Genomic DNA, 44899 nt, shown 5'->3' on the forward strand with positions numbered 1-44899 from the left:
CCCGCCAGGGCACCCGCCAGGGCACCCGCCAGGGCACCCGCCAGGGCACCCGCCAGGGCACCCGCCAGGGCACCCGCAAAGGGCACCCGCCAGGGCACCCGCAAGGGGTGCCCCTACACCGGATCCGCCCCCTGGCCTTGTAGGGGCACCCCTTGCGGGTGCCCCGTTGTATCCGATTTCGTATGATGCAATCGCCCTGAGGTAGACTATGGACATTCTTGACAAAATAGATCTTTTGTGCTAAAATAAAGAAACATCCCCCCCTCACATTGCCATCTTTAGCAAGCAGAGAGAGGAGCAAGGCTATGCCCCGTGTGGTTCATTTTGAGATCTGTGCCGATGATCCGGAACGTGCGAGCAAGTTTTATACGGATGTGTTTGGTTGGCAGATCAACAAATGGGACGGGCCCGTGGATTATTGGCTGACCGCGACTGGGTCGCGTGAGCAACCCGGCATTGATGGCGGCATCATGCGGCGCGAGTCGCCAACGATGCCTGGGGTGATCAACACCATTGATGTTGCGTCGGTTGATGCCATGGTGGAACAGATCGTAGCTCATGGCGGTAGCGTGGCGATGCCAAAGACATCCGTACCAGGGATGGGCTACATCGCGTATTGTCTTGACACCGAGGGCAATATGTTCAGCATAATGGAAGAAGATCTGTCTGCGGTGTAGATTTAATCTAAGACCTCACAGGTCTTCAAGACCTGTGAGGTCTTAGGCATGAGCATGTGACCCCTGCAAGCGCCGTGGTAAAATAAAGATAGACGGCAAGGTTTATATGCGCTGACGAGGAGCAACAGATGGCTGTTTTCGTGAAGGATGAACGTGGACAACCAGGGGTGACGACCACCGATGTTCCGCCACTCAACTCGGGCGACCGGCTCTCACAGGCAGCTTTCGAGCAGATCTATCGTGCCCACCCCGAACTCAAGAAGGCCGAGTTAGTTGAAGGAGTTGTCTACGTGGCTTCACCGGTGCATTTTAAACATCATGGACGTCCACACTATCTCTTCATCGCATGGCTGGGAGCATACGAATCCGCTACCCCCGGCGTCATTGGGGCCGACAATGCGACGGTGCGACTAGACTTCGAGAACGAAGTGCAGCCGGATGTCTTGCTGCGCCTACTCCCCGAGCGAGGTGGCCGCTCACGGGTGAGCCCGGATGACTACCTGGAAGGTGCGCCCGAGTTGATCATTGAGGTCGCCGCAAGCAGTGCGGCCTACGATCTGCACGACAAGCGGCGCGCCTATGCGCGCAACGGGGTCGCCGAATACCTGGTGCTCAGCGCCTACGAGCAAGAAGTCCATTGGTTTGCCCTGCGTGAGAGTGTCTACACGTCGGTAGCGCCCGATAGCGAGGGCCTGCTTCGCAGCGCTGTCTTTCCTGGGCTCTGGCTTGATCCGGCTGCGCTCTGGCGGGGCGACCTGGCCGCCATGCTCGCTGCCCTGCAGCGCGGCCTGGCGAGCCCCGAGCACGCCGCGTTTGTCGCACGCTTGCGTGACGGGGCGACGGAGTAAGGAGATCGCTCTGCGCTGATGAGATAGAGAGCGATGACCAGATCCTTGCGTTCACGCGATCCAGAGGAGATACAAGCCGACGCCAAGGATCACGCCCCCGCTCAGTTGCTCGATCCGGATGCTCCAGGAACCCAGGTCGCGAAGCTGGCGCAGTGCTCCAGCGAACGTTCCGGCGGCAACGACAGGCACGCCGCGCCCAAGGGCATAGATGAAGAGTAGCAAGGCACCATAGGTCAGTCCATCTGGACGAACCATGACCGTGGTCAGAATGGCTGCGAGCACCGGGGTGGCGCACTGCGAGGCGACGAGCCCGAAGGCCAGGCCTAGGGCGAGGGCACCGGGGAGGCCACGCCAGGTGATCCGGGAAGGCAAGGTGCCGAACCAGTTCGGCATAGGCAGGTTGATCACCCCGAGCAACTGCAAGCCGATCAAGAAACAGATCCCGGCGAGCAGGTAGTACCAGCCGCGCCAGCCGCCCATCAGCCCACCCACCAGCGCCGCAACCACGCCGAGAAGCATGAAGGTGACGGCCATGCCAACCGCGAAGCTCAACGCAAGGACAAAGGCGCGCCTGCGCGACACGGAGGCCCCACCACCCACGTATGCCATCACCAGCGGTATCGAAGCCAGGTTGCACGGCCCGATACTCGTGACAATGCCGCCCAGAAAGATCAGCACGTAAGTAAAAAGCGAACCATCAAGGGCTAGATGTTCCAGACTCATCTCAGTTTGCCGCCGCGAGGCTCGCCAGGCGTTGCTCAAGCACCTCCGGGCGCATCGTCCCGATTTCTACCTGTCGCTCACCGTGACGGTCAATGAAGACCATGGTCGGGATGACCCGAATACCCTGGGTGCGCAGCAGATCCTGGTTCTGCTGGTCGTAGACATTCACGCTGACCAGCGCGACCTGGGGTTGAAAGGCCGGCCAGACTTCGCCAATCGTTCGGGTCATTGTCACGCACGACTCGCAGCTATTCGAGTGGAAGAAGAGCAGCATTGGTTGCTCTTCCGCCTGTGCCTGGGCGAATTGCGCTTCTGCCGGGGCGACGGGGTCGGTGGCGACGACGCTAGCCGGTGGCTCCAGGCGCCCTTTGATTATGAAAAGCACTGCAACGACAAGGAAGAGGCCCACAAACCAGCGCATGCGCGTGCGATGGGGGGCGGTGGATGGCGATGAGTGTGGGGTACGAGGCATACTAGTTTCCTCTCTTGGGTATCGGTCTCGGTCAGGGCGAGGGGCTGCGCCGTACTTTCCGTGCGCTGCCCCTGCACGCCCTTGAACCCGTGTTTGCACTCAGATCACCAGGTTAAAGAGATAGCCGACCAGGATAATCCCGGTCGCCACGATCGCCACGAAGGTCGCGATCAGGCGTGGCTTGAGCACGCGCCGCAGGATGATCAGCTCGGGCAAGCTCAAGGCGACCACTGACATCATAAAGGCGAGCATGGTGCCCATCGCCGCCCCCTTGGCCATCAGCGCATCAACCACTGGGATGACCCCGGCCACGTTCGAATAGAGCGGCACGCCCAGGATGACCCCTGCGGGTACTGACCACCAGGCCTCTTTCCCCATGATCCCGGCCAAGGCATCTTCGGGCACGAACCCGTGAATACCTGCCCCTATCGCGATCCCAATCACGACATAGGGCCAGACCTTGCCGACAATCTCGCGCACTTGCTCCCAGGCTTCGTCGAAGCGACGTGTCCAAGTGTACTTCTCCTCGGCGACTGCCCCGTCACCGCCACGAATCTCCCAGACGAAATCCTCGACATGGCGCTCCATGTTCATCCGGCCGATGATAAGGCCGGCAATGATCGCGATTGTCATCCCAGCGACGAGGTAGAGCCCGGCAAGTTGCCAGCCAAAGAGACCAAGGAGGAGCGCTAGGGCGACGCCATCAACCATTGGTGCGGCGATCAGGAACGAAAAGGTAACGCCCAACGGCACGCCAGCTTTGACAAAGCCGATGAAGAGCGGCACCGCCGAACACGAACAGAACGGCGTCAGCACGCCAAGCCCGGCCCCAATTACGTTGCCGACGCCCTCACGCTTGCCGCCCAGGGTCTGGCGCACGCGCTCTGGGCTAAAGAAGGTGCGCAGGGTGCTGATCGCGAAGATCATACCGGTCAGCAGTAGCAGAATCTTCGGCACATCGTACAGGAAAAAAGCGACCGCATCGCCTAGCCGCGAGCCAGGCGCAAGCCCCAAGAGCGCGAAGGTCAGCCAGTCAGCCAGCGGCTTGACGCTGTTATAGGCGATCAGCCAGAGCACCGTGACGCCACTGACGATCAGCCAGGCGCGGGTGTCAGCGCTGCGCTGCGCTTTGGCGGGTGAAGGCAATGATTGAGCCATTGCGGATAACTCCTAATATGCGGATTTTTGAATATATTTGACACAAAACAGGGTTTTGACCAGAGTACCCCGGCGGGGATACGGGGGCATGGCCCCCGCAAATACTCGTCACTTTGCCAACCAACCGGCGATCTCGTCCTCATTAGGGATGCGGCCCGAGGCGACGAGCACGTCATTAACCACCAGGCCAGGGGTTTTCAGAATGTTCCAGCGCATCATCTCGCCGTAGTCGGTCACCTTCTCGACTTCACCTTCCAAACCATGGTCAGCGAGCACTTTTTGGACACGCTGCTCGAGCCGTTTGCAGTTGGCGCAGCCAGAGCCGAGCACTTTGACGTTCAACATGGGATCTCCTCTGTAGACAATAAGTGTAGTGGATAGGTGGGTCGCTCAAGCGCCGGGCTACAACGTGGGCAGGGGCAGTCAACGGCTAGGCTTGTTTCGGGTGCTTCGTCACCCCCAACGATGGCTCGTGCCGTGTCGAGCATGGTCAGCACCTCAGGCTGCGTGATGCGGTAGTAGCTATTCAAGCCGTCGCGCCGGTCACTGATCAGCCCCGCTTTGCGCAGCACGGCAAGTTGCTGCGAGACGTAGGCCTGTCGCTGGCCCAACTGGGTCTCGAGGTGACAGACACACTGTTCGTCGTTGCGTAGCAGATCGAGGATCTGCAGCCTGACGGGATGCATCAATGCTTTGAAGATGTGCGCGTGGCGCTCGGCGGTTGTGCTGTTCATATGGGTAGTATATGCCTTTTTTTGCATATACTCAGTATTGTTACCTTCACCTTTGGTCGTGGTGCGGCAACCGAATCGCTAACCCAGGAGCAAAGCCGTATTCGGCGTAGCCTTTGGCAACATACATTGGCGTCTCGATCCAGGTGAAGCCCAAGGCCGATCAAGGCACCATAGATCAGCCTGTCACGCATATTGTCAAACTAGTACGTCTTCCGATATTCCTGGGAGCGAAGGCGTCCCGCCCTCGAACGCACCCCAGATTTGCAAAACACGAGAAAACATTCGTTTATCAGCAGTGTGTCAGCTGTATTTTCTGGTGTTTTGTTGGTCGTGCGCATGGCCGCAAGGGTATGTTACCGATGCCTCACACTGGGTCACGTTGAGCGTGTCGATGCATCAGTGTAATCTTCTTGTATGCTTTTGGAAACATCACCGGTGTATAATGCTTACAAACGTGTCCTGGGATGGTGTTGAGTACGAAAAGTCTACCCTATGAACCTCGCATCCTTACGCATGCGCATTTTGCTGGCGACTTTCCTGCTGTTTGGGCTGTTGCTGGGTGCATTGCTGTGGCTGGTCGGTTCAATTATTGGACAGGGTTTTGCTGAAGTCGAAGAACGTACGGTCGCGATCCGCGTTGAGCAGGTTGTTAATGCACTTACGAACAATCTTGCTAATCTGACCCGTGTTACCCGTGACTATGCCGCCTGGGACGACTCGTTTGCGTTTGTTCGTGAACCTGATCAAGCTTTTATCGAAAATAATTTTGCAGATTCTACATTTCTAAATAACAATATCACATATGTTGCTTTTGTTAATATTGATGGTGAGATTGTTTATGAAAAAGTTTTTGATTTAGAGTTGGGCGAACAGGTTGAGCCACCTGCTGTGCTACGTCGGTTTGATGGCCGCAATGCACAGTTTTTGCAGCCTGACGAGCCTGCCGATGGGCTAGCTGGCCTACTCGTGCTTGAGGATCGTCTCTGGTTGCTCGCGGCTGAACCGATCCTCACCAGTCTCGGTGAGGGGCCGCCCGCTGGGACGTTGCTGATGGCGCGGGATCTCAATCGCCTTGAGCTTGCGCGCCTGGCTGAGTTGACGCGCCTGCCCTTTACGCTGACCCGCTTTGATGATCCTGCGATCCACCATGAGTTTGCCCCGTTAACGGCTGAACTTGCAGCCGGCGAGCCAATCGCGATCTATCCACGCGATGATCAAACAATTATTGGGGCCACCAAGCTTGATGATCTCTATGGTGGGTCTGGTGTGTTGCTGACGGTCGAGTTGCCGCGCGAAGTGTATCAACTTGGGCAGCAGACTTCGCGCCAGTATATGCTGACGTTGGTTGGGATCGGGTTGCTCTTTGGGTTGCTGATTTTTATCTCGCTCGAGCACACGGTCTTGCGGCGCCTGATTACGTTGCGGGATCAGGTGGGGGCGATTGAGTCCAATCAGCCCGAGGCGCGGGTTGCGGTGAAGGGACGTGATGAAATCGCCCAGCTTGCTACCTCTATCAATGCCATGCTTGAACGTTTGATGCAGGCCCAACAGCGCATCATCGAGAGTTCCCAGCGCTATCGCCAATTGACCGAGTTGTCGCCTGATGCTATTATTGTCCACGATGGTCAGACGGTGCGCTATGCCAATTCAGCCGCCAGTCAACTCTTGGGCCACCTTCCCCCCCAACCACTCGTTGGGCAGCCGGTTGATGCGACACTTGGCGCGCTTGTGCCTCAGCCTGATGGTACACCTGTTTTGCGTGATCGCATGCTGGTGCGCCCTGATGGTTCGGTGATCGAGACCGAGGTGGTCGTCTTGCCGTTTCGTGAAGGTGAGACGGTTGCGACCCAGGCGATTGTCCGCAATATTACTCAGCGTAAACAGATCGAAAAGGCTCTCCGCGAGGCCAAAGATGCCTCTGATGCCGCGAATCGCGCCAAGAGCCAGTTTCTCGCGACGATGAGCCACGAGTTGCGTACACCGCTCACTGCGATTATTGGCTATGCCGAACTCTTGACCCTCTCGCTTGAAGATGCGGCTACTGCAGAAGTGATGCGTGATCTGGGCCGGATTAAGAGTGCCGGCCAACAGTTGCTCGCTCTTATCAATGATGTGCTGGATCTCTCGAAGATCGAGGCGGGCCGGATGCACGTCGAGCTGAAACCGTTGAATCTGCCTGAAATGCTCGAGGGGATCCTTGCGATGCTACGCCCTCTTGCTGAACCGAACCAGAATGCTATCGGCATGGTGCTGCATCCACGGGCGGGTGTGATGATGACCGATGAAATGCGCCTGCGTCAGGTTTTGCTCAATCTCCTCAGCAATGCGTGCAAGTTTACCCATCAAGGCACGGTTACCCTTGAAGTTACGGTGTTGCCCGGTGACGCTGGCTCATCCTCTGAGCAGATCGCTTTCGCGGTGCACGATACCGGCATTGGCATGAGTCCCACTCAGATACCCATGCTTTTCAAAGATTTTATGCAAGCCGACGCGTCAACGACACGCAAATATGGTGGCACGGGGCTTGGTTTGGCGTTGAGTCAGCGCCTCGCGTATCTGCTTGGCGGCGAGATTACGGTGACGAGTCAGCCCGGTGTCGGCTCGACCTTTACCCTGATCTTGCCGCGGGTGCTTGCCCCCGAGGTGGCTGAAACGTTGCGAACACGCGTCTTGCCCGCAGTTCCGGCAGTGGCGCTCACTTCGTCGTTCCCTGACCCCGTGGCGGGCACCGAAACACAGATGCTGCTCTGCGTCAGCGAGGATGCAACGCTGGCCGAGCATATCCCACGCCTCCTTGCCCATGTGGGTCTTCACGTGGAAATGGCAGGCTCGTCGGCTGAGGGCGAAGAACTTGCTGCCGTTCTGTTGCCTGATCTCATCCTGCTTGATATGCGCCTCGCTATCTTTGAGCGGGCGGCGCTCCTTCACCACCTCCAACAGGATCCGTCCACCAGTTCTCTTCCAGTTGCGATGCTCTTTCCTGATTCGGCTCATGCCGATACCCAGTTTGATGCGCCTGCTCAGGTGCGCGAGGCACACGCACTAGCACAGGGCTCGGCTGAGCCGGGCGTGGTGCTTCCTTCCTTGGTGACCCGCGACACAACCGATCTTGTCAAGTTTTTGCGTCAGATCCTTGCCCCGACTGGTTGGATCGTTGAACTGCCTATGTTTGGTCAAGCTCAGACAGACGAGCCAGTCGAAACTCATGGAGTGTAGTGATGGCCTGCATCCTTCTTGTTGAAGATAATGAACTCATTCGCGAAATGGTTGTGCTTTATCTCACACGTTCAGGCTTTGAGCTCACCACGGCAGTAGATGGCATTGATGCATTGCGCATGGTGCAGCAGGTACAGCCTGATCTAATCCTCCTCGATATGGGCCTACCCAAATTGAATGGCTGGCAGACCATGCAGCGCCTGCGGCTTCGCTCCGAGACGGCCCACATTCCGGTGATCGCGCTGACAGCTTATTCGATGGCGGAAGATCGCCAGCGTGCGCTTGATGCGGGCTGTGCCGCCTTTATTCCCAAGCCGATTGAGTTTCCTCTGTTAGTGGAGACGATTCACGCTTTGCTTCAGCGGGCATAATTGGTTCGTATGCTTGGGCCAAGCCCCTCGGCGCGTGCGTAGAAGGCCAGTGCAGCTGGCTTTTTACCCACGCGCTAAGGGGATTTCACGCACCATCGCGACTTCGTCGCAGCGATCTTGCTTGAAGCAGGTGTTGCAGTCTTGCCAGATTTTGTGCGGTAGGCGTAACTTCGGCACTTCGCGAAAGCCAAGACGACTGAAAAAGCCCACTTGCAAGGTGAGTGCAAAGATCGTCGGGATGCCCAGTTCACGGGCTTCGTCAAAGAGTGGCTCGACCAGATAACGGCCTAGTCCGCGCCCTTGAAAGTCGGGATGCACGGTCAGGCTCACCACTTCTGCCAGGTCGGCCCAGGTAATATTGAGTGCCGCCGAGCCGACCACTTCGCCGTCGGCTTCGGCGACGTTGAAGGAACGTACCCGATTGTAGAGTTGATCGAGCGTTTTAGGTAACATATCGCCGCGCAAGGCGTAGTAGTTGATCATCTCGTATAACCGCGGTATATCACTAACCCGCGCGCGCCGAATGATGACGGCTGCGTCGGGGCTGACGTTCAGGCGAGGCAAGGTGACCGGTGGCTGATACAACGGACTGGTCATGGGTGGGCTTGCTCCTTACTCATCAAGCAGATCACGCCAGCGGGCACACTGTTCAAGGACGCGATCCGGTGCCGTGCCGCCCAGGCTATCTTTGCGCGCAACACTCTGGGCCATATCAAAGAGACTGTAGACGGTATGGTCAAGTTCCGGCTGAACCGCCTGATATTCAACCAGGGGCAATTCGCGCATCGGCAGGTGCAACTCAAGCGCCCGCCGTACCAGACGCCCTACTTTGCCGTGCGCCTCGCGGAAGGGCACACCGCGACGCACTAGGTCATCCGCTAGGTCAGTGGCGAGCATCGCATCATCGAGCGCTGCCCGCATCCGCTCGTGCCGGGCCTCCATCGTCGCTACGACCGCCGCCGCGACCTCAAGGCTCAGATCAAGTGTGTCCAGGCTGTCAAAGAAGGGCTCTTTGTCCTCTTGCATGTCTTTGTTGTAGGTCATCGGCAGCCCTTTGAGCACGGTGAGCAGGGTGACAAGATTGCCGACGAGCCGCCCGCTTTTGCCCCGTAGCAGTTCCATGCTATCCGGGTTCTTCTTTTGCGGCATCAGACTTGACCCGGTGCTGTAGGCGTCGGCCAGTTCGACAAAGCCGAACTCGGCGCTGCTGTAGAGCACCAGATCTTCGGCGAGACGGCTGAGGTGGACGCCGGTCAGCGCAAAGGTGAAGAGCAGTTCGGCTACGTAATCACGATCCGAGACCGCATCAAGCGAGTTGCCAGCCACTGCGTCAAACTCATCAAGCGCCTCGGTCAGCCGTTCGCGTTCAATGCCCAGGCTGTTCCCCGCCAGTGCGCCCGCACCGAGCGGGAGCGTGCGGGCGCGCGCTGTTGCTTCATGGACGCGCTGACGGTCGCGCTCGAACATCTCGACATACGCGAGGCACCAGTGCCCGAAGGTGATCGGTTGCGCCCGTTGCAGGTGCGTATAGCCCGGCATCAGCGTCGAGGCATGGGCTTCGGCCTGGGTCAGCAGGGCGAGTTGTAGCCCGAGCAGGCGCTGATCGATCTGCCGCCCTGCGCTGATCGCAAAGAGGCGCATATCGGTGGCTACCTGATCATTGCGCGAACGCCCAGTGTGCAGCTTGAGCGCGACAACACCCACCAGTTCGTGGAGCCGACGCTCGACGGCGGTGTGAATATCTTCGTCGCCTTCGATCGCTTCAAAGCTGCCATCGGCAAATTCACGGCGTACCAGTTCCAAGCCTTGACAAAGCGCTTCGTACTCTTCGCGATTGATCAGGCCTGCTTCGAGCAGCGCTCCAGCCCATGCGATGCTCCCGTCAATGTCGACCTCGGCCAGGCGGCGGTCAAAGCGAAACGAATCATTGAAGCGACGCATTGTCGCTGCCGTCGGTTCGGCAAAGCGCCCCCCCCAGAGTTTGTGTTCCATGCGTATGTCCTTAGATCTGCTCGATCTTCTGATATCTTTGAATGCTCATATTTTGTGCGACCAACAAGCGCCAGTAGGCGGCCATGAGTTCGCCTGCGCTGGGCACAAGCTCACTGAACTGCTGCGCCGTCAGCAGGGCCTTGACAAGGTGTGCGTAACCCTCGGGTCGCACCGGAAACGCCATGCTCTGTTCGAGGGCCGGGTACCCTTCGCCCGTTACCCAGCGTCGGTTGATTAGACAAAGTGCTTGACATAACTCCTCGGTCATGCACCTGGCTCCCAGCGTTGCATCGAGTTCATCGTTGCGTGCCGCCGCCGCGCGGAGTCGCCCATACGCTTGAAAGACCAGGGCGGGCAAATGTGTTGCGACGCCGATCAAAAAGGCTTCGTGGTCAAGACGCATCCCCAGGGTGCGCCATTGGGCCACAAGGTCGGCGTCGCCCACGAGTGGTTGCAGTTGATCGAGCCGCCCCATCATCGTCGCCCACTGCAAACCGGGGCCACCCAGTTCGGCTTCAAGGTGACGACGCTCGGTTACGAGCATCGCCACCGTCACCTCTTGAAAAAGCAGATGGCGTTCACGGAACACCAGGCTATTCTCAACCACAAACCAGAGTTTCAACCCTGACCAGGGATCGTCTTCGCCTGGGATCGCAAGGCTTCCACCGAGCACAATTTGATCACCGTAGGTTGTATGCATCCGGCGGAGTAGCTCGCGCGCCAGATCAAGGCGGGTCATGTACGATACTCGGCGTTAATGGCAACATATTCCGGACTGAAATCGCATGTCCAGACCGTTGCCTCACCCTCACCGAGGCCAAGGTCGGCCTCAATGCTCACTTCGGGCACATTGAGCAGGTCGCTGGCGGCTTTTTCGTCAAAGGGCAGCGGCAGGCCCCGTTCGAGCACCCGCATGCCACCAAAGTGCAACACAACGCGTTCGGGATCAAGGTGTGCCCCGCTATACCCCATCGCACAGAGTACCCGTCCCCAGTTGGGATCAGCCCCATAGAGCGCCGTTTTGACTAGTGGTGATTTGGCGATCGTCATCGCCGCGAGGCGTGCATCGGCGACACTGACTGCACCGCGGACGGTGATCGTCACAAAGCGAGTTGCGCCCTCGCCATCGCGTACCACGGCCTGCGCCAGGTACTGGCAGAGCGCCGTCAACGCGGCCACGAAACTCGCCCCATCGGAGCTTGCGAGGTCGGTAATTGGTGCATTGCCGACCGCGCCATTCGCGAGCACCAGCAGCGTATCGTTGGTACTCGTATCGCCATCAATGCTAATGCTATTGAAACTGACCTCGACCGCCTGGCGCAGCGCGGCATCAAGCGCCTCACGACTGATAGCGGCATCGGTTGTTACCACACTCAGCATGGTTGCCATATTCGGATGGATCATGCCGGCCCCCTTCGCCATCCCGCCCAGGGTAATTGTATACCCCGAAGGAAGCTCCACGCGTAGGGCGGCATGTTTCGGGCGCGTATCGGTCGTCATGATCGACCGTGCCGCCGCCGGCCCTTTGGCCGCATCAAGCTTCTGTGCAGCGGCTTGAATCCCGGTGACAACCTTGGCGATCGGCATTGGCACGCCGATGGTACCGGTTGACATCACAAACGCCGTATCAACCGGCAAACCCAGGGCTTCTTCGGTCGTACGCGCCATGGTCAATGTTGCTACCTCGCCCTCGCTGCCGGTGCAGGCATTGGCATTGCCCGCATTGACGACGAGCGCACGCAACCCAGTGGGGTTGCGCGTCATCAGTTCCATGTCATAGCGTACCGGGGCTGCCTTGACCAGATTGGTGGTAAAGACAGCGGCGGCTGTACATGCGCGTTCGCTCACCAGCAAGGCAAGATCATCACGGTTGCGATATTTGATGCCACAGTCGTGGGTTGCGGCCCGCCAGCCCAATGGCGACGTGGGGTGACCATCTTCGATCCATGTATCCATGACCGTCCGTTATTCCTCTACTCGGTTGGTACCGGTGATGCCGGATGCCCACCAGGTGCTTGCAAATCCGTATCTTCCCAGCGCACCGACTCGGTTGCGCCGATATCGTGCAGATGGGCAATATCATTATAGCTATTCAAGCGCCAGAGCAGCCGCCCCCGCCGATGAACCTGTTCCCAGTGGGTCAGGCTCGTATTGCGGGTGTGAAAATCGGTTGGTGGCAAGACATTCGAGGGCATCTGGAAGAAATGCATAAACGCCCCGTCAATCACGCCCCCATGACAGACAAGCACAATCGATTTGCCTGCGTGTTCACGGGTAATTCTGGTCAAGGCCTCGGCAACCCGTAGCATAAAGCCGCCCCAACTCTCGCCGCCGGGGGCAATTGGGCGCAGCGGATACTGCTCAAAGTCAGGCGGGCCAAAGATCGCCCACGCTTCCTGGTTGGTCATACCATCAACTTCGCCGAGGCGCAATTCCTGCACCTCATCATCCAGGATGATCGGCAACCCCAGTGCTGGCTGGATGATTTCGGCGGTCTGGCGTGCCCGTGGCAGCGTGCTGGCGATCAACACATCGGCCTTGAGTTCGCCGTGGGCCAGGCGATCACGCAGCCGCTCGGCCTGTTTGACCCCCCGTGGGGTCAATCCTTTGTCACCCTGCATTCCGGCCAGAATTGGTTGCACATTCGCCCACGCTTCGCCGTGGCGAATCAGATAGAGATTGGTCATACGCCACTTTCTTTTGCGTGTTGCGTGGTGACGGCGCAACCGCCACCACGCAACACCCAAACATCCACCCTATTTCATCAAGGCTTGCACCTTCATCGAGAGACCATAGAGCTTGATGAAGGCTTCGGCATCCTTCTGATTGTAGACCATATCAGGGCCGAAGGTCGCCAGGTCTTCGTTGTAGAGCGAGAAGGCTGAGCGCCGCCCGACGACGATCAGATTGCCCTTATAGAGCTTCATCCGCACGTCGCCCGTCATCGTGCGCTGCGTTGTCTGGACAAACGCATCGTATGCTTCACGCACCGGGGTAAACCAGCGGCCATTGTAGACCAGATCGGCATAGTCGAGCGCAATGCGATCCTTGGCGCGCAGCGTCTCTTTGTCGAGCACAATGCTCTCGAGTTCGCGATGGGCCGTATAGAGGATGGTACCACCGGGAGTCTCGTAGACGCCGTGGCTCTTCATGCCGACGAGCCGGTTTTCCACCAGATCAACCCGCCCGATCGCATGCTTGCCACCGACAACATTGAGGTAATCAACCAGTTCCACCAGGCCCATCTGGCAGCCATTGGCCGCGACGGGCACACCTTGCACAAAGCTGATCGTCAATTCTTCGGGCTCATCGGGGGCCGCCTGTGGGCTAACGCTCATCTGGAACATATCCTCTTCGGGCTCATTCCACGGATCTTCCAGCACGCCGCCTTCGTGGCTCAGGTGCCAGAGGTTGCGGTCGCGGCTGTAGATCTTCTCGGCGGTGGCGGTCACGGGGACATTATACTCAGCCGCGTAATCGAGTGCATCCTGGCGGCTGCGAATCGTCCATTCGCGCCAGGGGGCGATAATCTTCAAATGGGGATTCAGCGCAAAATAGGTCAACTCAAAGCGCACCTGGTCGTTGCCCTTGCCGGTGGCCCCGTGGGCGACGGCATCGGCTCCCTCAAGCGCGGCGACTTCGACCTGATGCTTGGCGATAATCGGGCGCGCAAACGACGTGCCGAGCAGGTACTTGCGCTCGTAGATGGCCCCAACCTGCATCGTCGGCAGAATATAGTCGCGGATAAACTCCTCACGCAAGTTGCGCACAATCAACTTGCTCGCCCCACTCGCGAGCGCCTTCTCCTCCAGGCCCTCTAGTTCATCGGCCTGGCCCAGGTCGGCGCAAAAGCAGATGACCTCACACCCATAATTCTCGCGGAGCCAGGGGACAATCACCGACGTATCGAGCCCGCCCGAATAGGCCAGAACCACCTTTTTGACTTCACCCTTTGTCATGGTACGCTCCATTTGTTGCTTCTGTCTCCAGGACATTAAAAGAGCCAGCCCTGCGCTCTAGCAAAGCTGGCCTGATCCCCAATGGTCAACAAGCACAATTAGCCAGGGCAGAAAGCCGACTGGAAGTTGGTACGACGGTCTCGACGCAGGCGCATACCGCTCACTGGTGAGCTGTGGATGCGCAGAAACTGGTGCGAGAAGATCGATGCCATGGTGTGCTTTTGCCTCGTAAACGATGTCGCCGTGCGCAGAGTATACCACACGCCCTGGGAGGCGTCAACGTAAGGCCGAAGCATCGCAGGGCTGATGCATCTTCCGTGTATGCACCCGCCAGGGCACCCGCAAGGGGTGCCCGTACACCGGACCCGGCCCCCGCCGGGTTGCGCCGGGGCCGCGCACACCACCACGACGGCCCGGCCGGCCTGTAGGGGCACCCCTTGCGGGTGCCCTGATAGGGCGTCTTGTTATATCCGGTTTCGTATGATGCAATCGCCCTGGAAGCACGCGCCAGTCCCGGCTGTGGTGGAGCTCAAGCGTGGGTGGCGTGTGCTTCGGCCCTAATGGTATAATACGGCGCTGTATTCGTGTACGTGGTGGGAGTCGTGTGTGCCGAAGGTTGTCTCAGCTCTAAAGCTCCATCTGCTTGTGCTGGGTTGTTATCTTGTTCTGAGCCTCTTTGTGCTCTGGCCGATGCCGTTACATGCGCTGACCCATGTCATTGCAACTGGTCCTGGTCAGGTGGATGCCTACCTGGGGATCTGGAATGTCTGGTGGACGGCGGAGGCGTTGACGACGGGGCAGAATCCGTATGTGACGCCGCTGCTCTTTCATCCCCAGGGCCTCGACATCTTTTGGCAGACGCTCAGTTTGCCCCAGGGTCTGCTGGCGTTGCCGGTGACGCTCACGGCTGGCCCGTTGCCGGCCTATAATCTGTTGATCCTGCTCAGTTTTGTGCTGGGGGGCTATTTTAGTTTTCTCTTGATCCGCACGGCGCTGCGCCTGATCTTTCCTGACCCTGCACACCTGCATCTGATTGCGTATGCGGCGCTCGTTGGAGGCGCGGTCTATACCTTTGCGCCGTTTCATATGCAAAAGGTGCTTGATGCGCAACTCGAGGTGGCTTCGATCCAGTGGGTGCCCCTCTGGGCGCTGGCGACGTTGAAGCTTTTGATCAGACCTACCTGGTTCTGGGCGCTGCTCAGTGGGTTGCTGTTGCTCTGGGTTGGCCTGGGTACCTGGTACTATGGCCTCTTTGCCCTGATTTCAGCCGGTGTCTTGGCTGGTCTCTGGGCGTTGCAACCGCGTGAGCCAGGGTCGCCTTCAACGGCTGAGCTGCGCTTGCCTATCAAGGGATGGTTCCTTGATCTGCGTCTGCTCGCCTGGGGTCTGGTGCCGATTCTGCTCTGGTTTCTGTTGATGACGCCCCGCTTGCTCCATTTGATCCGGGAGGGCGATGAGTTGCTCGGTGATACGCGCACCGAGCAACACGCGCTGGCCGATCTGATCTCGTTCTGGCTCGCTAATCCCAATCATCCGCTCTGGGGCGAGGCGGTGACGGTGTTTTACACCAGCCTCCATCCCGGCGAGATCCTCTGGAATGTCGCCTTCGGGTTGGTCGGGATAGCGCTGGCGTTGGTTGGGGTCGCAACGACCTGGCGGACGCAGTGGCGCTGGTTGGTGCTCGGGGTGCTGGCGTCGGCGATGGCGCTCGGCCCCGAGATCATGCTCTTTGGGTGGCATACGGGGATTCCTGGCCCCTATGCTTTGATCCACGATTTGCCGGGGGTGCGTTCGAGCCATCGCCCCAATCATTTTGTTGTGATCGCGATCTTGACGACGGCACTCTTTGCGGCTGCGGGTACTTATCACCTTTTGCGGCGTGCGCGTCGGCGTGGGGCACAGTGGCTCACGGCTGGTCTGTTGGTTGCCGTGCTGCTCATTGATGGCTGGGCAGGGTCGCTGCCGCTCTTTCAACGCCCGATGCCCCAGGCCTATCTGACGATGCCGCCGCCTGATGGCACGGGCGGGTTGCTGCCCATTCCGGTGCATCTCAATGTCTCGAATAGCGAACATCTCTGGTCTCAGACCGCGCATCGCTGGCCGATTGTGGGCGGCTTTATCGGGCGCGAGCCGCCCTATCCGCTTGGGCGTTATGCGCCTGGCGTGCGCGAACTGCGTTTTGGTCAGGTGTACCGTGACGATATCCTGACCCCAGGTTGGCCCGAACTGGCCCGTGAAACGCTTGCCGCCTATACAATCCATTCGGTCGTCTTTCACCACGCTTCGATGGGCACAACCCTGACCTTTATGCGTGACCTGGTTGACGAAATGGGGCTAGAGCCAGGTGTGCAGGATGCGGAAGTGACCTTCTATCCGGTGCCCGAGCCGCCGGTGAAACGTCCCCTGGCCTACCTGGGCAGCGGTTGGGGTGATCTGGAAGAAGACCGGGGAACCCGCTGGCGCTGGATGGAACCCACTGCGCAACTCTTTCTACTCAACCCCGAGGCGACCGCGCGCCCCGTACGGCTTTCGCTTGACCTCGAAGCCTTTGCCCAGGTGCGCCCGCTGACGCTCCAGGTGGGTGACGCTCCTCCGTTTACCATCGACGTCGCCCGTGAACGGAGCGTGCGGCACCTGCGGCTTATCCTGCCGCCTGGTGAGACTGTGGTATACTTAAACGCCCCGGCGGACAGTTCGCCTGACCAATCCGGGCGACAATTGAGCATTGCGGTGATGGGCATTGCGATTGAATGAGGAACGGATGGCTCAAGCGGTGAAAAAACCAGGACGTGCGGTGCGCTTGCCTGCGTGGCGAACAGTTGCCTACGAGATTGCCCTGAACGGCTGGCGCATTCTGCGTGAGACCGTCAATGATTTTAGCCTCTGGCGCTTGATCGAGTATCCGTGGGCCACCCGGGCCCTCGAAGTGCAGCCTGGTGATCTTGTGCTTGACCTTGGCTCGGGCACGTCGTCGTATCCCCACATGCTCGCGAAAGAGGGCGTTGATGTGATCGTGCTCGAACTTGATGCCGATCGGGTGCGTTGGCAACTGGCCAAGCGACGCGCCACGGCACGTCGAGGCGATGGGCGCTTCTTTCCTCTTGTGGCGAGTGCGACGGCGATGCCGATCCGCGACGAAAGTGTCCAGCGCATTGCGGCGGTCTCGTCGCTCGAGCATATTCCCGATGATGAGGCCGTTGGCCGTGAACTGGCGCGCGTGCTCGCCCCTGGTGGCCTGGCGGCGCTGACCTTGCCCTATACCAGCAAGGGTCGCACCGATTTCTTCAAGGGGATCAGGAAATTTCTTCCCGCTGGCCCGAATGCATTTGTGCAGGAGGGGAAAGCCGGCTCGTTTTTTCGCTTTTATACCGAGGCCGATCTGCATCGGGTCTATGTTGCGCCTGGCGCACTGAAGATCAGTCCGCTCGAGGGTTTCGGGCGCTCGATCCTCAATGGCCGCTATCACGAGACGCGCCTGACGCGCTATTGGCGGCGTTTTGTGCTCAAAGATCTGTTGCTGGCCTTGATTGTGCATCCCCTCGAAGAACGCTTTGATCGCAGCGATCCGCTCTATGTGATGTTTACATTACGTAAGTAATCACGGGGCTATCTTCGCCCATGCCTTCTGATCAGCTTTCGATTGTTACACAAGCCACGCAGCGCGACATAACCTCGGGTTTGTCTCGCCTTGGCCGTAGCTTGCCACTTGTACTGGTACTGCTCGCGGCACTTGCGGTCTTGTTGCTCGGGTTGCGTCCGCCGACCTTTGCGCCGGTTGCCAGCGGCCACCTTGACCTCGGGCCGACGTTTCTTGATGGCGTCTATGGCCCAGAAGTACACCCGGATGGCTACACGTATCGTTGGACGACCGGGGCACCGCTGTTGCAGATGCGGGGCGCTTTTTATGCCGCCCCGGCCTACATGGCCGCGATCCGCCTGCGTGCCGAGCATCCCGAAGCACCGCAGCCCTTTACCATGCTCGTCGGTGGTCGTCCGGTCGCCGAGGCCACCCCCGAGGTCCAGTTTCGCACGTATCGGATGTTGCTCGGGCCGGGTAGCGGCGAGGGGGCCGAACTCTGGTTAGCCTTGCAGACGCCGACGTTTGTGGCGTCTGGTGAAAATCCGCGTCCGCTCGGGGTTGTGCTCACCGATCTGCGCCTGGTGCCAGTGGCCCAGCTTGATCTGCGTGGAGCGAGCGCGACCGCCCTGGGCCTGCTGCTGCTCTGGGGGGCGTTGCGGCTCGCGGGGGTACCAGCGCCAACGACGCTGGCGCTGATCACGCTGGCCGCCAGCGCCAGCGTCGCCCTCGTCGCCTTGCCCCGACCGCCGGTGGTGCCATTGCTTGGCCTCGGCACCATTGGCTTGATCAGTGTTTTCGTTGCAGCGGTGCTTGCACAGTCCTCCACGCTTGCAGCGAGAGAGTTTTTGTCGGATCGTGCCCTGATGCCTGTTTCCCCTCACCCCCCTGCCCCCCTCGTCCACACGTTGCTCCTGAGCTTCTTCACGCTCATCGTCGTCTTGAGCGGGCGCATCTGGCCGCCGTGGCTCTCGGATGATGCCTTCATCTCGTTTCGTTATGCGCAGAATCTCGTGCAGGGGCATGGCCTGGTCTATAACCCTGGCGAACGGGTCGAAGGGTACACCAATTTTCTCTGGACAATGCTGGCAGCGCTTGGCTTGCGCCTCGGCGGGGATCTGGTGATCTGGAGCCACCTGGCTGGCGTGGTGCTTGGTGTGGTGCTGGTGCTGCTGACCTTTGCGCTGGCAAGCCGCTTGATCGGGGCGCCGTGGGGCCTCGTTGCCGCACTGATCGTCGCTACCAGCCAGAGCGTTCTGCTCTACACGGGACGCGGCTCGGGGTTAGAGACGGGCTTCTTTGCCGTACTGATGCTTGCCGTCGCATGCGCCTATCTCTGGCCGGAACAGGTGACCTTGCGCACCGCCATAGTGACGGGCTTGATCGCTGGCCTGGCGGCTCTGACACGCCCCGAAGGCGCGATGGTCTTTGCGTTGACGGCAGCGCATCTGTTTGTCAAGGCGATCATAGATAGTCGGTTTGGTCTCTCTTCTTCGCGGCGACAGCGAGAGGAACCGGGGCAGGCGAGCGAAGGGGGACAACGCATCACCTATGTAGCGACAACCGTGCTGCCGCTGGTCGGCGCGTTTGCCCTGCTCTTTGGGCCCTATCTGCTCTGGCGTTTCAGCTACTATGGCGATCTGCTGCCGAACACCTTCTATGCCAAAACCGGCGGTGGGCGCGAACAGATCTGGCGTGGCCTGGCGTATGTCGGGGCGTTCACGCTCACGCTGGGCGGCCCGTTGTTGTTGATCATCCTGGTGCCGTGGGTGACAGGGTTGCGGCACGCGCTGCAATCGTGGCGCAGTTATATGCTACTGGTGGTCGTCATCTACACCATCTATATCATCATAGTGGGCGGTGATCACTTCCGCGGCGAGCGCTTTTTTGTCCCGCTGGTGCCATGGTTTGCGATCCTGCTTGCCGATGGCCTTGCCCAGATCATGCGCCTACAGCCGGTGGGACGTGCTCACCCTTCGCCTGGGAACGAGGGCGTCCCGCCCTCGAACGCACCCCGAGGGCGGGACGCCCTCGCGCCCAGCGTGCTGACGCCCTCGAACGCACCCCGAGCGCGGGACGCCCTCGCGCCCAGGATGGTATCCAGCGTCCTGATCATCAGCCTACTGATCGCGGGGAGCCTGGCCGTCACGCGGACGATGCGGAGTGACACCGACATCATTATGCAAGGGCTTGACGAAAGCGTCTGGATCTGGCGCGAACTCGGGTGGTGGCTCGCAGATCAAGACGATCCAACGGCAACGATGGCGGCAGCAGGGGCCGGAGCGGTCGCCTTTTACAGCGAGCGTACCATCATTGACATGCACGGATTGACGGATCTTCATATCGGGCGCCTGGCGATCGAAGGCATGGGGAGTGGGGTCGCGGGCCACGAAAAACGCGACCCAGACTACCTGCTCAACGTGCGGCGCGTCACCTACATCCCCGCCCTCTGGGACTACTATTTCCAACCCGACTTTGATTTGAACGAGCAGTACGAATTGCATGGCATCACAACGCGGGCGGGACGAGCCATGGGGATGTGGGTGCGGCGGTAGGGACGAGGCAGCGCAAAGAAGGTTGCCCGCTCGGGTTGACGCAAAGGCGCAAACGCGCAAAGGTGTGTGTGGAGGTGGGTCAACCCTTCGCGCCTTCGCGCCTTTGCGTCAAAAAAACCATCCTACCCTTGCTCCGCCACGTCGGGCGCAGGATGCGCGGAGGGCGTGGTTGCCATCAGACGTTCTAACTCGGCTTTCAACTCGGCAAAGGTTGTCGGGGTCAGCCCCGTGGCCTGCGTGATCACCTGCCACGCCGTGCCTGCCGCAAGCAACTGCTCGATTAACTCAACCTTGCCCTTGAGTTCGCCTCTGATCTCACCTTTGATCTCACCTTTTTGCAAGCCTTCTTCAATGAGTTCTTCGGCATAGGTCATAAGCTCACCTCCTAACTGCGTATGTTGCTGCACCACCGTCTCCAGCAGTTCCATGACGACCGCACGTTCCTGGGTCGCAAACAGATAGAGAAAAAAGGTCTGGTGCGTCTCGCCGCGCCCCGAGGCGAGCAACTCGGCCAGTAACGGCATCGCCGCCGCCAGCACCGCTTGCGCCTGCGCCCGCATCGCTGCCATCAGCAACAGTTGCGTGATCTGCCCCTTGAGCCCGCCCTTCACCGCGCTCGGCGGCATGCCCGACTGGTCAATCAGATAGTGGCGCACGTGCGGCGTCAACGTTGCGTCCCACCCTGGCACCTCTGGAAAGAGATCGGCCAGGTTGGTTGAATAGCTCCAGGCTCGCCGTCCCTGATAGAAGACCATCGGGATGATGGGCCGCAACTGCGTTTGCTGTGGCGCGGCTTTGAACGACTCGTCCCAGATCCGACACATATAGTTCAACAAGCGCAGGCGCATCCAAGGATCCGGCGTCGATTGATGCTCAAACAAAAGATAGAGGTGTCGTGATGATGCTGGATAATCCGATGCATGGTGGCTCCTCGCTGCGGGTTGATAAGAGGAGTATAGCATGGTTGTGCGGTAGAAGGTAAGAGCTATGCTATAGGGTGATTGCATCATACGAAAGCGGATACAACGGGGCACCCGCAAGGGGTGCCCGTACACCGGATTCGGCCCCTGGCCCTGTAGGGGCACCCCTGGCGGGTGCCCTGGTGGGGTGCATACACGGAAGATGCAATCGCCCTGGTGGAGATGCAGGGCGATTGCGTCTTCGGTTGGTGCGAGCCGCAACGGCGGGCACTGCGTTTTTAACTACGTACGAGGCCTATACCAGAAGCATCAGATCCCCAACCGTACTACAGTTGCAATTCGGTACTATAGCCATATAGGACTTTTGTCTTAGTTCAAAAAGTCGTATGGCAATTATTTGCATTTGATGTTAATCTAGACAAGGACTAAGGTTGTATTTTTGCTTGCACTTTACATAATTTTAATATGTCCATTTTTTTGAATCTTAAGATGGCTAAGATTTAATCTATGAAGAGTTTCAAATATTGTATGAATAGTTATGCGAAGAATCACCGCCCACATATCGAGAACCCCCTATGAGATCCAATGTCGGAAACTTCGACACATGTAGGTTTAGTATCATTGATGACCTTTGCCAGCAGATCGCCTTGTTGTATGGGCTGATATACCCTGAAGGTTGCAAATGAGCTATGCCATGCCACGTGATGTAAAGCCTCTAACCGATCAAGAGTGCAAAGTGATCAAACTTATTGCTCAGGGCAAGACAAACCGCGAGATTGCGTATGACATGGGCTTGGCTTCTTCGACCGTAAAGCACTATGTGCGCAGCATATGTCAGAAGTTGCGGGTTCCCAACCGTACAGCTGCCGCGATTCGGTATTACAGAGACCTGGATGCATAATCACAGGATGGAACTGTGAAAAGCCCGCCGAAATCCAGGACACTTCTTGGTATGCAGATACCCGACATCAACCTGGATGCCCTTCCCGATCTGGCAACGCGTCAGATCGTGGTGCAGTTGTTTAACCTGATTGAGGCACTCGCGGCGGAAAACGCGGCCGTGCGACGCGAGAATCAGCAACTGTGTGATGGGAATGCACGGCTCAAAGGTGGGTCGCGAAAATCCGACATTAAGCCGCCGGTGGGTGCCCGCCGGCGGGTGCGCAAACGTGATGTGAGCTTTGGCCCGCAGTCGCAGACAGGTGCGTATGCCTGGGATACCTTCCAAACCCTGGCGGCCACCGCCGCCAAACTCGGCCTCGGGTTCTTGCCGTATCTCCGCGACCGGTTGGTCAGTCCTGCCACCACACCCTTATGGCGAAGCGGATTGCCGCGCGGGTTGGCCTTGCCGCCCAGCCAGTGGGTTGATCCAGCGGTTTTGGAGAGGATGCCACATATCTACAAATTATCACATGATGCTCACTGGACAACCCACATCGTATTGCCACCTATGACAGTGAGCCGCTATTCCGCTACTGAAGAGTAAGAAAGGAGTGCTTTCTCAGCGCAGATCGTTGTACAGCGTAGCCCGCTCGTCGTTGCCCATGTGACCGAATTGTATATGGACAGCTTTGTGTTAAGGAGAGAATACTCATATGATGAGTCTGCATAAGCGCACGTTCACAATTATCACGATGATGCTCCTCGTCATCTTGACGAGTCTCAACATCCCGTCAGTTATGGCTCAAAATAAGGGGCCAGGCAACATCGCTCCTGCTCAGGCATCTACGCGCACCATCAATGGGGCACCTCTGAGCGTGAGTGTCCTGAATGATTTAGCGATGTCAGTGGATTTTGATGGCCGAGAGCAATTCTTCGAAGAGACGGCTGGCGGTACCTTTGTCGTGGTTGATGGCGTGGTGTATGGTAGCACGCCACCAGCAGGTGGAAATTTTACTCCACGTTCCTTTACTCCAGTATCCAATAGTCCGGTCTCTGGCAGCGGTACAACTGCCGATCCTTTCACGATCACGACAGTGGTCAGTGCTGGCTCCACCGGGGTGCAAATTACCCAGGTTACCACATACGTGAATGGGACACCGCTCTATCAGGTCGATGTGACAGCTCGTAATACGTCCACTGTTCAGCGGAACGTGCGCATTTTTCATGCTGCCGATCTCTTTCTCAACTTCCCTGGTAACCGACTTGATTACGGTTTTGGCTTTTTTGATCCAGCAACTGGAGCGATTGGGGCGCTTTCGCAAAATAGTCTCAATGTTCAAGTCTTCATCCCTATTACAGCACCGTCGGCGTTTCAAGAAGCCCGTTTCGCTACTATATGGGCCCAAATCGGTGGCCCGAACGGGGCCGCTGGGCCGGGTTTCAATAATACGTTTGATCCCACCTTCCACGATGTGGGTGCCGGGTTACAGTTCGATCGAACGCTTGCTGCTGGTACCAGTGCAACTGTGAGCCTGTTGGGCGGATTTGGTCTTGCTTCAGACGTCGGAGTTTCAGTTCCTTCTGCTGATACATCAATCCCTGCGAATGTCTGGGTCGTCAATCGTTCTACCCCCAATCATGGTGCGCCAGTTGGATCGATCATTACGTCGCAGATCGTCACCAAAAATATTGGCGATGGGCGAGCCAGGGATGTGCGCATCACTGTACCTTTTGATCCTGGCAAGGTGCGCTTGCTTGATGCGAATTTTAGTTCTAATTCGGCCTGGGTTTCGAGTGTGGTGACAAATTCGTTGACCATCAATACCGGGCCAGTCGGTGCCCGCGGTGGGGTGATTACCAGTACGTTGCGCTTCCAGGTACTTGAGACACTCCATAGCGGAGTGGCATTGGGTGAACGCCTGTCCTTTACCTGGTTTGACGATGCGCGTGGCGGCAGTGGCAGTGGTAATTTGCCTATTCTTGCCACGGCTAGCAGCGTAGACAATCGGCCTACCTATATCCTGAATGTCAGTCCGGCGAATACCGGAACCGCAGGGACACGCTTCACTTTTGCCAGCAACATTTTTGCGGCGAATGAACCCGTTGGAGTCTGGTATAACCTGCCTGATGGCACTTCGACGCGGGAAGTTGGTACCTTCCGGGCTAATGCTGACGGAAGCATGAGTGTTACTTTCAATTCGCCTGGTAATCTAGAACCAGGTGCATACTCGATGGTCTTCTATGGCCTTTGGACGGAGTTCTCGGCGGTTGCGCCGTTCACGATTACGCGCTAACTCCCGTCGGTACATTTACCGCAACGCACATGCCCCTAAATCGGAAGATCTGGGGGCATGTGCATGGTGATTCGCTGTGATTTTTCGACTTTGTCCAACTTGTCGATCAAAGCGGTTTACTGCCAAAACCTATCAACCCTTATTCTAATAGCTCAACGTTGTTCTGTAATTTGCAAGGCTGTAAAGCATTTCTTATTTTTTGCATGTCCTATTTCGCACCCGAAGTTCAAAAAGATGGCTGCTCTTTTCGTCTATGTGGTTATGCTCCAGGCGGGCGGGACTCCCGCGCTCCCAGGGCGCACCCATCCACCCTTTTCAGACAACCTCTGATGAGCGCACCTACGCTAACAACGTTGCGCCTTCGCGCCTTTGCGCCTTTGCGTCAAAAAAACCACCTTATTAGCCCTCGCCCGCCGCTAACAGGTAGCTATCAGGTTCCTGGGTGGAACTTTTTACGCACACGAGCGTTATATTATGGTAGCATCGTACTATCATCCTGCCTTCTGCGTCAGGTCGCTATGCTGCGCCACTGGGACATCATGCGAGTTTTGTATTGTATCCCGCGCTATGAGAGCGCTGCGATGGGTAATCGCATTCATACTGAAATCATCGCCGAGTGGCGACGCTTCGGGGTTGAGACCGAGGTTGTTGCGCTGGCGGCGGGCCTTGCGCGACGGACAACGACCGTCGAAGAGGGTATTACCGTACACCGCTTGCCCGTCAGTGCTGGCCTTCCGCTGAAACTGGCGAACCGTCTGGTTGCCGGTCTTCTCCCTTACCCGTATCTGGCTGGCGCAGGGTGGCACTATCGTCAGTTACTGGCCGAGCGCCACTACCATCTTGTGCATATCGAGACCGCCTTTCCCCTTGGCCTGGTTGCCGCGCTTGTGCCTCCCCGTCAGTCTCCACCATTAGCAGTTACCTTGCCCGGGGCCGATATTATGGCCGAGCCTGAGTTCGATTACGGGTACGGGCGTTTTCGGGCTGTTCGTGCTGCGCTGCCCTGGATCTTCGAGCGCGCTGCTGTCATCAGGGCTGATTCGCCGCAACTCAAAAAGCTCGCGATCAAGCTCGGGGCCAACCCCGCAAAGGTGACGTCGATTCCGTATAACATCACTGCCGACAGCTTTCCGCCGACTGATGATCTCGTCGGTTTGCGTAAGCAGAGTCGGGCGATGGTCGTCGAACGCCATCACCTCGATCCTGACCGGCCCATTATTGTCAGCATGAACCGGTTGCATCCCTTCAAGGGCATTGCGTACCTGGTTGATGCCATGCCGCTCGTGCAACGTCAGGGTCTTCGTCCCCAGTTGCTTATCGTGGGACCAAACCGTACGACCCCCCGGTTTGGTGATTATGGGGCCTATTTGCGTCAACGTGCGCTTGCGCATGGTGTAACCAGTGATGTCCATCTGGTTGGTGGTGTGCCGCACCACGAAGCAATGAGTTACATGGCGGCGGCTGAGCTAACTGTGGTACCATCAGTTGCTGAGTCATTTAGCCGGGTGGTTGTCGAAGCGGCGGCAGTTGGGACGCCGGCGGTGGTCACCCGTACAACTGGGGTCAGTGACTATGTGGCCGCGTATGGGACTGGGCGCGTCGTTGAGCCGCGTTCGGGTGCGGCGATTGCCGAGGCCATCACGGCCTTGCTGCAGGATGCTGCGGCCTGGCAGACGTGCAGTCGTCATGCTGTTGTGCTGGCAACGGCCTTTCGTTCATCCGAGATTGCCACCGATCTGCTTGCGCTCTATCGTCGGGCGATCTTCCGTTGAACGAGCGGCGTGCTTTGCCTGCCTCGATTGGGTACGTTTTTTCATTAAGGAGTGTCTATTTATGAAGCAATACCGAATGCCAACCATCATCACGGCGATCGTCGCCGTTCTGGTGGCAAGTGCTCTGGCGGTCGCGCTCTGGCAGGTGCCTCAGGGCATCGCGCAAGAGCAGCAACCCCTGTTGACCTATCCTCCCCAGGAGCCAACGCCGACCGTCGGGCCGAATCCGACCACAGTCCCGGCGCTGGCAAGTGTCACCTTGACCGAAGCGACCTTTGATACCCCCGAGGCGCTCGATGCCTGGGAGGTGGTTGATCTCGAATTTGTGCTTGCGGATAACCGGGCCAACTGGCAGGTCAGCGAGGGCCGGTTGATGCAGAATCGGGCCGGGCCTGCTTTCAGCCCGTCGATCCATCACACGGCAGCGTTGATCGGTGATGAGACGTGGCGCGACTATACCGTTCAGGTCAGTTTCTATGACCAACTCAATGGCACAGCAGGGTTGATTGCCCGTTATCAGGGCGATGATCCGCTGACGGCAACCTACTATCGCTATCGTATCATCAAGAACAGTTTCCGCGATACCCCCCGGCAGGTGCTTGAGCGGGTTGAGCGAGGCGTGGCCGTTCCCCTGGCTGAAGTCACCGATATCGGTTTTGATGAGCGCATGTGGCATGTTTTGAGCATGCAGGTCGATGGCAATACGATCCAGATCCGTATGAATGATGAAGTCATGCTCGAAGCAGTTGATGCCAACCCCTTGCCTGCTGGCAAAGCCGGGATCGCTACCCGCGCTGTGGGCACGATCCTGTTTGATGACTTCACGGTTGTGACCCCCTGATGCAGAGCGTACTGGCTGACGTTGTTCAAGCCTGGAGGATAAGCTTAATGTTGCGTAAAACAATCATAACTGTGGCGAGTATGGCGCTGATGGCGGCGATCGTGGCCGTCACCGCCTTCCCCTCGATGCTTCAAGCGCAGACGCCCCCACCGTTGCGGGTGCTCAGCGAAGGCATCGTTCCCGGATCGGGTCAGGTCAAATACCCTGATGTTGCGGCTGGCAATGGTCTGGTGCATATGAGTGGCAATGCCGACCGTCGTTTCGCGTATGCCTGGACAAAACCGGCCAACGTGGGCAATTTTGGTCCGCGCGATGAACTGGGCTTCGCGACCGACAACCCCGACTATTCGAGTACCTCGATTGCGACGGCACCTGATGGATCCGTCTATGTGGCCTGGATCAATCAGCCCGAGCGAGTGATCTATGCCCGCCGCCGCAGCCCCGAAGGGGTCTGGGGGCCAATCAGTGTGGTGACCCGCGGCGAGCCTTTTGCGGTACGGCCAACAACTGGCGTTACGGGCAATGGTCAGGTCTTTGTGGCCTGGCGTAACCCCGATCAGCCAATTAGCTACAGTACGTCGCTCAACGGTGGTGCAAGTTGGAGTAGCCCGCTCTATGTTTCAACCCTACCAGCGTTTGGTTCGGGAGCCCAGCTTGCGGGCGGGCCTGGTGACAACATGGCGGTCACGTTTACGGCCGGGGATGGTGGCAGGTTGCACATCTTTGTAGGCCTGTGGAATGGGACATCGTTTGTTGTTGAACGGGTCACCCAGCCGAACAATGATGGATGGGCTGACTCTTCGGTGGCCTTTGCCCCCAATGGCAAAGTGTATGTTGCCTGGCGTGGCATTGCGACTGGTGGGGGCGAGGCAGGGTACTTTTTTGCTGAACGCAAAGCTGCTGGAGACTGGCCCCGTTCGCGCCTCGCTGGTGGCGCAGTCGTTGGCCGTGCGGCGATTGCGAGTGACGAGCAGAGCAATATTCACCATAACTGGATCCTGGAGTCAGGTTCTCGTTCATTGTATTATGCCTTTTTGCCGGTGGGGCAGCCCCCCATTGGCCCGATCCAGTCAGGTTCCAACGGCGCTTTCTTTAATGCGACCAATGCCGCTAGCATTGCCAATTCGGCCTTTAGCCATATGGTGCTCGAAGACTTTGGTGGGGGTGGGCTCTCATCACGCTATGCCCTCTTTGAAGCGGCAGTGAATATCTTTGGTGGCACACCCGTCCTTGAAGATGGTGAGCCATTGATCGGGCGTACGCTTGATCGGGCCGTGAAGTTGACCTTCACCAATGTGCAGGGTCAGCCAACCCACTTCCGCTATGCCTGGAATCGTGTGCCGACCGAGGCTGATCCGCTGATTCCGTATGAAACGACCGTGCGTATCCCGATTCCTGCCGACATCCTCGATAGCACCAGGTGTGAGCCGGTGACGCTCTATACCCAATTGTTCGACACGGTGAATGGTCTCGTGCAAGAACAAGTACGCAGTGATACGATCCAGATTGATGGTCTGGTGGGTGTCGAGGTCAATTCGTTCAGCGTCTTCTCTGTTGAGGCCCAAGCCGCCCTGGCGAATGAGCCGGAACTGGCCGGGGTGAGCGGGTCGCCCATTACCGACCCCAACTATACCCGTTTGCCATTGGTCTATCTGCAGGTGACACCGCAGAATGACTGTTCGGGATTGACCAGTTTTGTCGTGGCGAGTTCGGCGGAAGCCAATGGCGTCGAGTACCAACTGGCACCAGAGGGCTTTGAGGGGATTGTGATGTTGCCGGATGTGCTCAATCTGCGCCCCGGGCCGGTGCCCTTCAATGTGCGGGTGAAGGATGGCGCAGGGAACCTGCGGGGCTTCGATTTCTCGATCATCTTTGATGAGACCCGCCCTCGCATCAATTTGCCCCGGCTCAACAGTGATCCCGAGCGTTACGTGATCACTTCGACCTTTGCGATCACCTCGCCAATGCTTCAGAACGTCGCGTTGTCCAACATTGATGAGTTGGTGACCGATGATGTCTATCGTGCCCCTGGTGAGCCAACCCGTCAGTTTTGGGCCCTCTGGATGGCGAATTCACGCACACGGGTCAATGATCCGCTGAGCACGGCGTTGCCGTGGGTCTTTGTGCCGGCACCGGCAAGCCGACCGGATGGGAGCCTGACGAATCGGGTGACTGAGGTGAGCAACTGGAGTCTGGCGAGTGGGCTGACGAGTGCGCAGTTGCAACGAGGCCAGTACTACATCTACATCCGTTTCGTTGATGCTGCTGGCAATATCTCGGATGACGTGCTGGAAATCCCTGTGTTTATTGAAGGGACAGGGGCGTTGCCCAGACTCATGAACTATATCCCGCTTGCGAGTCGGTAAGCGAGCTAGCGCTTTCCACAGGATCTGCAAGACTGGAGGGTTGGGGCACAGGCCCCAACCCTCCAGTCTTGCAGATCCTGTTTCTACCTGTTACCAGAAATGGTACAATCGGGGCAAGACGCGAGAAACATTGAACAAGAGGAAGCTCCCATGGGTCATGTGCTCGCATTGGCGATGCAAAAGGGTGGGGTTGGCAAGACGACGACGACCTTGAGCCTCGGCTTTGTGCTGGCTGAACGTGGACGACGGGTGTTGCTGATTGATCTTGACCCTCAGGCAAACCTGACGCAGGGGCTTGGGGTTGATCCGTCAGCCCTGGAGTATGGTGTCTATGAGGTCTTGCTGAACCCTGAGCGGGGTACAGCGTTCGCAACCGTCACGACATCGTCTGGGTTGGATCTGATCCCTTCGTCACTCGATCTGGCCGGGGCCGAGCTTGAATTGGCCGGTAAGGTCGGCCGTGAGTTGTTGCTGCGCAAGGCGCTGCGGGAAACCCGGACGCAGTATGATTATATTCTGCTTGATCCACCGCCAAGTCTGGGCCTCTTTTCCCTCAATGCGCTGGCTGCCGCTGATGCGGTGCTGGTGCCAATGCAGATGCATGCCTATGCGCTCAAGGCGATGCCGCAGTTGGAACAGACGATTGAACTGGTGCGCGAGATTCAGCCGTCGCTTGTGATTGGTGGCATTGTCTGCACGCTGGCTGATCGCCGGACGAATTTGAGTCTTCAGATTGAACAGCAGGTGCGTGAACAGTATGGTGATCTGGTCTTTACGACGGTGATCCCGATCAATGTGAAGCTTGCCGAAGCACCAACGGTTGGTATGCCCATTGGCAGTTATGCCCCCCACAGTGCTGGGGCACTTGCGTATGCCGCCCTGGCAGATGAGTTGGAGGCTCGCTATGGCTGATGATCCGCCCATTATTCGGCGTGGTAAGGGTCTGCGCCTTTCAACTGAGTCCCCTGAAGCTGCCTCTGACGCTGCTCGCCCTGAGGATGCGCCAGCGGTTCAACCTGTGGAAGAAGCGCCTGCGACCGAAGCTGCGCCACAGATTCGCCGCGGAACCGGGTTTCGTCTCTCGACCCAGGCTTCGCCGGAAGAGCAAGCTGCGCTGGAGCCAGAAGAGGTTGATGAGGTCATGCGTGAACGTGATGCGCTGGCTCGTTCTGGGGCGGTGCGTTGGCGGATTCAAACGTCGCGGGGGCCGTTGAGTTATCTGCATGCCGGCAGTGGGCCCCCTTTGTTACTTATCCACGGGTGGGGGGCCTCGGCGCGTCTCTGGGCCGGCACGCTCGCTGATCTTGGTCAGCAGCGGAGTGGCTATGCCCTGGATCTGCCAGGCTTCGGACAATCGCCCGCCCGCCCGGCTCCGCCGACGCTCAAGACGCTGGCCGAGGATGTGATCGCCTTTGCGGATACGGTCGGGCTCACGACGTTTGAGTTGGCCGGCCATTCGCTTGGCGCGGCGGTGGCGGCCTGTGTCGCCGGTAGATACCCGGAACGGGTCAGTCGTCTTGCGCTGGTGGCGCTTGGGGTACGCACGTTTGCCCCCGAGTTGACGACGCTCGATTGGTCACGTCCGCCGGTTGATCTCTCGCTTGGCCTGGCCCGGCCTTTCTTTGAATGGTGGGCGCCGGTGAATCGGCTGTTGATGCAGAGCCCACCCCTGGCGCTGACGCTCAGTGCGTTGTTGTTGCATCATGAACCGGCTGATCCCGAGCTATGGCGAGAGTATCTGGCCGATCATGCGGCGGTTGATGCACGGGCGTATGTGACGGCACTGACGGCGGTGGCCGCCCCGCAGGTGCGTGAGGCGTTGCAGCATATCATCGTGCCGACGCTCTTTGTGGCGGGGCGTGAAGATCGGGTGGTGAGCCTGTCCGAAGTGATGTCGGCGCACCAACTGATTGCGCATAGCAGCCTGACCGTGCTGGATCAGTGTGGTCACCTACCGATGATCGAACGCCCCGAGCAACTTGCCCTGGTGCTGCGTGGGTTTTTTCGGTGAGGTAGGGCTGCTTTTTATCCGCAGATGACGCAGATTTGGTTTTTTGGTTGCTGCGAAGCGGCGGACATCCTCGGCTTCGAGTTTGAAATGGGCTTGTTCCCCAACGTGCTTGACGAAGCGCGGGGCAAGGGCATCGATATCGCTTATGCCGAATCCGAATTGGGCAAAAAAAGCGGTGTGGGCAGCAAGATCGTGGTCGAGAAGGGCTACATCGTCAAACTGAGCAAGGACAAGAAGGGCATCATCCAGCGTGAACAGCTTACCCGACACTGGACTGATTGGATTGACTACTGGAGTGTGGATTTCGACTTTGAGAACAAGCGGGAGATCATTCGGGTGAAAGACCTAGAGAGCGGCGAGATCCGCGAGGAGTGGACCGGAGATTTTATTTTTGAAAACGAGTGGCAGGAGAGTGGTGCAGAATAGGGGCTGCCATCTGCCGAGCACGGGCCACATGCGGTCAACAACGGGGGGTGGGCGCGCTCGTTCGGGCAGGATCCGGGGCCAGGGGCCCGCAGGTGCCCAGAATTTGGCCTTCCATGCCCGTGCCAGACCGCATATGTGCCCATCGATGACGTGTGCTGGGCAGGCGCTCACGCCGCACGTGGGGCGTGAGCCGTGGTGCGGGGTGTGAGGACGACGCAGGGGCCGCGTGGGCTCGCTCAGGCGGCGGCCCTCCGCGCGTGCCGGTGGAGCCAACTGAGCAGGTTGCGAACCGCGCAGGCTTGGGACAGCTCAAACTGCGCCGCAGCTAACCCGATGCAGCGCGCCCGGCGACAGCCCTGGTAGCGCGTGAGCCAGGCGATGGTCGGTTCGACGCGCCAGCGGTCGTGCAGCAAGGCTTTGCCTTCGTCACTCTGGTTGACGCGCTGCGCCTCGCGCATGTGATGGTGATAGTCCGAGATGAAGACGGTGCGATGGCTCGTTGGTTTGGCCTTGGGGTCGCGACACTGCGCGTACTCGTCACAGCCCGCGCAGTCGGGTGCCCGAAACCGGAAGGTGATGCCGTCGGCGCTGCCCGAGGGATACACCGTCGTGCTGACGATGCCCCCGGGACAGGTGCAGGTCATGCGGGCGAAATCGACCTGAAAGTCGGCGACGCTGAAGCGAGCGGGGTCGCTGCCGCCGCTCTGCGGAATGGGCGCGACGAGGCTCGTCTGGCCGTCGCTGCGGGTGTGCACCTCGGCGCGGGTCTTGCCCCAGCCGGCGGCGCCATCCATCACGATGATGTCCGGCAGCGGTGCCCCGGCCTCCTGCTGCTGCTGCAGCACGGCGGCCGGGGCGACACTATCGGGCGTGCAGCCGGTCACGATCACGCAGGCGCGGATGCGGGTGCGGGTGGTGCTGATGATCGCATTGCTGCCGAGCACGGCGGGACTCCCTTCGTGTTTGCGGAAGGTGGCTTCGCGGTCGACGGCGCTGGCAATCCGGCGCGACCCCCGTTCCTTGGCGGGGCGTTCGGTCACGACGCCGGCGTCATCGGTGGTCAATTCATCCGCCTGCACCTTGGCGAGATCGGCGAGGAAGGCCAGCACGAGCGGGGACACCACCGGGTCGAGCGCGTCCAGGTGCGCCGTCACCGTGGTGACCACGCGGGCGACCAGGGCCACGGTGGTCTGGAGGCGGGCGTGACGAGCGGCGGCACTGCGGGCGGGTTTGGGCTGCGTGAAGGGCGTCAGGTCGAGCGCGTCGAGCGCGGCGATGAGGCTGGCCGGGCCGCGTTGCCGCAGCAGCCAGACGAGGCGGAGGGTCAGGTCGCGGAGCAAGACGGCGGCACTGACACTGGGCGCGACCGGACTCTGCATGGCAAAGGTATCGACGATCTGGGGCGTGGTGGCGGCATCTTCCGGGTCAACGTGGTCGAGAAAAGCGAGCACATCGCGGAAGAGCGCGTCGGGCACGTGCTGGCGCATCCAGCCGTGAAAGCGGGCGAGCGTGGTATGGTCGGGGAGCTGCGGGGCAAACAGGGAGAGCCCGACAAACCAGCGCACGACGAGATTGCTGGCGAGATGCCAGGCGAGCTCGCGGTCAGAACAGCCCCCCGCCCAGGCGCGGACGATCTCGGCGCGGACCAACTGCTCCAGCGTGAAGGTCGGCGGCGCCCCAGGCGTGCCCTCGGGATGACGATAGGCGGCACAGGCCGCGACCACGGCCGCGGGATCATAGGCCAGGCCCATGCGCACCAGGGGATGGTCGCGCACCGTCGTCGTGAAAATCCGACGGAGGATGGTCGTCTCGGCCCAGACCAGGATCGGGCCAAGGAACATGATGATCCAGCCCTGGAGCCAGCGCGGCACGGCGGGCAGATCGGGCGTGCCAGACCGGAGGATTGGTGGTAGAATAGGAAGCATAACCGTCTTTTTTGTGTGCTTGATGCGGTTTTCACTACAGTCATCATGCCACAAAAAAGCGGTTTTTCAAGCACTCACCGTGACGATCCTTCGCACCCCGAATAGTTGCCGGTATTCTGCACCAGTCTCTGGCAGAGCTTTCACACCAGGAAAGACCGCTCGCTGGAGCTGAAAAGTGTGGCGCACGAGGTCACAACCGGCAGACGCAAGATTGCGGTCAAGGTGGTGGACATCTTTGGCAACGATACCATGACGATTGTGGAGGTGACGGTATGAGTGCGATTCTGCAACGTGATGAAGTGCTGGCGAAGTTGGGGGCCTTCCTCCGCGAGCGTGGTGAAGCCTACGGACTAGAGGCGATCGGATGTTTCGGTTCGGTGGCGCGGTCGGAGGCGACTACCGATAGCGATGTGGATGTGGTTTTCCGAGCTCATCCCGCCGCAAAACTGACCCTGTTTGACCTTGCTCTTCTGCGAGAGGAACTGGTGGTGCTGCTGGGACGGCCCGTGGATGTGATCGAGTTGCGCAATGGAATGTCGGCACGCTTGAAAGAACGCGTTGAGAAAGAGGCGGCTTATGCTTGACAACCACTTGCTGCAGGAGCGCTTGGAGGCCATACTCGAAGCGCTTGAGCGCGTGCCGCGGCGGTTCGCCAAGGTGCGGAAGCCCAGAAGATTTCATTGCCACTGAGGAGGGGCGGGAGCATCTGGACTCGATCAGCATGGTTCTGCTGTCTGTTGGAGAAGCCTTCCGGCAAATCAACGAGAAGACGCAGGGTGAGTTTCTGAAACAATATCCTGAGATTCCGTGGCGAGCCGTCATTGGAATGCGCAATATCCTTGCGCACGACTATTTCGATGTGAATGAGAAAGTGATCTTCAATACCTGCGAGGCGCACATCATGCCCTTGATGGATACGGTGAGGCGGATGTTGGCCGATCTCGAGACGGATTCCTGACTATGGCACTACACCCTGAGTTTCCCGATTCCCCGCATGCAATCCTCGACCCAGAATCGCGCCCAACATCATCGTGCTGGACAGGATCTATCACGACTTCCAGGGCGTACGGATTTTCTTTGAGGATCCGGTGCTGCCAGACAACGGCTATGATGGGCGCACTGGTGCAACGACGGCGAGGCGCATCATATCCACGATGCGAAGCTAGCGTGGTTCAAGTCGATTGAGGACATTCACAACCGGCTGTTGCAAAAGGGCGGTAGTCTGAGCCTGCAAGTAGATGTCACGGCGACGCCCAAGCACAACAACGGCGCGCTCTACGGCAAGGTGAAAGGTTTCGTTCAGGACGCCCTGTTCGGCAAGACGGTGGAACTGGAATCTGCCAATACCTTGCGCAACCTCTCAGAACTGGCCGCCACTAAAACCGTGATCGAGAGCTTCAAGCAGGCGATCAACGCGCTGACGGTTTGTGATAAGGGTGACGTCGAAATCCGGGACACCATCAAGTTGCGCAAGACCCGACCGTTTGTAGTGAAAGATCAGGGCTACATGATTTCCAAGAAATCGGTGTTCAATCGGGTGATTGGTGACAGCCGATTTGAGTTGGAGTTCGCTGCATTCCTCGAACAATCTCCAGACGTGATCGCCTACGCCAAAAACTACCTCGCAGTGCATTTCAAGTTGGATTACATCAATGCTGTAGACGAGATCGCCGGTTTGCTGGCGAAGGGTCATCTGTTGCGTTCTCTCCGCTTCTAACCATGCGCCCAACAACCGCCAGAATTCCTTTCGGGGGGCGATTAGCCCCCCGAAAGGAATTCTGGCTCCCAAAATGTTCGCAAGTCCCGAAGTTGGTTCTGGTTAAGTCCCCGGCGGCTCATGCGGAGCGTTGGGCGGCCTCAACCCTAAAAGCCCATGCCGAGCAGCAGAACCGAGCGCTGGGCGGCGTAACCGACAATCATGCGCATATTTTCGAGGCTTGAATTCATAGAACAAGTGCTCCATTTGCAGAGTGCTCTGATTCTGCTGAGCTAACAATGGGTGTTGGCGACCCGCGCCAGCAATTGTTCGCTCAGCGTGATTTCATCGCCAATCTGCAATTGGCGGAAGGTTGCCAGGGATTGTTCGATGTGGGGCCGCGCTGTGCTGAGGTCGCCATGTTCGAGCAAGGCTTCGCCGAGTGAGCGTTGTGCATAGGCGACCATGTAGGGGTCATCGTTACGTTCGGCGCGTTGCATCGACGCACTGAAGCGTGCGACGGCTTCGGCGGTCTCGCCTTTGCTCAGGGCTACTTCGCCCAGCGTAAAGAGGGCATAGGGTTCGGCAAAACGATCGCCGAGCGTGAGCACCGCTTCGGCGTAGGTGGTTGCACTGGCGAGGTCGCCGAGCCCATACGACGCCTCGGCGAGATTAGCGGCGGTCACGGCGGCATAATAGGGATCGTGAACCGACATGAAAAACTCGTAGGCAGGAACGCCGATGGTGATGGCGGCCTGAAATTCGCGGGTCTGCACATAGATGGCGGCGAGATTCGCGCACATCTTTTCCCGGCTGACGCGGTCACCAATGCGTTCAAAGAGCTCAATCGCCCGCATCCCGTGCGCTACAGCAGCTTCAAGCTTGGCGCGGCGCCCGTGAACGGCGGCGATTTGGCGGGCGACCTGGGCGAGCAGGGTCTCATCGCTTACGAGTTCGGCCAGATCCTGGGCGCGAAGATAGGCGGCCAGCGCCTCTTCGTAGCCCCCGGTCTCCTCAGAGACGAGCCCGCGCAAGATTTCGAGTTCAAACTCGGCCCGATGGATCTCTTGCCAGCAGGCGTTGAGATCGCGGCGGCGGTGCATCACAATGCCACGGCGGTGATGCAACAGCACCTGTTGCCCGACGAGGCGGGTGATCACCGTCAACCCTTCGCCATAACTCTCGATCGCCTGATCGGGATAGCCGAGGGCGAGTTGGAGCTCGCCGCGCAAGCGCCAGAGCCGCGCCCCGCTCTCGCTCTCTTCGGCCCAGTCACTTGCCTCAAGCTCTTGCAGGCCTTCGGTATGCTGCCCAGCCAGTTGGCGCAACTCGGCCCTGATGATCAGCAGCGCCTTGCGTTCGAGTTTGCCGAGGCGTTGCTGGTTGATCCCATAGAAGATCGGACGGGCAAGATCGGCTTCGCCGCGTCCAAGGGCAAGTTGGCGCTGTGGGAACCAGACCTGGACAGCCCGATTATCGTCGCCACTCTGCGCGAAATGGTACGCTGCAGCGGTGTACCCGCCGCGCTCAAGGCGTACTTGCGCCGCCTCGGCGTGCAATCTAGCCCTGAGTTCGGGCGAGAGTTCGTCGCGAATCAGTGGCGCGAGGGCCGGCATCAACATCACGCCGCCCTCATCGTCAGTGGTGATCAGATGGAGGCGTTCGAGATGTTCGAGCACCGTCGCTTGAAAGACATCGGCAGGGGCGGGATAGGGGTAGACCGCCAACTGTTGCAAAACACGGCGCTCATCAGCCGTCAGACGTCGCCAGAGGCGTTGCAATGCGGGCAGGATCGAACGGGCAGAAGAAGCAGGGGCCGCGATCAGGGCTTCCTGGTCGCCATCGTTGTGCAAGGTCAGCATCAACTTGAGCAACTGCGGATTGCCTCGGGTATAGCTATGCAGTTGTTCAGCCTCACCTGTTGCCAGCGTATAACCAGCGGCGTGGCACAGGTCGCCGACATCTTCCACCGTAAGCCCATCGATTTCGAGGTGCAGATCGCCGGGAATGAAGGGGCGCTGGCTGATCAAGACCAGGGTTGCACTGGTGCGCAAGCCTTCCATCAGATCGATCAGTTGCGTATAGGCTGGTGGCATCAGTGCGAGATTTGTCACCGCCAGATGTTCCAGGTCATCGAAGCAGAGGAGCGGCGCCTGCGCGTCGAGATGGGCCAGATCCTCGCGCAGCAGCCCAGCGGCCAGATCGAGATCACCTGGTTCGCCGCCCACGCTTGCCAGATAGTGCCACAAACCTGAAGACCCCTGTTCGTGCAAAAAAGAACCCAGGGCAAACAGGAGACTGCGTACACCGTCATTGAAAGCCGGGCGCAGGGTATACCAGAAGATCGGACGTTGGGCCAGTTGCTCACAGGCCCGCGCCACGAGACTCGTCTTGCCCACACCACCCGGCCCGCTCAACACAATCGTTTGCCGGACTTGCATAGCCTTTTGCAGGGTAGCGAGCTTTTGGTCGTAGCCATAGAGCGTCTCGGGTGAACGGGGGCGTTCGCGGCGGAGGGATGGTTGCAACGTGTCAAGCAGCAACGTCGCCAGTTGTTTGACGGCAGCATCGAACTCACGATAGTGCTGCGACTTGGAACCGAGCAACAGATCGGGATCTTCCCAGATATCCGACATCCGGTTGGGCTTGATGAAATCGTGGAAACAGCGCAACTCGAGCACCACATAGGCATAGCGTGGATCGGTAGGCTCGCGCCGCACCTCGGCGATCGCGGCCAGCATCGCGTCACGGGTTGTGGGCAGCGGTGCCTGCCAGAGGCGCCGGATGGCCGTGGTGCGAATGACGGTACGCAGGGCTTCGCCGTACGAGCGTAGCGTTGCTGGTTCCGGCAGATCGCGGATCGCACGACTGAGCACATAGGCGCTTGCCAGAGGAGACTCCTGGCTGAGGCGTTGTGGATCGTTCAAATGCCGCAAGGCATATTTGACGTGGCGTTCAAAGGGGGTCAGGGTCGAACTCTCGATCGGCGCAACATCAACCATACGTTTCTGCTCCATCACCTCCAGGATCGGCACCTACAACCTGGGACATACTTTGCCATTTCTGGGAACCTGGTTGCAAGAGGTTTCGCTATAGTAAACACATTCTAACCCGAAAGATTGCACGATTGAGGAGCAAAATGATGAGCATCTTTAAATATTCGGTACACAAGCGTGATCAGTTCTTGGCCGACAGCCTGACGAAGCCAGCGCAGCCAGCGCCGAGTGCCAACGAGCGGATCAGTTCCCTGCCCTTGCGCCGCTGGATGAACACGTTGAAGATGCGCAGCACGCAGCAGATGGTGATCCGTCAGGCAACCCCTGCTGATCAGTTCCAGATCGCGGCCTTTTTGGGTACGCTGTCGGCCCAGACGTGCCGGTTGCGTTACCTGACCCCGACGACGTTTGACCATGCGAGTGCGCTGAACGAAGCGCGGCGGATGTTTGAGCGAGCCGAGCGTGGATTTGTCTTGCTGGCCTGCGATCCTGATGATGACGCTGCGGTGGTTGGACTCGTGGAGGTGGCCCGCGATTGCCACGCGGTTGAGGTGGCCGAGCTTGCGCTGGTGATCCGCGATGATCGGCAGGGCCAGGGCCTTGGCTCGAAACTTGTGCAACGCGCCAAAGCACATGTGCGGCAGATGTGTCTCGGCACCCTGCGCGCACATATGCTGGCTGAAAATATTGCGATGCGCCGCCTCTTCGAGCAGTTTGGCCGCAGCGAACTGGTGGCTTATGACGATGGCGTACTTGAGTTGGCGATTGAGTTGCCCCCAACCTTTGCCCAGTTGCAGCCGGCGGCGTAGCGTAGTTTGGGTTGGGTCGCTACGGGGCTACCTTGCGCACCTGAGTTGGGATCGTCGGGTTGCCAAAGGCATAGACAGTGCCAAGCTGCTCGCCTTCGTAGAGGCGCACCAGTAGACCGCGTGCCATGATCTGATACTCGGCCTTGCGCATCTGTGGCTCGGGTTCAATGGCCCAGCCAAGTGCTTGTGCCACCTCGGGATGTTCACTCCAGACCTTGGCAAAACCGCGCACTGGCGCATAGAACCCTGGTGGCGGCGTGGTCGCTGGCCGCTCTGGGTCGCGTCCGGCTTCCCAGTAGTCAAAGAAGGGACCTAGAAAGCGCGGGTGCGGTTCTCCATCGAGATAGACCATGATCGTACGGGGCAAGACCCCGCCGGGGATAACGATGGAAGGCGGCTGGAACCAGATCATCTCGCCGCGCTCGAAGTGCTGGATCGATCCCGGCATGCCTGAGGGCGCATAGAGTTGGGGGCAGCCGAGCACTTCTGGGGCGGGTAAGCGTTGATGCGCGAGCCGCATTGCGGCGCTCATGTTCTCGAGACACTGCGGGTAGGCCCACGGGCTGGATGGGATCAACTCTTTGAGCACCGCATTGCCGAGTAGCCCCAGCAGCACACTGGAGGCGCCGGGGGGTAGATCGGGATGCAGCTCCATGCGGCGGCGCTCAAAATATTGAACCTGATAGACGCGGCCTTCGATCTGCTCTTCGAATACCGGCGTGAGCGGATAGCCAAAGCGCTCGAGGCCACCGTTACGCTCCCAGTAGCGCAAAAAAGCATCACAGGCATGGTAGCCAGTTTCGGCAAAAAAGCGACAGGTGCCGGTACGTGGCGGCTCGTTGCCCATCTGCCAGGGCCGCCACTGCAGTTCGAGCACACGGGCCCCGAGGCGTCCGGCGGTGAGGGTTCCATCGGCCTGGATTTCGAGGCGGTCGCGCTCGAACCACTGTACGGTAATCGTGCGATCCTCGACCCGCTCGACCCGCTGTTCGGTGATAGGAAAGCCAAAGACTGCCAGGCCACCGTTGCGTTCCCAATAGGCCCGAATTGGCCCACTGATACAAAAACCCGTCTCGGCAAAACAGCGCTGCTCGGTCTGCGCCGAGGCAGGTGTGGCGAGGCTGGTGAGGGTAAGGGTAACGAGCATAAGCGTTGCCAGGAGGAAGCGTTGCATATGAAGGTTTCCTTTCTATAGGCTTGAGGCGTGGGTGAACAACGCAGCAAAGCTGCGTTGTTCACCCCACGCCTCAAGCCGAAGCGCCTCCATACTGGCGCAAGCCAATGCGCCAGACGAGGCGTGATAACCCAAGCAGACCGATGGCGAGCAGGGCGGCAAGGCCTAGGGTCGCCCCGGATAGCCGCCCAGTCAAGGCCTCGGCGGGGACGGTAACAGCGAAGGCGATGGGCACCAGGAACGTGAGTAGACCGCGCAGCCAGCCGGGATAAATGCCGACGGGCCAGCGTCCGGCGGCATAGATGCCTTCAAAGAGATTGAGCATCTCATCAACCCGAACGACCCAGAAGGCGACGCTGGTGAGCATGATCCAGAAACTGTAGATCATCAGGGCACCAAAGATGGTTGCGACGACAAAGCCCGCTGCTTGCAGTGGGCCAATGGCGTCACCGAGCAAGACAAGCGCCGTGCCCAGGAGGATCGCGCCAAGGATCACATCAACGAGGCGCCAGAGGCGGATCTCACGCACACTCACCATAATCTGCGCATCTTCGGGTTTGGTCAGCGCAAAATCGAGCGTGCCTTCACGGATGTCTTCCATGAGGCGCAGCATATTGGGCTGAATGACGGCACCGATCAAACCGCCCATCATAATATGGACGCCCATCACAACGAGCAACTCGGTTTGTGACCAGCCGGCGAGATCGGTGGTATGGCTAAAGACGAGGGCGAGGCTAATGAGGCCAACGGCGAGCGCGACGCCGGATTGCAAAAGCTGGATCCAGAAATTGACCCGATACTGCAGTTCATTCATCGCCCCAATGCGAAAGAAGTGGTACATCAACCGAAACATGCCCATCGCGTTACCCTCCCACTGCGCCATAGCGGCGTACCCCGGCGCGCCAGACCAGCTGCACCAGCCCAAGGCCAATGAGGATCCAGAGCACCTGGATCGCCAGGCCGGTCAGAAGTTCGGTGGTGCTGAGCGTCCCGACGAGCGCCTCGATGGGAAAGCCAAACGTCCATTGGAACGGCATGAACAGCGCGAGATCGCGGGCCCAGGGAGGCAAAAGACTCATCGGCACGAGGCGCCCCGAGAGCAGCAGTTCAACGGCGAAATAGAGCTCATAGAGCGCACTGACGCGAGTTGTCCAGAATGTGATCATGCCGAGCAGCCAGAGAAACATTGACCGAATGAGATAGGCCCCCCAGATGGCGATCGCGAAGACGCCTATCTCGAGCGGGGTCGGATTGAGTGTGGGTTGAAAGATAAGGGCCAGGATCGCCGCAATGGGCAACCAGAGCACAATCACCACCAGCTTCCAGCCGCCAAAATAGGCGAGATCCTGATGGAGCGGATGGATCGGGCGGAGTAATGCTGCGGACAGTTCACCGCGCTTGATACGCCACTCCCAGCCATAGGGTGTGAAAACGATATTCATATTGCGCACTAATGTCCACACGATATAGTAGGCCGCAAAGGCTCCTGGTGTAAAACCGCCCACCTCGCCGCCCTGGGCTGTCGCGATGGTACTCCAGACCACCAGATAGATCACCGGCTCGGCGATCATCCCAATCATATAAAAATAGTTGGCGGTGCGGTATTGAAATTGCGTGATAATTGCCGTACGCGCCATCGTCCAGTAATAATCGAGCATCGGGTTCCTTTTCTGATGATTCGACGCAAAGGCGCAAAGACGCAAAGGGTTTTGAGCGACCTCACAGGTCTTCAAGACCTTGTGTGAGAGGCCGCCCTGCCCCGCTGGGCAGGCGCGCCGGAACGAAAGATCTGTGAGGTCTGAAAGGTGCTGACTAATTACCCTGACATGGCAGGCTGATCTGCCTCGGTGGCAAAGACTTGGGCGATCACGTCGTCAATGGGCGGTTCTTCAATCGTAAGGTCGGTCAATGCATAATTGGCGAGCAGGCGAGCGGTGATACGGCTCGCCTCGGCTCTGGGGACCCGTAGCACGACTTTGCTCCCCTCGGCACTGACGACCTCGCCATACTCGCCGAGATCGGCTGGTTCGGCCAGGGTAATACCAAGCTGTCGATAGGCGGCAAAACGGTCAACGAGTCCACTCAACGCCCCATCGTAGAGCACCTTGCCGTGGTGGATGACAATTACCCGTCGGCAGAGCGCCTCGACATCAGCCATATAGTGGCTTGTTAACATAACTGTTGCGCCGTGGCGTCGATTATAGTCAGCGACAAAGCTACGGATACGGCGTTGCATCGTAACATCGAGGCCGAGCGTTGGTTCATCGAGAAAGAGTACCTGGGGCCGATGGAGCAACGCCCCGATGATCTCCATCTTCATACGTTCCCCGAGCGAGAGATTGCGCACCGGCTTGCGCACGAGGTCACCGACCTCCATCATCTCGATGAACTCATCGCGGGTTGTCTGGAACTGATCTGTCGGGATGCGATAGATGGCGCGTTGCAACTCAAACGAATCGAGGGCTGGCAGATCCCACTGAAGCTGATTGCGGTTGCCCATGACGAGCGTGATCTGCTTGAGATAAGCTGCCTCGCGGCGCGAGGGCACATGGCCGAGCACGCTCACCTCGCCGCCACTAGGAAAGAGCAAACCCGAAAGCATCTTGAGGGTGGTTGTTTTGCCGGCCCCATTCGGCCCAAGAAAGCCAACAATCTCGCCGGGTGCAAGGCTGAAACTGACATTTTCGACCGCGTGTACCTCGCGCACCTTGCGCTGGACAAGGCTGCGCATGGCAGCGAGCAAGCCTGCTTGACGTTCGGGGACGTGGTACACTTTAGTGAGACCATTGACATGAATGGCAGATGTGTGCATACGGTGCCTTACTGCTACAGATAGCAAAGGTGGATGCTCATGCGTGCGAGTTTCTTGCGGGAAGAAGCGCATCCTCATTGAATGCGAAGAGAAGGATTTAGGAGCTAGAAAACAGGAAACAGGCCGAGCACATCAGGACGCGATACGCGCCTCTGAACGGTAAAGCAGCCTGAAATCCTTGCCTTATGGTAGCATCATTTGGGGGGTGTGCCATAGGGCTGAAGACTGATTCTGGATGGGGGCTATGCCCCATACGCATGAACGTTAGGGCTGGTGCCCTAGACCCAATACTGTTCAAATAAGGACGAGAAGAGACCTTGTTCATACGAGAGACGTACTATCTGTGAGGTCTGGTCGAGCGGATTAACTTTTTAAATACCATAAGCGCTCGGCTTTGGGATGCGAAGCCAGCCTGCGCGGGTTCGAGCCAAAGACGCGCAACTGGCGTTGAAGTATGGCGCATGGTCACCCTGGATGATCACATGACCCGCGAGCAACAGGGTGAGCGCCCGTCAGACGTCACAGGTCTTCAAAACCTGTGACGTCTCAGGCGGGTTTTGTTGTTCAGGAGCGCAGCGTAGGGTCGCAAGCGTCGCGACGGACGAGATGCTGAGCGCAGCGAAGCATGTCCATGCAGCACCTTCAAGCATCATTGGTAGTACCCAGCGAAAGAAGATTCTTGGGGGGTGCAGGCTCCCAAACCCTGCCAACAGAGATAGAAAGGAGAGGTGTATGGCACGAGCGGGTCTTGTATATGTCGGCACAACGAATGGCCTGGTAATCTACAGTGATCCGGGTGGCACGGGGCGGTGGCGGCGCGTGGCGCATGTGCTCGACGGGCAGGCTATTGATGCCATGCTGGCGGTCGATGCGCTGGTCGTGATGGTGGTAACGCACGATGGCAAAGCCTTGCGTACGCTGGATGGAGGGGAACACTGGGCTGAGGCACCGGCTGACGATGCCGAGACTTTGCTGGCGCTGGTACATTCGGATGAAACGGTGGTGGCGACGGCTCAGGGGCCGGCGCGCTGGCGTGATGCCCGTTTCGTGGCGACTGATACTCGTGCCCTTGCGCTGCTTTCAGGCAAGCAAGAGGTGTTGCTAGCGGCAACTGCGGGTGGAACCAGGCTCGTACGCAGCGAGGATGGTGGGGCCTCGTGGGAGTCGGCTGAAGTTGCGTGCCCGCTTGCGGGCGGGGTATGTACGATTGCGCCAGCGAGTTATCACATGGATGTAGCGTGGGCTGGCACTGACGGTGGTCAATTGCTCTGCTCGGATGATCGGGGGCGTCATTGGCACGAGGTGACGCAAGAGGATGCCGGGGTGTTGAGCCTTGCGGTGGTGCGTTTGATCTGAGGTGCGACGGCGCTTCGGCCTTACGCGACGCGGGGCAGGTGCCGCCATCGTGCGTGGAGGCATCTCCCATGGCTGCTGCGCCCATCGGCCCAGCGGGTGCGATGCCCGCCCCCGCGAACGGGCGGATCCCGGGTAGCGACAGATCGATCCATGCTAGGGCGATTGCATCTTCTGTGTATGCACCCCGCCAAGGCACCCGCAAGGGCACCCGCAAGGGCACCCGCAAGGGCACCCGCAAGGGCACCCGCAAGGGCACCCGCAAGGGCACCCGCAAGGGCACCCGCAAGGGCACCCGCAAGGGCACCCGCAAGGGCACCCGCAAGGGCACCCGCAAGGG

At 59.0% G+C, this 44899-nt stretch carries 39 protein-coding genes; 21 read left to right on the forward strand and 18 right to left on the reverse strand.

Translation table 11 applies throughout. The features are described from left to right. Window positions 1–305: 305 nt before the first annotated feature. A complete protein-coding gene (locus A9Q02_RS13570; RefSeq protein WP_097653628.1) occupies window positions 306–677 on the forward strand; it encodes a VOC family protein in 372 nt (123 codons plus the stop codon). A gap of 128 nt (window positions 678–805) precedes the next feature. Further along, a complete protein-coding gene (locus tag A9Q02_RS13575; RefSeq protein WP_097653629.1) occupies window positions 806–1525 on the forward strand; it encodes a Uma2 family endonuclease in 720 nt (239 codons plus the stop codon). A 51-nt stretch (window positions 1526–1576) separates the two neighbouring features. Here the strand turns inward: A9Q02_RS13575 and A9Q02_RS13580 are convergent, their stop codons facing one another. The 5 genes from A9Q02_RS13580 to A9Q02_RS13600 all read right to left on the reverse strand — a co-directional run bounded on the left by A9Q02_RS13580 (window position 1577) and on the right by A9Q02_RS13600 (window position 4612). Beyond that, a complete protein-coding gene (locus A9Q02_RS13580) occupies window positions 1577–2248 on the reverse strand; it encodes a cytochrome c biogenesis CcdA family protein (protein ID WP_097653630.1) in 672 nt (223 codons plus the stop codon). Window position 2249: 1 nt separating this feature from the next. After that, window positions 2250–2720 carry a thioredoxin family protein gene (locus A9Q02_RS13585; RefSeq protein ID WP_097653631.1) on the reverse strand — a complete coding sequence of 157 codons (471 nt, stop codon included), beginning with the start codon at window positions 2718–2720 and terminating at the stop codon, window positions 2250–2252. Window positions 2721–2819: 99 nt separating this feature from the next. Continuing rightward, window positions 2820–3878, reverse strand: coding sequence for a permease (locus A9Q02_RS13590; protein ID WP_097653632.1), 1059 nt, complete (start codon window positions 3876–3878; stop codon window positions 2820–2822). Window positions 3879–3986: 108 nt separating this feature from the next. Continuing rightward, window positions 3987–4223 carry a thioredoxin family protein gene (locus A9Q02_RS13595; protein WP_097653633.1) on the reverse strand — a complete coding sequence of 79 codons (237 nt, stop codon included), beginning with the start codon at window positions 4221–4223 and terminating at the stop codon, window positions 3987–3989. Then, window positions 4217–4612 (reverse strand): ArsR/SmtB family transcription factor, encoded by a 396-nt coding sequence (locus A9Q02_RS13600; protein WP_097653634.1) that lies wholly within the window; start codon window positions 4610–4612, stop codon window positions 4217–4219. The genes A9Q02_RS13595 and A9Q02_RS13600 overlap by 7 nt, the downstream gene beginning before the upstream one ends. A gap of 492 nt (window positions 4613–5104) precedes the next feature. Here A9Q02_RS13600 and A9Q02_RS13605 point away from each other — a divergent pair, with 492 nt between their 5' ends. After that, window positions 5105–7828: a CHASE4 domain-containing protein gene (locus A9Q02_RS13605; RefSeq protein WP_097653635.1), complete on the forward strand. Its 2724-nt coding sequence runs from the start codon at window positions 5105–5107 to the stop codon at window positions 7826–7828. Window positions 7829–7830: 2 nt separating this feature from the next. Next, complete coding sequence (locus tag A9Q02_RS13610; protein WP_097653636.1) at window positions 7831–8199, forward strand: response regulator; 369 nt, start codon at window positions 7831–7833, stop codon at window positions 8197–8199. A gap of 63 nt (window positions 8200–8262) precedes the next feature. Here A9Q02_RS13610 and A9Q02_RS13615 read toward each other — a convergent pair whose 3' ends face one another. The 6 genes from A9Q02_RS13615 to A9Q02_RS13640 form a co-directional block, all read right to left on the reverse strand. Continuing rightward, window positions 8263–8796 (reverse strand): N-acetyltransferase, encoded by a 534-nt coding sequence (locus A9Q02_RS13615; RefSeq protein WP_097653637.1) that lies wholly within the window; start codon window positions 8794–8796, stop codon window positions 8263–8265. A 15-nt stretch (window positions 8797–8811) separates the two neighbouring features. After that, the gene (gene argH, locus A9Q02_RS13620; protein ID WP_097653638.1) at window positions 8812–10191 is read right to left on the reverse strand and encodes an argininosuccinate lyase; all 1380 of its coding nucleotides are present in this window, start codon (window positions 10189–10191) and stop codon (window positions 8812–8814) included. 10 nt (window positions 10192–10201) lie between these two features. Then, window positions 10202–10930, reverse strand: a complete 729-nt coding sequence (locus A9Q02_RS13625) for a hypothetical protein (RefSeq protein WP_097653639.1) — start codon at window positions 10928–10930, stop codon at window positions 10202–10204. Beyond that, window positions 10927–12147 carry a bifunctional glutamate N-acetyltransferase/amino-acid acetyltransferase ArgJ gene (gene argJ / locus A9Q02_RS13630; RefSeq protein WP_097653640.1) on the reverse strand — a complete coding sequence of 407 codons (1221 nt, stop codon included), beginning with the start codon at window positions 12145–12147 and terminating at the stop codon, window positions 10927–10929. The genes A9Q02_RS13625 and argJ overlap by 4 nt, the downstream gene beginning before the upstream one ends. A gap of 17 nt (window positions 12148–12164) precedes the next feature. Next, window positions 12165–12878, reverse strand: coding sequence for a histidine phosphatase family protein (locus tag A9Q02_RS13635; RefSeq protein WP_097653641.1), 714 nt, complete (start codon window positions 12876–12878; stop codon window positions 12165–12167). A gap of 69 nt (window positions 12879–12947) precedes the next feature. Then, entirely contained in the window at window positions 12948–14150 is a 1203-nt protein-coding gene (locus A9Q02_RS13640) for an argininosuccinate synthase (RefSeq protein ID WP_097653642.1), read from the reverse strand. A gap of 606 nt (window positions 14151–14756) precedes the next feature. Here A9Q02_RS13640 and A9Q02_RS13645 point away from each other — a divergent pair. From A9Q02_RS13645 to A9Q02_RS13655, 3 genes are read left to right on the forward strand one after another with little or no spacing between them, the layout of a single operon-like run. Continuing rightward, window positions 14757–16904 (forward strand): hypothetical protein, encoded by a 2148-nt coding sequence (locus A9Q02_RS13645; RefSeq protein WP_097653643.1) that lies wholly within the window; start codon window positions 14757–14759, stop codon window positions 16902–16904. A gap of 7 nt (window positions 16905–16911) precedes the next feature. Continuing rightward, on the forward strand, window positions 16912–17748 hold the full coding sequence (locus A9Q02_RS13650) for a class I SAM-dependent methyltransferase (protein ID WP_097653644.1): 837 nt from the start codon (window positions 16912–16914) through the stop codon (window positions 17746–17748). Window positions 17749–17768: 20 nt separating this feature from the next. Continuing rightward, a complete protein-coding gene (locus tag A9Q02_RS13655; RefSeq protein WP_097653645.1) occupies window positions 17769–20282 on the forward strand; it encodes a glycosyltransferase family 39 protein in 2514 nt (837 codons plus the stop codon). 122 nt (window positions 20283–20404) lie between these two features. On the opposite strand, the gene A9Q02_RS13660 is transcribed toward A9Q02_RS13655, so the two are convergent. Beyond that, a complete protein-coding gene (locus tag A9Q02_RS13660) occupies window positions 20405–21292 on the reverse strand; it encodes an Rpn family recombination-promoting nuclease/putative transposase (protein ID WP_141508911.1) in 888 nt (295 codons plus the stop codon). Window positions 21293–21896: 604 nt separating this feature from the next. On the opposite strand from A9Q02_RS13660, the gene A9Q02_RS25335 reads away from it, so the two are divergent. The 9 genes from A9Q02_RS25335 (at window position 21897) to A9Q02_RS24645 (ending at window position 31794) form a co-directional block, all read left to right on the forward strand. After that, a complete protein-coding gene (locus A9Q02_RS25335) occupies window positions 21897–22103 on the forward strand; it encodes a response regulator transcription factor (RefSeq protein ID WP_172450968.1) in 207 nt (68 codons plus the stop codon). Between the two features lie 51 nt (window positions 22104–22154). Continuing rightward, entirely contained in the window at window positions 22155–22688 is a 534-nt protein-coding gene (locus A9Q02_RS13670; RefSeq protein ID WP_097653648.1) for a hypothetical protein, read from the forward strand. Between the two features lie 109 nt (window positions 22689–22797). Further along, the gene (locus A9Q02_RS13675; protein ID WP_097653649.1) at window positions 22798–24378 is read left to right on the forward strand and encodes a hypothetical protein; all 1581 of its coding nucleotides are present in this window, start codon (window positions 22798–22800) and stop codon (window positions 24376–24378) included. A 581-nt stretch (window positions 24379–24959) separates the two neighbouring features. Beyond that, window positions 24960–26150, forward strand: a complete 1191-nt coding sequence (locus A9Q02_RS13680) for a glycosyltransferase family 4 protein (RefSeq protein WP_245860545.1) — start codon at window positions 24960–24962, stop codon at window positions 26148–26150. A gap of 61 nt (window positions 26151–26211) precedes the next feature. Continuing rightward, entirely contained in the window at window positions 26212–26991 is a 780-nt protein-coding gene (locus A9Q02_RS13685) for a 3-keto-alpha-glucoside-1,2-lyase-like domain-containing protein (RefSeq protein ID WP_141508914.1), read from the forward strand. Window positions 26992–27038: 47 nt separating this feature from the next. Then, window positions 27039–29357: a sialidase family protein gene (locus A9Q02_RS13690; RefSeq protein WP_097653651.1), complete on the forward strand. Its 2319-nt coding sequence runs from the start codon at window positions 27039–27041 to the stop codon at window positions 29355–29357. Between the two features lie 150 nt (window positions 29358–29507). Next, entirely contained in the window at window positions 29508–30269 is a 762-nt protein-coding gene (locus A9Q02_RS13695; RefSeq protein ID WP_097653652.1) for a ParA family protein, read from the forward strand. Continuing rightward, on the forward strand, window positions 30262–31368 hold the full coding sequence (locus A9Q02_RS13700) for an alpha/beta fold hydrolase (RefSeq protein WP_172450970.1): 1107 nt from the start codon (window positions 30262–30264) through the stop codon (window positions 31366–31368). The genes A9Q02_RS13695 and A9Q02_RS13700 overlap by 8 nt, the downstream gene beginning before the upstream one ends. A gap of 24 nt (window positions 31369–31392) precedes the next feature. Beyond that, window positions 31393–31794, forward strand: a complete 402-nt coding sequence (locus tag A9Q02_RS24645; protein WP_216361518.1) for a hypothetical protein — start codon at window positions 31393–31395, stop codon at window positions 31792–31794. A gap of 236 nt (window positions 31795–32030) precedes the next feature. Here A9Q02_RS24645 and A9Q02_RS13710 read toward each other — a convergent pair whose 3' ends face one another. Beyond that, window positions 32031–33719, reverse strand: coding sequence for a transposase (locus A9Q02_RS13710; RefSeq protein ID WP_097653654.1), 1689 nt, complete (start codon window positions 33717–33719; stop codon window positions 32031–32033). 272 nt (window positions 33720–33991) lie between these two features. Here A9Q02_RS13710 and A9Q02_RS13720 point away from each other — a divergent pair, with 272 nt between their 5' ends. The 3 genes from A9Q02_RS13720 (at window position 33992) to A9Q02_RS13730 (ending at window position 35436) form a co-directional block, all read left to right on the forward strand. Continuing rightward, window positions 33992–34303, forward strand: coding sequence for a nucleotidyltransferase family protein (locus A9Q02_RS13720; RefSeq protein WP_097653655.1), 312 nt, complete (start codon window positions 33992–33994; stop codon window positions 34301–34303). Window positions 34304–34347: 44 nt separating this feature from the next. Beyond that, a complete protein-coding gene (locus A9Q02_RS13725; RefSeq protein WP_281256908.1) occupies window positions 34348–34677 on the forward strand; it encodes a HepT-like ribonuclease domain-containing protein in 330 nt (109 codons plus the stop codon). A gap of 246 nt (window positions 34678–34923) precedes the next feature. Next, complete coding sequence (locus A9Q02_RS13730) at window positions 34924–35436, forward strand: hypothetical protein (RefSeq protein WP_216361519.1); 513 nt, start codon at window positions 34924–34926, stop codon at window positions 35434–35436. 272 nt (window positions 35437–35708) lie between these two features. Here A9Q02_RS13730 and A9Q02_RS13735 read toward each other — a convergent pair whose 3' ends face one another. Continuing rightward, window positions 35709–38432: a tetratricopeptide repeat protein gene (locus A9Q02_RS13735; protein ID WP_141508916.1), complete on the reverse strand. Its 2724-nt coding sequence runs from the start codon at window positions 38430–38432 to the stop codon at window positions 35709–35711. A gap of 122 nt (window positions 38433–38554) precedes the next feature. Between A9Q02_RS13735 and A9Q02_RS13740 the strand changes: the two genes are divergently transcribed. Continuing rightward, window positions 38555–39220: a GNAT family N-acetyltransferase gene (locus A9Q02_RS13740; RefSeq protein WP_097653658.1), complete on the forward strand. Its 666-nt coding sequence runs from the start codon at window positions 38555–38557 to the stop codon at window positions 39218–39220. A gap of 19 nt (window positions 39221–39239) precedes the next feature. Here the strand turns inward: A9Q02_RS13740 and A9Q02_RS13745 are convergent, their stop codons facing one another. The 4 genes from A9Q02_RS13745 to A9Q02_RS13760 form a co-directional block, all read right to left on the reverse strand. Then, entirely contained in the window at window positions 39240–40394 is a 1155-nt protein-coding gene (locus tag A9Q02_RS13745; RefSeq protein WP_097653659.1) for a hypothetical protein, read from the reverse strand. Window positions 40395–40467: 73 nt separating this feature from the next. Continuing rightward, window positions 40468–41277: an ABC transporter permease gene (locus tag A9Q02_RS13750; protein ID WP_245860546.1), complete on the reverse strand. Its 810-nt coding sequence runs from the start codon at window positions 41275–41277 to the stop codon at window positions 40468–40470. Then, the gene (locus A9Q02_RS13755) at window positions 41258–42052 is read right to left on the reverse strand and encodes an ABC transporter permease (RefSeq protein WP_097653661.1); all 795 of its coding nucleotides are present in this window, start codon (window positions 42050–42052) and stop codon (window positions 41258–41260) included. The genes A9Q02_RS13750 and A9Q02_RS13755 overlap by 20 nt, the downstream gene beginning before the upstream one ends. A gap of 158 nt (window positions 42053–42210) precedes the next feature. Further along, the gene (locus A9Q02_RS13760) at window positions 42211–43206 is read right to left on the reverse strand and encodes an ABC transporter ATP-binding protein (protein WP_097653662.1); all 996 of its coding nucleotides are present in this window, start codon (window positions 43204–43206) and stop codon (window positions 42211–42213) included. A 732-nt stretch (window positions 43207–43938) separates the two neighbouring features. On the opposite strand from A9Q02_RS13760, the gene A9Q02_RS13765 reads away from it, so the two are divergent. Further along, the gene (locus A9Q02_RS13765; protein ID WP_097653663.1) at window positions 43939–44562 is read left to right on the forward strand and encodes a WD40/YVTN/BNR-like repeat-containing protein; all 624 of its coding nucleotides are present in this window, start codon (window positions 43939–43941) and stop codon (window positions 44560–44562) included. Window positions 44563–44899 lie beyond the last annotated feature (337 nt).

It is taken from the genome of Candidatus Chloroploca asiatica (assembly GCF_002532075.1).
In the GTDB taxonomy this organism is placed as follows: Bacteria; Chloroflexota; Chloroflexia; order Chloroflexales; family Chloroflexaceae; genus Chloroploca; species Chloroploca asiatica.

Coding starts and splice junctions, on each gene's coding strand:
- A9Q02_RS13755 (WP_097653661.1), bottom strand. CDS start 42,052: ATGCTCGATTATTACTGGACGATGGCGCGTACGGCAATTATCACGCAA.
- A9Q02_RS25335 (WP_172450968.1), top strand. CDS start 21,897: ATGCCACGTGATGTAAAGCCTCTAACCGATCAAGAGTGCAAAGTGATC.
- A9Q02_RS13590 (WP_097653632.1), bottom strand. CDS start 3,878: ATGGCTCAATCATTGCCTTCACCCGCCAAAGCGCAGCGCAGCGCTGAC.
- A9Q02_RS13605 (WP_097653635.1), top strand. CDS start 5,105: ATGAACCTCGCATCCTTACGCATGCGCATTTTGCTGGCGACTTTCCTG.
- A9Q02_RS13650 (WP_097653644.1), top strand. CDS start 16,912: ATGGCTCAAGCGGTGAAAAAACCAGGACGTGCGGTGCGCTTGCCTGCG.
- A9Q02_RS13735 (WP_141508916.1), bottom strand. CDS start 38,432: ATGGAGCAGAAACGTATGGTTGATGTTGCGCCGATCGAGAGTTCGACC.
- A9Q02_RS13710 (WP_097653654.1), bottom strand. CDS start 33,719: ATGCTTCCTATTCTACCACCAATCCTCCGGTCTGGCACGCCCGATCTG.
- A9Q02_RS13660 (WP_141508911.1), bottom strand. CDS start 21,292: ATGATGCAATCACCCTATAGCATAGCTCTTACCTTCTACCGCACAACC.
- A9Q02_RS13635 (WP_097653641.1), bottom strand. CDS start 12,878: ATGACCAATCTCTATCTGATTCGCCACGGCGAAGCGTGGGCGAATGTG.
- A9Q02_RS13640 (WP_097653642.1), bottom strand. CDS start 14,150: ATGACAAAGGGTGAAGTCAAAAAGGTGGTTCTGGCCTATTCGGGCGGG.
- argJ (WP_097653640.1), bottom strand. CDS start 12,147: ATGGATACATGGATCGAAGATGGTCACCCCACGTCGCCATTGGGCTGG.
- A9Q02_RS13580 (WP_097653630.1), bottom strand. CDS start 2,248: ATGAGTCTGGAACATCTAGCCCTTGATGGTTCGCTTTTTACTTACGTG.
- A9Q02_RS13750 (WP_245860546.1), bottom strand. CDS start 41,277: ATGGCGCAGTGGGAGGGTAACGCGATGGGCATGTTTCGGTTGATGTAC.
- A9Q02_RS13745 (WP_097653659.1), bottom strand. CDS start 40,394: ATGCAACGCTTCCTCCTGGCAACGCTTATGCTCGTTACCCTTACCCTC.
- A9Q02_RS13765 (WP_097653663.1), top strand. CDS start 43,939: ATGGCACGAGCGGGTCTTGTATATGTCGGCACAACGAATGGCCTGGTA.
- A9Q02_RS24645 (WP_216361518.1), top strand. CDS start 31,393: ATGACGCAGATTTGGTTTTTTGGTTGCTGCGAAGCGGCGGACATCCTC.
- A9Q02_RS13720 (WP_097653655.1), top strand. CDS start 33,992: ATGAGTGCGATTCTGCAACGTGATGAAGTGCTGGCGAAGTTGGGGGCC.
- A9Q02_RS13625 (WP_097653639.1), bottom strand. CDS start 10,930: ATGACCCGCCTTGATCTGGCGCGCGAGCTACTCCGCCGGATGCATACA.
- argH (WP_097653638.1), bottom strand. CDS start 10,191: ATGGAACACAAACTCTGGGGGGGGCGCTTTGCCGAACCGACGGCAGCG.
- A9Q02_RS13615 (WP_097653637.1), bottom strand. CDS start 8,796: ATGACCAGTCCGTTGTATCAGCCACCGGTCACCTTGCCTCGCCTGAAC.
- A9Q02_RS13575 (WP_097653629.1), top strand. CDS start 806: ATGGCTGTTTTCGTGAAGGATGAACGTGGACAACCAGGGGTGACGACC.
- A9Q02_RS13685 (WP_141508914.1), top strand. CDS start 26,212: ATGAAGCAATACCGAATGCCAACCATCATCACGGCGATCGTCGCCGTT.
- A9Q02_RS13595 (WP_097653633.1), bottom strand. CDS start 4,223: ATGTTGAACGTCAAAGTGCTCGGCTCTGGCTGCGCCAACTGCAAACGG.
- A9Q02_RS13610 (WP_097653636.1), top strand. CDS start 7,831: ATGGCCTGCATCCTTCTTGTTGAAGATAATGAACTCATTCGCGAAATG.
- A9Q02_RS13690 (WP_097653651.1), top strand. CDS start 27,039: ATGTTGCGTAAAACAATCATAACTGTGGCGAGTATGGCGCTGATGGCG.
- A9Q02_RS13760 (WP_097653662.1), bottom strand. CDS start 43,206: ATGCACACATCTGCCATTCATGTCAATGGTCTCACTAAAGTGTACCAC.
- A9Q02_RS13655 (WP_097653645.1), top strand. CDS start 17,769: ATGCCTTCTGATCAGCTTTCGATTGTTACACAAGCCACGCAGCGCGAC.
- A9Q02_RS13585 (WP_097653631.1), bottom strand. CDS start 2,720: ATGCCTCGTACCCCACACTCATCGCCATCCACCGCCCCCCATCGCACG.
- A9Q02_RS13680 (WP_245860545.1), top strand. CDS start 24,960: ATGGGTAATCGCATTCATACTGAAATCATCGCCGAGTGGCGACGCTTC.
- A9Q02_RS13570 (WP_097653628.1), top strand. CDS start 306: ATGCCCCGTGTGGTTCATTTTGAGATCTGTGCCGATGATCCGGAACGT.
- A9Q02_RS13670 (WP_097653648.1), top strand. CDS start 22,155: ATGCAGATACCCGACATCAACCTGGATGCCCTTCCCGATCTGGCAACG.
- A9Q02_RS13695 (WP_097653652.1), top strand. CDS start 29,508: ATGGGTCATGTGCTCGCATTGGCGATGCAAAAGGGTGGGGTTGGCAAG.
- A9Q02_RS13600 (WP_097653634.1), bottom strand. CDS start 4,612: ATGAACAGCACAACCGCCGAGCGCCACGCGCACATCTTCAAAGCATTG.
- A9Q02_RS13675 (WP_097653649.1), top strand. CDS start 22,798: ATGATGAGTCTGCATAAGCGCACGTTCACAATTATCACGATGATGCTC.
- A9Q02_RS13700 (WP_172450970.1), top strand. CDS start 30,262: ATGGCTGATGATCCGCCCATTATTCGGCGTGGTAAGGGTCTGCGCCTT.
- A9Q02_RS13740 (WP_097653658.1), top strand. CDS start 38,555: ATGATGAGCATCTTTAAATATTCGGTACACAAGCGTGATCAGTTCTTG.